The 56,854-nt window shown below is 67.5% G+C and carries 50 protein-coding genes (1 of these 50 cut by a window edge); 11 read left to right on the forward strand and 39 right to left on the reverse strand.

What is annotated here, in order from left to right:
- Positions 1-942, reverse strand: the 5' portion of a protein-coding gene (locus I6I07_RS05860; protein ID WP_198485969.1) for an ornithine cyclodeaminase. It extends 129 nt beyond the left edge of the window; only the first 942 of its 1,071 coding nucleotides appear in the window; its start codon is at positions 940-942; the stop codon falls past the left edge of the window.
- A gap of 172 nt (positions 943-1,114) precedes the next feature.
- On the reverse strand, positions 1,115-2,059 hold the full coding sequence (locus I6I07_RS05865) for a LysR family transcriptional regulator (RefSeq protein WP_198485970.1): 945 nt from the start codon (positions 2,057-2,059) through the stop codon (positions 1,115-1,117).
- A 112-nt stretch (positions 2,060-2,171) separates the two neighbouring features.
- On the opposite strand from I6I07_RS05865, the gene I6I07_RS05870 reads away from it, so the two are divergent.
- Complete coding sequence (locus tag I6I07_RS05870) at positions 2,172-3,410, forward strand: MFS transporter (RefSeq protein ID WP_198485971.1); 1,239 nt, start codon at positions 2,172-2,174, stop codon at positions 3,408-3,410.
- Positions 3,411-3,506: 96 nt separating this feature from the next.
- Here the strand turns inward: I6I07_RS05870 and I6I07_RS05875 are convergent, their stop codons facing one another.
- From I6I07_RS05875 to I6I07_RS05895, 5 genes are all read right to left on the reverse strand, one after another.
- Complete coding sequence (locus tag I6I07_RS05875) at positions 3,507-4,154, reverse strand: DUF799 domain-containing protein (RefSeq protein WP_006392408.1); 648 nt, start codon at positions 4,152-4,154, stop codon at positions 3,507-3,509.
- A 1-nt stretch (position 4,155) separates the two neighbouring features.
- A complete protein-coding gene (locus I6I07_RS05880; RefSeq protein WP_198485972.1) occupies positions 4,156-4,641 on the reverse strand; it encodes a DUF4810 domain-containing protein in 486 nt (161 codons plus the stop codon).
- A gap of 11 nt (positions 4,642-4,652) precedes the next feature.
- Positions 4,653-5,330 (reverse strand): CsgG/HfaB family protein, encoded by a 678-nt coding sequence (locus I6I07_RS05885; RefSeq protein ID WP_198485973.1) that lies wholly within the window; start codon positions 5,328-5,330, stop codon positions 4,653-4,655.
- 348 nt (positions 5,331-5,678) lie between these two features.
- Positions 5,679-6,587 carry a DUF4261 domain-containing protein gene (locus I6I07_RS05890; RefSeq protein WP_198485974.1) on the reverse strand — a complete coding sequence of 303 codons (909 nt, stop codon included), beginning with the start codon at positions 6,585-6,587 and terminating at the stop codon, positions 5,679-5,681.
- A 147-nt stretch (positions 6,588-6,734) separates the two neighbouring features.
- Positions 6,735-7,532, reverse strand: coding sequence for a fused MFS/spermidine synthase (locus tag I6I07_RS05895; RefSeq protein ID WP_198485975.1), 798 nt, complete (start codon positions 7,530-7,532; stop codon positions 6,735-6,737).
- A 177-nt stretch (positions 7,533-7,709) separates the two neighbouring features.
- On the opposite strand from I6I07_RS05895, the gene I6I07_RS05900 reads away from it, so the two are divergent.
- Both I6I07_RS05900 and I6I07_RS05905 read left to right on the forward strand, forming a co-directional pair.
- Positions 7,710-8,792: a hypothetical protein gene (locus tag I6I07_RS05900; RefSeq protein ID WP_198485976.1), complete on the forward strand. Its 1,083-nt coding sequence runs from the start codon at positions 7,710-7,712 to the stop codon at positions 8,790-8,792.
- A 148-nt stretch (positions 8,793-8,940) separates the two neighbouring features.
- On the forward strand, positions 8,941-9,429 hold the full coding sequence (locus I6I07_RS05905; protein ID WP_232625912.1) for a hypothetical protein: 489 nt from the start codon (positions 8,941-8,943) through the stop codon (positions 9,427-9,429).
- Between the two features lie 44 nt (positions 9,430-9,473).
- On the opposite strand, the gene I6I07_RS05910 is transcribed toward I6I07_RS05905, so the two are convergent.
- The 12 genes from I6I07_RS05910 to glmS form a co-directional block, all read right to left on the reverse strand.
- A complete protein-coding gene (locus I6I07_RS05910; protein WP_198485977.1) occupies positions 9,474-10,781 on the reverse strand; it encodes an NtaA/DmoA family FMN-dependent monooxygenase in 1,308 nt (435 codons plus the stop codon).
- A 23-nt stretch (positions 10,782-10,804) separates the two neighbouring features.
- Positions 10,805-11,626, reverse strand: coding sequence for an ABC transporter ATP-binding protein (locus I6I07_RS05915; protein ID WP_198485978.1), 822 nt, complete (start codon positions 11,624-11,626; stop codon positions 10,805-10,807).
- Positions 11,627-11,649: 23 nt separating this feature from the next.
- The gene (locus I6I07_RS05920; RefSeq protein ID WP_198485979.1) at positions 11,650-12,693 is read right to left on the reverse strand and encodes a FecCD family ABC transporter permease; all 1,044 of its coding nucleotides are present in this window, start codon (positions 12,691-12,693) and stop codon (positions 11,650-11,652) included.
- A 1-nt stretch (position 12,694) separates the two neighbouring features.
- A complete protein-coding gene (locus I6I07_RS05925; RefSeq protein WP_198485980.1) occupies positions 12,695-13,717 on the reverse strand; it encodes a FecCD family ABC transporter permease in 1,023 nt (340 codons plus the stop codon).
- A complete protein-coding gene (gene fepB, locus I6I07_RS05930) occupies positions 13,714-14,658 on the reverse strand; it encodes a Fe2+-enterobactin ABC transporter substrate-binding protein (protein ID WP_232625920.1) in 945 nt (314 codons plus the stop codon). Before fepB ends, I6I07_RS05925 begins: the two co-directional genes overlap by 4 nt.
- The gene (locus tag I6I07_RS05935) at positions 14,652-16,793 is read right to left on the reverse strand and encodes a TonB-dependent siderophore receptor (protein ID WP_198485981.1); all 2,142 of its coding nucleotides are present in this window, start codon (positions 16,791-16,793) and stop codon (positions 14,652-14,654) included. The genes fepB and I6I07_RS05935 overlap by 7 nt, the downstream gene beginning before the upstream one ends.
- A 205-nt stretch (positions 16,794-16,998) precedes the next feature.
- The gene (locus I6I07_RS05940) at positions 16,999-17,880 is read right to left on the reverse strand and encodes an AraC family transcriptional regulator (protein WP_061072712.1); all 882 of its coding nucleotides are present in this window, start codon (positions 17,878-17,880) and stop codon (positions 16,999-17,001) included.
- Positions 17,881-18,079: 199 nt separating this feature from the next.
- The gene (locus tag I6I07_RS05945) at positions 18,080-19,561 is read right to left on the reverse strand and encodes a methylenetetrahydrofolate reductase C-terminal domain-containing protein (protein ID WP_232625921.1); all 1,482 of its coding nucleotides are present in this window, start codon (positions 19,559-19,561) and stop codon (positions 18,080-18,082) included.
- 79 nt (positions 19,562-19,640) lie between these two features.
- On the reverse strand, positions 19,641-20,150 hold the full coding sequence (locus I6I07_RS05950) for a flavin reductase family protein (RefSeq protein WP_198485982.1): 510 nt from the start codon (positions 20,148-20,150) through the stop codon (positions 19,641-19,643).
- Positions 20,151-20,258: 108 nt separating this feature from the next.
- Positions 20,259-21,287, reverse strand: coding sequence for a methionine synthase (locus I6I07_RS05955; RefSeq protein ID WP_198485983.1), 1,029 nt, complete (start codon positions 21,285-21,287; stop codon positions 20,259-20,261).
- Positions 21,288-21,312: 25 nt separating this feature from the next.
- Entirely contained in the window at positions 21,313-22,296 is a 984-nt protein-coding gene (locus I6I07_RS05960; protein WP_198487434.1) for a DUF1852 domain-containing protein, read from the reverse strand.
- 404 nt (positions 22,297-22,700) lie between these two features.
- Positions 22,701-24,533 (reverse strand): glutamine--fructose-6-phosphate transaminase (isomerizing), encoded by a 1,833-nt coding sequence (glmS, locus tag I6I07_RS05965; protein ID WP_198485984.1) that lies wholly within the window; start codon positions 24,531-24,533, stop codon positions 22,701-22,703.
- A gap of 151 nt (positions 24,534-24,684) precedes the next feature.
- Here glmS and I6I07_RS05970 point away from each other — a divergent pair, with 151 nt between their 5' ends.
- Complete coding sequence (locus I6I07_RS05970; protein WP_054433805.1) at positions 24,685-25,176, forward strand: Lrp/AsnC family transcriptional regulator; 492 nt, start codon at positions 24,685-24,687, stop codon at positions 25,174-25,176.
- Positions 25,177-25,185: 9 nt separating this feature from the next.
- Here the strand turns inward: I6I07_RS05970 and I6I07_RS05975 are convergent, their stop codons facing one another.
- The 6 genes from I6I07_RS05975 to I6I07_RS06000 all read right to left on the reverse strand — a co-directional run bounded on the left by I6I07_RS05975 (position 25,186) and on the right by I6I07_RS06000 (position 32,016).
- Positions 25,186-26,247: a glycosyltransferase family 4 protein gene (locus I6I07_RS05975; protein ID WP_198485985.1), complete on the reverse strand. Its 1,062-nt coding sequence runs from the start codon at positions 26,245-26,247 to the stop codon at positions 25,186-25,188.
- Positions 26,244-27,566: a UDP-glucose dehydrogenase family protein gene (locus tag I6I07_RS05980; RefSeq protein ID WP_054433801.1), complete on the reverse strand. Its 1,323-nt coding sequence runs from the start codon at positions 27,564-27,566 to the stop codon at positions 26,244-26,246. Before I6I07_RS05980 ends, I6I07_RS05975 begins: the two co-directional genes overlap by 4 nt.
- Positions 27,567-27,689: 123 nt before the next feature.
- Entirely contained in the window at positions 27,690-29,081 is a 1,392-nt protein-coding gene (locus I6I07_RS05985; protein ID WP_180189620.1) for an MFS transporter, read from the reverse strand.
- Positions 29,078-30,451, reverse strand: coding sequence for a bifunctional UDP-N-acetylglucosamine diphosphorylase/glucosamine-1-phosphate N-acetyltransferase GlmU (gene glmU / locus I6I07_RS05990; protein ID WP_198485986.1), 1,374 nt, complete (start codon positions 30,449-30,451; stop codon positions 29,078-29,080). The genes I6I07_RS05985 and glmU overlap by 4 nt, the downstream gene beginning before the upstream one ends.
- A 64-nt stretch (positions 30,452-30,515) precedes the next feature.
- Positions 30,516-31,304 carry a PhaM family polyhydroxyalkanoate granule multifunctional regulatory protein gene (locus tag I6I07_RS05995; RefSeq protein WP_198485987.1) on the reverse strand — a complete coding sequence of 263 codons (789 nt, stop codon included), beginning with the start codon at positions 31,302-31,304 and terminating at the stop codon, positions 30,516-30,518.
- Positions 31,305-31,347: 43 nt separating this feature from the next.
- Positions 31,348-32,016 carry a glycine zipper 2TM domain-containing protein gene (locus tag I6I07_RS06000; RefSeq protein ID WP_198485988.1) on the reverse strand — a complete coding sequence of 223 codons (669 nt, stop codon included), beginning with the start codon at positions 32,014-32,016 and terminating at the stop codon, positions 31,348-31,350.
- A 131-nt stretch (positions 32,017-32,147) separates the two neighbouring features.
- Between I6I07_RS06000 and I6I07_RS06005 the strand changes: the two genes are divergently transcribed.
- On the forward strand, positions 32,148-32,369 hold the full coding sequence (locus I6I07_RS06005; RefSeq protein WP_006392379.1) for a DUF3717 domain-containing protein: 222 nt from the start codon (positions 32,148-32,150) through the stop codon (positions 32,367-32,369).
- Between the two features lie 95 nt (positions 32,370-32,464).
- Here the strand turns inward: I6I07_RS06005 and I6I07_RS06010 are convergent, their stop codons facing one another.
- The 5 genes from I6I07_RS06010 to I6I07_RS06030 are packed head-to-tail and all read right to left on the reverse strand — an operon-like array spanning position 32,465 to position 36,509.
- On the reverse strand, positions 32,465-33,070 hold the full coding sequence (locus I6I07_RS06010; RefSeq protein ID WP_006392378.1) for an SCO family protein: 606 nt from the start codon (positions 33,068-33,070) through the stop codon (positions 32,465-32,467).
- A gap of 18 nt (positions 33,071-33,088) precedes the next feature.
- Positions 33,089-33,979: a heme o synthase gene (gene cyoE, locus I6I07_RS06015; protein WP_198487435.1), complete on the reverse strand. Its 891-nt coding sequence runs from the start codon at positions 33,977-33,979 to the stop codon at positions 33,089-33,091.
- 13 nt (positions 33,980-33,992) lie between these two features.
- Positions 33,993-35,027, reverse strand: coding sequence for a COX15/CtaA family protein (locus I6I07_RS06020; protein WP_006392376.1), 1,035 nt, complete (start codon positions 35,025-35,027; stop codon positions 33,993-33,995).
- Between the two features lie 21 nt (positions 35,028-35,048).
- Positions 35,049-35,663: an SCO family protein gene (locus I6I07_RS06025; protein ID WP_232625922.1), complete on the reverse strand. Its 615-nt coding sequence runs from the start codon at positions 35,661-35,663 to the stop codon at positions 35,049-35,051.
- Positions 35,664-35,711: 48 nt separating this feature from the next.
- Entirely contained in the window at positions 35,712-36,509 is a 798-nt protein-coding gene (locus I6I07_RS06030; RefSeq protein WP_198485989.1) for an SURF1 family protein, read from the reverse strand.
- A gap of 36 nt (positions 36,510-36,545) precedes the next feature.
- On the opposite strand from I6I07_RS06030, the gene I6I07_RS06035 reads away from it, so the two are divergent.
- Positions 36,546-36,746, forward strand: a complete 201-nt coding sequence (locus I6I07_RS06035; RefSeq protein WP_006392373.1) for a twin transmembrane helix small protein — start codon at positions 36,546-36,548, stop codon at positions 36,744-36,746.
- 163 nt (positions 36,747-36,909) lie between these two features.
- Here the strand turns inward: I6I07_RS06035 and I6I07_RS06040 are convergent, their stop codons facing one another.
- The 5 genes from I6I07_RS06040 to coxB all read right to left on the reverse strand — a co-directional run bounded on the left by I6I07_RS06040 (position 36,910) and on the right by coxB (position 41,085).
- Positions 36,910-37,785 carry a cytochrome c oxidase subunit 3 gene (locus I6I07_RS06040; RefSeq protein WP_006392372.1) on the reverse strand — a complete coding sequence of 292 codons (876 nt, stop codon included), beginning with the start codon at positions 37,783-37,785 and terminating at the stop codon, positions 36,910-36,912.
- Positions 37,786-37,823: 38 nt separating this feature from the next.
- Positions 37,824-38,048: a DUF2970 domain-containing protein gene (locus I6I07_RS06045; protein WP_006392371.1), complete on the reverse strand. Its 225-nt coding sequence runs from the start codon at positions 38,046-38,048 to the stop codon at positions 37,824-37,826.
- A gap of 6 nt (positions 38,049-38,054) precedes the next feature.
- Positions 38,055-38,183, reverse strand: a complete 129-nt coding sequence (locus tag I6I07_RS06050) for a cytochrome oxidase small assembly protein (RefSeq protein WP_006392370.1) — start codon at positions 38,181-38,183, stop codon at positions 38,055-38,057.
- A gap of 35 nt (positions 38,184-38,218) precedes the next feature.
- The gene (gene ctaD, locus I6I07_RS06055) at positions 38,219-39,826 is read right to left on the reverse strand and encodes a cytochrome c oxidase subunit I (protein WP_006392369.1); all 1,608 of its coding nucleotides are present in this window, start codon (positions 39,824-39,826) and stop codon (positions 38,219-38,221) included.
- A gap of 101 nt (positions 39,827-39,927) precedes the next feature.
- Positions 39,928-41,085, reverse strand: a complete 1,158-nt coding sequence (gene coxB, locus I6I07_RS06060) for a cytochrome c oxidase subunit II (RefSeq protein ID WP_035359862.1) — start codon at positions 41,083-41,085, stop codon at positions 39,928-39,930.
- A gap of 292 nt (positions 41,086-41,377) precedes the next feature.
- On the opposite strand from coxB, the gene I6I07_RS06065 reads away from it, so the two are divergent.
- Positions 41,378-42,184 carry an NUDIX hydrolase gene (locus I6I07_RS06065; protein WP_198485990.1) on the forward strand — a complete coding sequence of 269 codons (807 nt, stop codon included), beginning with the start codon at positions 41,378-41,380 and terminating at the stop codon, positions 42,182-42,184.
- Positions 42,185-42,281: 97 nt separating this feature from the next.
- Here the strand turns inward: I6I07_RS06065 and I6I07_RS06070 are convergent, their stop codons facing one another.
- Entirely contained in the window at positions 42,282-45,095 is a 2,814-nt protein-coding gene (locus I6I07_RS06070) for a cation:proton antiporter (protein WP_198485991.1), read from the reverse strand.
- Positions 45,096-45,283: 188 nt separating this feature from the next.
- Here I6I07_RS06070 and cpdA point away from each other — a divergent pair, with 188 nt between their 5' ends.
- Positions 45,284-46,123 (forward strand): 3',5'-cyclic-AMP phosphodiesterase, encoded by an 840-nt coding sequence (gene cpdA / locus I6I07_RS06075; RefSeq protein WP_198485992.1) that lies wholly within the window; start codon positions 45,284-45,286, stop codon positions 46,121-46,123.
- Between the two features lie 328 nt (positions 46,124-46,451).
- On the opposite strand, the gene rpoH is transcribed toward cpdA, so the two are convergent.
- From rpoH to fghA, 3 genes are all read right to left on the reverse strand, one after another.
- Positions 46,452-47,336 (reverse strand): RNA polymerase sigma factor RpoH, encoded by an 885-nt coding sequence (gene rpoH / locus I6I07_RS06080; RefSeq protein WP_198485993.1) that lies wholly within the window; start codon positions 47,334-47,336, stop codon positions 46,452-46,454.
- A gap of 206 nt (positions 47,337-47,542) precedes the next feature.
- Positions 47,543-48,232, reverse strand: a complete 690-nt coding sequence (locus I6I07_RS06085; RefSeq protein WP_198485994.1) for a hypothetical protein — start codon at positions 48,230-48,232, stop codon at positions 47,543-47,545.
- Between the two features lie 96 nt (positions 48,233-48,328).
- Positions 48,329-49,192: an S-formylglutathione hydrolase gene (gene fghA / locus I6I07_RS06090; RefSeq protein ID WP_198485995.1), complete on the reverse strand. Its 864-nt coding sequence runs from the start codon at positions 49,190-49,192 to the stop codon at positions 48,329-48,331.
- A 231-nt stretch (positions 49,193-49,423) separates the two neighbouring features.
- Between fghA and I6I07_RS06095 the strand changes: the two genes are divergently transcribed.
- The 3 genes from I6I07_RS06095 (at position 49,424) to I6I07_RS06105 (ending at position 56,801) form a co-directional block, all read left to right on the forward strand.
- Positions 49,424-50,218 (forward strand): hypothetical protein, encoded by a 795-nt coding sequence (locus tag I6I07_RS06095; protein ID WP_198485996.1) that lies wholly within the window; start codon positions 49,424-49,426, stop codon positions 50,216-50,218.
- A gap of 368 nt (positions 50,219-50,586) precedes the next feature.
- Positions 50,587-55,326, forward strand: coding sequence for a glutamate synthase-related protein (locus I6I07_RS06100; RefSeq protein WP_198485997.1), 4,740 nt, complete (start codon positions 50,587-50,589; stop codon positions 55,324-55,326).
- Positions 55,327-55,334: 8 nt separating this feature from the next.
- Positions 55,335-56,801 (forward strand): glutamate synthase subunit beta, encoded by a 1,467-nt coding sequence (locus I6I07_RS06105; RefSeq protein ID WP_198485998.1) that lies wholly within the window; start codon positions 55,335-55,337, stop codon positions 56,799-56,801.
- Positions 56,802-56,854 lie beyond the last annotated feature (53 nt).

Genomic DNA, 56,854 nt, shown 5'->3' on the forward strand with positions numbered 1-56,854 from the left:
GTGCTTGACCGCGCTGTCGCGCAGCCAGCGCAGCGCCGAGAAGTCCTCGAGCGCGAAGCCGACGGAGTCGAACACGGTGATGTCGCGATCGCCCTGGCGGCCGGCGCTCTGGCCCGTCAGCACGCGCCACAGCTCGGTCACCGCGAAGTCGGCGGGCATCTGCTGCAGGTCGCCCTCGATGCGCGTTTGCGGCTCGTATTCGACGAACACCGGACCCGCGCGCAGCACGTCGGCGTGCAGCTCGGTCTTGCCCGGGCAGTCGCCGCCCACGGCGTTGATGTGCATGCCCGGCTCGATCATGTCGGCGGTCAGGATGGTGGCGTAGGCCTTGTCGGCCGTCACCGTGGTCACGATGTCCACGCCCCTGGCGGCCGCGGCGGTGCTGTCGAAGCGTCGCAGGCGCAGGCCGGGCACGCCGGCCAGGTTGCGTTCGAGCTTGTCGGTGGCGGCCGGATCGACGTCGTACAGGTGCAGCGTGTCGATGCCCAGGATGTGATGGAACGCCAGCGCCTGGAATTCGCTTTGCGCGCCATTGCCGATCAAGGCCATGCTGCGCGAGCCCGGACGGGCCAGGGCGCGGGCGGCCAGCGCCGACGTGGCGGCGGTGCGCAGCGCGGTGGTCAGCGTCAGTTCGCTGATCAACAGCGGTTCGCCGGTGTTGACCTGTGCCAGCGCGCCAAAGGCCATCACGGTGCTCAGGCCGGCCGTCGGGTTGCCGGGATGGCCGTTGACGTACTTGAAGCTGTAGAGGTCATTGTCGGCCGTGGGCATCAGTTCGATCACGCCGGTCGCCGAATGGCTGGCGACGCGCGCGCTCTTGTCGAACTCCTGCCAGCGCAGGAAATCGGCCAGCAGATAATCCAGCAGATCCTCGAATACCTTGCGCGGGCCCTGTGCGGCCACGATCTTCGCGACGTCGGTGGTGGTGAGCAGTGTCGTCATTATTTTCCCCTGATGTTTCGGTACAGAAATTCTGTCCGATGCCCAGGTCAATGCCTAGCGCCCACTTTCCACACAAAATGCTAGGAACCTGCCATTCTGGCAACCGCCGATGCCACTTGTCGCAATCCGGCCGTGGCACTGCTGGTAATCCCTGATATGCCGCGAACGGCGCCTAAACCGCGTCACTCGCGCGCAACTCCGCCGGCAGATGCTCGCGCATGACCTCGATGAAACGCCGCAGCCGGGCCGGCTGCAAGCGCGACGGCGCGTAGATCAGGTAGACGGGCAAGGGCGGGGCGAACCAGTCCGGCGCCAGCTGCACCAGCCGGCCGCTGGCCAGATCATCGCGCAGCGCCCAGGCCGACGCGATGCCCACGCCCAGGCCCAGCAACGCCGCCTTGCGCAGCGCGTACAAGCCGTCGGTGGACAGGCGCGGCACGATGTCGATGCACACCACCTCGCCGGTGCGCACGTGCGTCAGGCTGACTTCATCGCGGTAGAACGTGCGCAGCGCCAGCCACGGCAGCGCCGCCAGTTCGGACGGATGCAGGGGCAGGGGGCCGTCGCCCAGCAGCGATGGCGCCGCCATGACGCTGCGCGACACCTGGCCCAGCTTGACCGCCACCACCGACGGATCCTGCACCGGCCCGACCTTGATCGCGCAATCGATGTTCTCGGCGATGAAATCCGGCACGCGGTCGTGCAGCAGCCATTCCACCCGCATCCTTGGATACTGGCGCAGGTAGTGCGCCAGCGCCTCCATGAACTGGTTCTGGCCGAACGCGTGCGGCGCCACCACCCGCAGCGATCCGGCCAGTTCCTCGCCGGCGCCGCGCACCTCGCTCTCGAGCGAGTGCCAGGTGGTCATCAGTTCCCTGGCCCGCTCGTAGCAACGCTGGCCGTCGTCGGTCAGCCGGATCGCATGGGTCGAGCGCTGCAGCAGCCGCACCCCCAGCGTGCGCTCCAGCAGTTGCAGCCGGCGGCTGACCGTGGGCTGCGTCGCCCCCAGCTGCGAGGCAGCCGCCGACAGGCTGCCGGCCTCCACGATACGTATGAAGGTTTCGAGCAACAGCAGGCGGTCGGTGCCGGTCGCAGCGGGCAGGGCGGGGATGGTCATACGCTCATCGTATAACGGATCTACCCGGCGGACGGCTACCCACGGCCCGGGCAGACGCTCAGAATCTGCGCCGTACCCCCTTCGCGGCATCTTTCCTGAACGGAACCCCCTCATGTCCTCCGATACCCGGGCGCATCCCGCGCCCCCCACCCAAGATCCGTCCGCCGGACTGGTCCTGCTGCTCGCCATGGGCGCCGGCCTGGCCGTTGCGTCCCTGTATTACAACCAACCGATGCTGGGCATCCTGGGCGCGGACCTGCACGCCAGCGCCAGCCAGCTCGGCTGGATCCCGACGCTGACCCAGCTGGGCTACGCGTTCGGCATCCTGTTGCTGGCGCCGCTGGGCGACCGCTACGACCGCAAGCGCATCGTCCTCATCAAGGCCTGCGCCCTCGCCGCGGCCCTGCTGCTGGCCGCCGTCGCCCCCGCCATCGGCGTGCTGCTGACCGCCAGTTTCGCTATCGGCCTGTCCGCCACCCTGGCGCAGGACATCGTGCCCGCCGCTGCCACGCTGGCGCCGCCCGCCCATCGCGGCCGCATCGTCGGCACCGTGATGACCGGCCTGCTGCTGGGCATCCTGCTGTCGCGTGTCATCAGCGGCTTCGTCGCCGAACAGCTCGGCTGGCGCACCATGTTCCTGGCCGCCGCGGTATCGATCGTGGCGCTGGGTGCGGCCCTGTGGCGCGGCCTGCCCGCGTTCGTCCCGACCTCGCGGCTGCCCTACGCCGAACTGCTGCGCTCGCTGCCCCGCCTATGGCGCCAGCACGGCGAACTGCGCCGCGCCGCGACCGCGCAGGGGCTGCTGTCGCTGGGCTTCAGCGCGTTCTGGTCGACCCTGGCGGTCATGCTGCACGAGGCGCCGTTCCACCTCGGCGCGGCAGCGGCCGGCGCCTTCGGCCTGGCCGGCGCCGCCGGCGCCCTGGCGGCGCCGCTGGCCGGCCGCTATGCCGACCGGCGCGGCCCCAACGCCGTCAGCCGCCTTGGCGCCGCGCTGACCGCGGTGTCGTTCGCCACCATGGCGCTGCTGCCGCTGCTGTCGGCCCAATCCGGCCTGTGGCTGATCGCCGCCAGCGCCATCGGCTTCGACCTGGGCATCCAGGTGGCGCTGATCGCGCACCAGAGCATCGTCTACGGCATCGACCCCGCCGCGCGCAGCCGGCTCAACGCGGTACTGATGGTCAGCGTCTTCATCGGCATGGCCGCGGGCGGCGCGCTCGGCAGCCTGGCGCTGGCGCACTGGGGCTGGATCGGCGTGACCGCGGTGGCCACGGCCGCGGCGATCGGCGCCCTGGCCTTGCGCGTCTGGCCCGCCCGGCGCGGCGTGGCGCGCGGCGCGAACTGCGCGGCCTGATCGGACCGCCCACGCTGGCGGGCGCCGGATGCGACACAGCCCTCGAACCGTGGCAACGGCGCGAGGGCTGTGCGTCCCGACGGGAACGTCGGGGACTTACTGCGCGGCGTAGCGCGGCGAACGTGGACCGTACAGGATGCCGCCCGGCGTACCGGCGCTGAGCAGCATGTTGTTGGTCATGCCCGCCACGCCGAAGCTGCGGTCGGACAGCGTGTTGACCACCTGGTCCACCACCGCCTGCACCAGCATGCCGATCAGGCCGCCGCCGCCATTGCTGGCCTGCACCACCTGCTTGCTGCCATCCCACAGCTTGGCGCCGGTGCGCAGATCGACCAGCGCGGCCTCGATGGAAACCGTGATCGAACTGGACAGGACGGCGTAGCTCGAGCCGTACTGCTTGACGGTCATGTACAGCGCGGCATCGGCGCCGAAGATCTCGCGCAGGCGGGTCGCGGGCAGCTCATGGATTTCGTCCGCGCTGGTCAGGCCGTTCTGCTTGAACGTCTCGTCCATCACCGCCACCGGGATCACGTAGTAGCCCGATTCCGCCAGCGGCAAGGTCGCCTGCGACAGCACCGCGGCGGTCGCGGTCACGTCCACCGAGGTATTCAGCGGCGGCAGCACCAGGATCGACGCCGGCTTGCTTTCGCGGAAGGCGGCGTAGTCCACATTGCGTTGCGGCGCGGCGCAGCCGGCCAGGAGGGCCACCAGCGCCAGCACGGCGATACGGAGGGTCGTGGTCATGTCAGGCTCCCTTCTTGGAGGATTGCGCAGGCGTGGCCTGGCCGGCCGGCGCCGCGGGTTTCGCCGCCTCGGGCTGGGCGGCCTGCGGCGCGCTTTCCGCCGTCTTGCTGGCGTTGCGCAGCAGGAAGTCCATGAACGGCTTGGACTCCGGGAAGGCCGCCTTCTCGCCCTCCAGCTGTTCCACGCCCTTGGCGCCTTCGCCCATCTTCAGGTACAGCATGCCCAGATGCGCGCGAAAGCCTGGCGGCAGTTCCGCGTTGGTCGCCCGCGCGGTCTCGATGTTCTTTTCCATCGCCAGCGTCTGCGCCGCGTGATCGGCGCCGTCGTCCTTGAGGTAGGCGTAGACCGAGGGCTGGTACGACTGCCAGCTGTACATGCTCTTGGGTTGCGCGCACGCGCTCAGCGCGCCCGCCAGGGCGGCCACCGCCAGGATGCGGCCGGCGCGCCCAAGCGCGGTCGGGCGACCCTTCGCCAGATGGTTCAACATGGGGCGTCCTCTCACTGTTGGGCGGGCTGCCAGGCGCCCTGTTCGATACCCTCGACCAAGCGGTCGACGGCTTCGCGGATCGCCAGGTCCAGCACCTTGCCGTTCAGCGTCGAGTCGTAGCCGGCGGTGCCGCCGAAGCCGATGACTTCACGGTTGGACAGGCTGTATTCGCCGGCGCCGGACGCGGAATACACCACTTCGGACGTCGTCACGTCGACCACGTTGAGGTCGACCTTGGCGTAGGCCACCTGTTCCTTGCCGCGGCCGAGAATGCCGAACAGCTGCTGGTCGCCCGTCACCTTGCGGCCGAAGGCGGTCACGTCGCCCGTCACCACGTAGCGCGCGCCCTTGATCTGGCTGGCCTTCTTGTTGAACGCGGCTTCCTGGGCGATCTCGGAGAGATTCTCGCGGTCCATCACCTGGAACCGGCCGCTGCGCTGCAGGTGGCTGACGAGAATGGTCTTGGCCTGGCCGCCCAGACGGTCCACGCCGTCGGAGAACACGCCACGCAGATAGTTGGTGCGGTTGTCGAACTTGCCCACCGAAATCGGGCTGCGCACGCCTTGATAGGGCTTGCTGGCCGCCGCCACCGCCGGCACCGCCACCGATTGGGAGCGCTCCGTGGCGCAACCCGCGACCACCAGCGACAACATCGTTACCGCGCCAAGCTGTACTGCCTTCTTCAACATGCCACTCTCCTGCTGGCCCGCGCCAAACCCCGCCGGGCGTCGTTTGAAAGAAAGAAATCCGGCAGCGAGTATATACAATTGAATACATACGTCATATTTGGAAGTGACGGACCGAAATGCGCCATTTCGGATTAATGACGGCAACTCCAGCCATTTCCCGTCTAAATTTGCACTTCTAAATGTCATATTTTTGACACGTCGTATCGAGGCGGAATTTTCCCCGGACATAACGCACCGACAGGCGGAAACGGTATTTCCAAATGAAACGCGACGAGGGGAATTAAGGCGATGCGACGGCGCCCCGCACGGGGCGCCAGTGGGCCGGACGAACGCCGGCCCGGCGGGATGTCAGTGTTGGGGGTCGGCTTCGGGCGCGTTGATCTGCGAGGCGTCGATGATCTCCGCCACCAGCACCGGGCCCGGCCCCTGCAGGTAGTACTCGGCTTCCTGCGGCTCGCGCAGCTTCATGTAGCTGTGTTCACCGATCTGCATGGTATGCCCGGCGGCCAGTTCAGCGCCGCTGTCGAGCATGTAGGCCATGATGTTGTTGAACATGTTCGAATATTCCTCGCCCTGGTGGTGGCCGTCGGCCAGCACGGCGAAATCTGGCAGGTCGAAACGGTCGCCGCCATAGGTGCGCATCCACACGCCCTGCACGCCGTCGACCTCGTATTTCACGAAGCCGCAGTACAGCATGGTCAGCGGCAGCGTGCGCAGCACCTCCAGGCTTTCGTCGCCCAGCGAATCGTCGGTGAACACGCCCGCCGGCAGCGAGGTATGCGCATGCTCGTTCAGCACCGCGACCGCGTTGAAACGGCCCAGCGCGCCGGCCACCGCGGCCATCGCCACGTACTGCTCCAGCGGATCCTCGTCGAAGCCGGCGTAGTACAGCAGCACGTGGCTGACGTGGGCGCGCACCTGCTCCTTGACCGGCGCCGGGTAGTGCGCCGGCGCCACGCAGACTTCCAGGGCATCGTGCGGCAACGGCGCGTCGAATCCCACCAGGCGCACCACGTGCTTGCCCCAGCCGACCATGCCCAGCAGCTGCGGCATGTCCGGCTCGATCTCGGCGCGCGCCTGGCGCATGTCGGGGTGGTAGGCGCGCAGGGCGGCCGCCAGGGCATCGGCCTGCACCGCCAGTGGCGCCGCGAACACCACCTGCAGGCTCAACGGATGCTCAATGTCGGGATTGGCCGTCAGGGCCGCGCTCTCGCCAGGCGAATCGGAGCGGCCGAAAAAGCGGGAGAAGATACTCATGGTCGGGAGCCTACCTGTCCGGGGAAAGCGGGGATGCTATCAAGCCCTTGCGACGCGTTGGCCGGCCAGATGCAACAAAAGCCCGCCGCCCGCAACCAGATGTTGAATGGCCGCTGTTGAATGGCCGCGCGATCAGCCGCCCAGGCCCTACTTCAATTCCCGCGTCGCCCCGATCACGCGCAGGGTCGGCATCAGCTGGCGCCAGGCGTCCTTGGCGATCGCGGCAGGCCGCTTCAGGTCGGCCGCCGCCGGATCATCCAGCAGATCGCCCTTGCACGCGAACACGATGCTGTTGGTCATGTCGTCATCCACCACCTCGAACATCGCGCTGCCGAACGCGGCCCGCACCCGGTCCAGGTACTCGTGGTGCAGCGGATGATTCACATGGAAGTTGATCACCAGGATGCCGTCGTCGCGCAGCGCCCGGTGGCAGTCCGCATAGAAGTCCGCCGAACACAGCGCGTCGGGAATCCCGGCGTCGTCGAAGCCATCGAGCAGCAGTACGTCGGCGGCTTCTTGCAGGCCGCGCACATGATCGGCGCCGTCGGCCCGCACCACCCGGAAGCGGTCGCTGTCGGGCGGCACCATGAACGCCTCGCGCAGCGCGATCACGGCCGGATCGATCTCGACCACCTCGATGCGCGACCGCGCCAGATAGCGGTGGCAGAACTTGGCCAGCGAACCGCCGCCCAATCCCACCATCAGGATATCGGCGGGCTCCGGCGCGAACAGCACGAAGCCCATCATCATCCGCGTGTATTCGAGGTCGAGCGCGTCGGGGTTGAGCGTCGACATGCGGCTCTGGATGACTTTTTCGGAAAAATGCAGGGTGCGGGTGGTGCCGGCGGCCTGCACGTAGGGTTGGGCGGCCGGTGCGCGGGCGCGGGCGGCGTCCGGCGCCACCGGCGCGCTGGACAGGGACAAGGAGGAATCACGGGCGGACATGGGGCAGAAGATACCACCGCCGCATGGCCGCGACGCGTTCTCGGACCAACTCCCGCTGGTCCCCCGTTAAAGAATGCGCGCCGGACTGCCGTACATGTCGTGTCACCTCGCCATCGCGGGCGCGGGCCGACCCGGCCCGTCCCCGATGCCACGTGCCCCGCCTTACCGGAACCTCCCATGCAGCCCTTGGCCACCGACAGCCTCCTTCCCCCAGCCGCCCCCACGGGCAACGATCCGCGCGCCGCCAAGCGCGACGCCGACGCCACGGCGCAGGACCAGGACACCGCGACCAGCGACCGCCCGGTCTCGGTCCGCGTGGTGCTGAGCGACGACGCCCTGGAACGCGCCGCCAAGGCGCGCAAGGCCATCTCCCAGCTCGCCGTCGACGCCGCCCAGTCGCGCCAGGACTTCGCCCGTTCCCGCGTCTCGCAGATCAAGCAGCGCATCGAGATGCTCAAGAAAATGCTGATGTTCCTGGGCAAGGCCGCCGCGAAATCAATCCTGCTGGAACTGCGCCAGCTGGCCGGCGAACTCGGCCAGGCCGCCTCGGCGCTCAAGGCCGGTGCCGGCGCCCCACCCAGCGCGGGCGCTGCCGGCGCCATGACGGCGCCCGTGGTCCAAGGCGCCAGCGGCGCTGCCACGACCGGCGCCGCGGCCGACGCGGCGGCGCCATCGCCCGCGGCCACTGGCGCCGATGCTGCCGATGCCGACGACGCATCGGCCCAGGCTGCCGCGCCCAGCGCCGCCGCCACCTCGCGAGCCCTGGCAGCCTACGCCGCCGCCAGCGATGCTCCCGCCGCGTCCGACGCGGTCGCAACCGACGCGGTGGACGCCGAGGCTCCCACGCAAGGCACGGCAACCGCGCCGCGCGACGCCGCGCCCAAGGACGCCTCCGTCCCCGGCGACACCGGCAAGACCGACGCCGCCGGCAACCAGGACGACAAGACAACCTCCGCCGCCGAATCCCGCCAGGAACGGCAGGTCGAGCAAAAGCAGCGCCAGAACGATGCCCAAGCCGTGCGCGATGCCATCCGCGCCATGAAGGAACTGCTCGCCATGCTCAAGAGCAAGCTGCGGCAGCAGGACAAGGCCGCCCAGAAGCAGGTCCGCGAAGTCCAGGACGCCCTGGACGAGGCAACCAAGACGGCCCAGGCGATCGAAGGCGGCGGCACGGGTGGCGGCCTGGATAGCGGCATGGGCGGTGCCATGGGCATCGGCGGCGCGGATGCCGGTGGCGGCGCCGGGGCGGCATCCGCCTGACCCCGCGCCGGAAGCTCCCGCCCATCACACCGCCCGCGGCGCGTGGCGGGCGACGCTCGGGGCTCGGGGCTCGGGGCTCGGGGCTCGGCAATCGGCATATGATGGCACTCTCTCCTTGTTGCCACGGCCGCCAATCCCGCCTCTTGCAATGCGCCTCATCCGCCCGCTCCTGCTCACTCTCCTGGCCTTCCCGCTGACAGCGATCGCGCAGGCTGACACCGACGCCGCGCAGGCGCGTGCGACCTTGAAACAGCGGGCCATCGAGCCCGAATGGATCGACGACTGTTTCGTCGCCGACAATCCGTTTCGTTACTGCATCTATCTCGACAAGGAAGCCGGCGGGTTCCGCGTCGTGGACGCGCAGTTGCGCGAACCGTACCAGGTCTATCTGTTCGACAACGGCCCGGATTATCCCCAGGACGGACGCTATCGCATCCGCCTGGACGGCAAGATCGGCTTCGCGGATGAAGAGACCGGCGCCATCGTCGTGGCCCCGGTCTATGACTGCGCCTTTCCGTTCAAGGACGGCAAGGCCAGCGTCGGTTACGGCTGCAAGAATGAAAGCGATGGCGAGCACCGCTGGTGGTCAGGCGGCCGCTGGCAAATGATCGACGTGCGAGGCAAGGTCGTCGAATAACGCGTTCGCCCTGCTCCGGAAGGCGCCGGCCCACTCGCCATGCTTCATGCCTCCAGCCCCAGGTTGCCCGCGAACGTCGTGCTTGCATAAGATCGCCGCGCCAACCCCATGGCCGTCAACCGCGGCATGGCCTGGTCCAGGAACAAGTCCAGCGATTGCACCGCTCCGCCTGGCAGCGCGATGAAGCCATCCGCCGCGCCGGCCTCGGCGCGGCGCTGGATCTCACCCACCAGGTCGTCGACAGTGCCCACCACCGTCCAATGCGCTGACGCATTGACCTCGGGCCGTGACAACAGGTCGCGCAGACAGGGCTGCTCACGCTCGACCAGGCGGCGCAGCATCTGGGCGTGCGTGGGGCTGCGCATCCCCGCTTGCGGTTGCCCCAGCATGCCCGCGGTGATCGGCGCCTCGGGATCGAGACATTCCGCATCCAGGCCAAGCGCCTGTCCCACATACTGAAGTTTGCGCGACGGGTCCTGGCCCGCGTGGGTCGCCTCGTGCAACTCCCTGGCTTGCGCCCGGGTCGGGGCGAGATAGAGGCTCAGGCCCGGCAGCATCCGTACCGCCCCGGGTGCCCGGCCATGACCGGCGGCCCGCCGCCGCAAGTCATGGCGCATGGCGACGCCGCCGCCGATATCGGGCGTTGCCGCGAAAACCGCATCGGCCACCCGGGCGGCGAAATCCCGTCCCCATTCGGAGGCGCCCGCCTGGAACAGGGGAATGCGGCCATTCGCGCGGGCAGGCACGTTCAGGGGCCCCTGCACACTGAAATACTCGCCGCAATGCGCAATCGGACCGATCCGCGCGAGATCCGCGTACCGCCCCGACTCCCGGTTCAACAGCACCGCCTCCTGCGGATAGCTGCGCCACAGCGCGCGCACCACCTCGGTGAACTCAAGCGCCTTGCGGTAGCGTTGCGCCGAAGGCGGCAACGGCGCATCACCAAAGTTCTGGCTGCCATCGAGCGCCGTGACGATGTTCCAGCCGGCGCGGCCCTCGCTGATCCAGTCCAGCGATTGCAGCTGGCGCGCCACCACGTAGGGCGGATTGAACGAAGTGGCGGCGGTCGTCACCAGGCCGATGTGCCGCGTGTCACGCGCCAGCGCGGCCAGCAGCAGCGCCGGATCGAGACTGCTGAAACCGGGACCGCGCGCCAGCGCGGGCAGGTCCAGGAACAGCGCATCGGGGCGGAACACGAAGTCCAGACAGGAGGCTTCCGCCCGCTGCGCCACATGGCGGTAGAAATCGGCATTGCACAACTGTTCGACCTGGCTGTCAGGGCGCCGCCACGCCGACGCGGACAGCCACGTGGCCGCCAGGGACAAGCCGATGCACAACGGAGGGGACTGCATGGGAAGCTCCTTGAAAGATGCGCTCAATCAGCCGCGGCGCTGGAAACGGGCACCACCAGTGGAGCGCCGGATACGGGATCGGGCATCACCACGCAGCGGATGCCGAACAGGCGCCGCACCCGCTCCGGCGTAATGACCTCGACCGGCGGCCCGCAGGCTTCGACCTTGCCGTCGCGCAGCGCGATGATGTGATCGGCATAGCGCGCCGCCTGGTTGAGATCGTGCAGGACCAGCACCAGGGTCTTGCCCTGCCGCCGGTTGAGGCGACGGCACAGGTCAAGCACCTCCAGTTGGTGGGCGATATCGAGATACGTGGTGGGTTCGTCCAGCAGCATCAGCGGCGCGTTCTGCGCCAGCGCGAACGCCAGCCAGGCCCGTTGGCGCTGCCCGCCCGACAAGGTGCCCATCGGCCGGTCGGCCAGCGTGAGCAGGCCGGTCTGTTCCAGGGCCTCGCGCACCGCCTCGCCGTCGGCGGCGCGCCAGGGTCGCCAGAACGTCTGGTGCGGATAGCGGCCGCGCGCGACCAGCTCACCCACCCGGATGCCATCGGGCGCTTGCGGCGCCTGCGGCAGCAGGCTCAGGCGAACCGCCAGCTCGCGCGCGCCATAGCGCTGCAGCGCCTTGCCATCGAGCAGAACGCTGCCGGCCAGCGGCCTCAGCAGGCGAGCCAATCCGCGCAGCAGCGTCGACTTGCCACAGCCGTTCGGCCCGAGGATGACGGTGATGCGGCCCGCGGGAATATCCAGGTCCAGCCCCTGGCAGACGGGCGTCAACGCGTGCGCCAGCGTGAGTCCGCGCACACGCAGCGCGACATCGCGGGACAGGGGTGGGGAGCAGTCGGGCATGAGGGATCGTCGTGGAAAAGGCGTCATCGCGTGCCGCGGCGAAGCAGCAGCCAGACCAGGTAGATGCCGCCGAGCAAGCCGGTCAGCTTGCCGATGGGCAGGTTCAATTGCCATGGGTGCAATTGGCCGAGCAGATCGGCGCCGATCACCAGGCAGGCACCCATGGCGGCCGACCCGATGATCGACGGCCCCGCGCCGCCAAGCAGGCGCCGGGCCAACTGCGGGGCCGCCAGGGCGATGAAGGCCACCGGCCCCGCCGCCGCAGTCGCGAGCGAGGCCAGCGTCACCGCGCAGAAGAACATCGTCAGGCGCACTCGTGCCACTGCCACGCCCAACTGGCTGGCCAGGTCATCGCCCATTTCCAGCAAGGCCAGGCGTCGCGCCGATCCGCATACGGGCGGCAGGCACAGGACGAGGGCGCCACCCGCCAGCCAGGCGTGCGTCCAGGTGCGCGCATTGAGCGAGCCGGACAACCACAGGTTCGCCAACAGCGCGTGATCCAGATCGCCCTTGACCAGCAACAGGCCGTTGACCGCATGCAGGATCGCGCCCACCCCCACGCCGACCAGGACCAGCCGGCGCGCGCCCACGCCCTCTGGGCGGTGGGCCAGCAGCCAGACGGTGACCGCGGTCAGCAGGCCGCCAAGCGCCGCGCCCGTCGCCGCCCCGACCACGGACGGGCCATACAGGATGATGCACAGCAATGCGCCCGAGGCGGCGCCCGTGGTGAAGCCGATGAGATCGGGCGATCCCAGCGGGTTGCGCGACAGCGACTGGAACACCGCGCCCGATACGCCGAGCGCGGCGCCAACGAACACCCCGGTCAGCACGCGCGGCAGGCGAAAGCCCAGGATCAGTTGCTCTCCCGGCGCGGCGGGCGCGCCACCGCAGACGATGTCGAACAGGCGCCCCAGCGATAGTCCGCCGCTGCCCGTGCCCAATGCCGCAAGCGCCAGGAGGCCGGCCAGCGCCACCAGCGCCAGGCCGCCGAACGCGGCGCGCGGCCGCGCCGCGAAACGGGCCGGCCCCGGGCGCCGACCGGATGCCGAAGGCAGGCCGCCACGCATGTCAGCCCAGCCCCGCGCGGCGGGCCAGCGCCACGAACAGCGGTCCGCCCAGCAATGCCGCCATGATGCCGGCGCTGATCTCGTCCGGCCTCGCGACCAGGCGGCCCAGGGTATCGGCGGCCAGCAGCAGACAGGCCCCGACCAGCGCGGCGCACGGCACCACCCGTCGATGCGCGGGGCCGCAGGCATGGCGCGCCACATGGGGCGCCGCCAGTCCGATGAAGGCCAGCGGACCAGCCGCGGCGGTCGCCGCGCCAGCCAACAGCACGATGGCCATGGCGGTGCCGATCCAGACCAGGCGCGGCCGCGCCCCCAGGGCCTGGCCAAGGTCCTGTCCCAGCGCAAGCGCGTCCAGCGCTCGCGCCAACGCCACTGCGCCAGCCGCCCCCAGCGCCATGGCCGGCAGCACGGCGGCCAGCACATGCCCGGAACGGCCTTGCAGTGAACCGACCACCCAGTGGCGGAATTGATCGAAGACGCGGTCTTCGCTGTTGATCGTGATGATCTGCGTGACGGCCAGCAGGATCGCCGACAGCGCCGCGCCCGCCAGCACCAGCCGCAGCGGATCATGCCCACGATGCAATCCGCCGACCGCATAGACCAGGGCGCCGGCAGCCGCGGCGCCGCAGAAGCCCGCCATCAACTGCCCGGCCGGTCCCGGGGCGAGTCCGAACGCCATCGCCGCGGCGATGGCCGCCGCCGCCCCTGCGTTGACTCCCAGCAGGCCGGGATCGGCCAACGGATTGCGCGTCAGGGTCTGCATGAGCGCTCCCGCGATGCCGAGCGCCCCGCCCGCCGCCAGCGCCAGCAACGTACGCGGCAGTCGCAGGTGGCGCAACAGCAGATGCTCGTTGTCCAGCGGGTCGAAGGCGGTCAGCGCCTGCCCCACCGTGGCCAGCGACAGCGGCCGCGCCCCGGCCATCAGGCTCGCCACCGCCAGCAGCGCAAGCGCGATGGCGCAGGTCAGCAACAGGCCTGCCGCGAAACGGCCGCGCATGCGCGACGGACACAAGGCGCGCGTCATGTCCCGAAGCGTTCGAGCAAGATGTCGATGATCTGGCCGGCGCTGAACGCATCGATGCGGAAGGCGTCCCGGCCCAGGGCGTAGACCTGGCCCGCCCGCACCGACGGCAGATTGGCCAGCACGGGATCGCGCAGCAACGCGTTGGCGCCGGACGCGTCGGCGCGCAGCACGAACGTGGTGCGCGCGGTCAGGCGCGTCAGCGCCTCATAGGGCGCCCAGACGAAATCCCCGGGCGCGCCCAGCGCCACATGCCAGGCGGGATCGGGCGCCTCGATCCGGAAGCCCAACGATGCCAGCAACCGGGCCTGCGGGCTCGCGGGCGTGGCGATGGGGTTGTTGGTCCCCGGACCGTTGTAGCTGACGATGTTCACCATGCCCTCCGGCACCCGCAACCGGGCCCGGGCTGCCGCGACCCGCGCGTCGAAGCGGGCGATGGCCGACGCCGCGGCGGTTTCAATGCCGAGCGCCCGGCCCAGCTGCATGGCGAGCTCCTGCCAGGTCTGGTGGCTGTAGTCCACCACGATGACCGGCGCGATGGTGCGCAGGGCATCGAGCTGCTCGCGCGCCGAATCCGCGCCGGTCGCCGACACGATGATCAGATCGGGCCGCGCCGCATAGGCAGCTTCCAGGTCGACCTGCCCGGCCGGCCAGAGCGGCTTGAGGCCATGTTCGCGCGCCACGCCGGCCCATTGCTCGAAAAAGCGGCCATTGGCGCCGCCGGCACTGGCGATGACCGGCGCATCGATGGCCAGCAGGGTGCCCGTCACGGTCACCGACGTGGACAGCACGCGCCGCGCGGCGCCCGCCAACGTGGTCCGCGTGCCGTCGGCGTTGTCGAAGCGGCGCGGCCAGTCCGGCGACGTCTGCGCTTGCGCCGACGCGCTCGCGCCCAGCGCGAACGCCATCAACAGCGCGGCCACCCAGCGCCCGACATTCACCACGACAGTCTCGCGGTCGCCATGACCGTGCGTCCCGTGCCGTAGTAGCACGAGGTGGCGGCTGAGCACGTCGCCACGTAGCGCTTGTCCGCCAGGTTGCTGCCATTGAGCGCCAGTTGCAGGTTCATGCCGCCGATCTTGCCCACGTCGTAACGCAGGGCGGCGTCGAACAGGGTGTACGCGGGGATCCGCAGGTAGTTGGCCAGGTCGCCATACGTCGCGCCGACGTAGCGCACGCCCGCCCCCATGCCCAGGCCGGCCAACGGGCCGCCGTGGAAGGTGTAGTCCACCCACATCGAGCCCATCCAGTCGGGTACCCGGATCATGCGGTTGCCGGTGTGGCCATCGTTGCTGCGCACCACCTTCGAATCCATGCGCGTCACGGCGCCGATGACACTCAGCCCACGCAGCGGCGTGATGCGGCCCTCCAGTTCGATGCCGCGCACGCGCACCTTGCCGGTCTGCACCTGATAGGCCTCGTCGGCCTCATTGAGGGGATCGGCCGTCAGCACGTTCTGCTGCGACAGCTCGTAGGCCGACAACGTGATCATGCCGTCGATGGTGCGCGGCTCGTACTTCAGGCCCGCCTCCCACTGCGTGCCGGTGGTCGGCTTGAACGCGTTGCCCGCGCGCGTCGTGCCGCCGGTGGGCTGGAACGACTCCGAATAGCTGAAATAGGGCGCCAGGCCATTGTCGAACAGGTAGGTGACGCCGGCGCGGCCGGTGAAGGCCTCGTCCCGCGTCACCTGGCGCACCCCGGTCAGGCGGTTGAGGGAATCCATCCGTGTCCAATCCTGCCGCCCGCCGAGCGTGAAGCGCCAGCGGTCCAGCGCGATCTGGTCCTGCAGATACACGCCATACTGCGAGTCGGTCTCGCGCGTGGACATCTGCCTGGCCAGCGTCGGCTCGAAATCGTAGTGGGTGTAGACCGGGTCGTACACGTTGATCGCGATGGCCGCGGGCGAGACCGTCGCGGCCTGGCGCAGGAAGGTCCATTGCGTCTTCTGCCAATCGAAGCCGGCGATCATGGTGTGGGTCAGTGGCCCGGTGCCGAACTTGCCCTCGATGCGCGTGTCGACGGTCTGCGCATCCGAATCGCCTTCGCCCTGCACCGCGCGGCGGTTGAGGATGCGGCCGCCGATGAGCGTGTTCAGGTTGGTGAGCGCCGCGCCGCGCACGCCGTTGCCCACGGTGGCGCGGTAAAGCGAATCCACATGCGTGTAGCGCGCGTTCTGGCTGACTTTCCAGGCGTCGTTGAACTGGTGCTCCAGTTGCCAGCCGGCGGTCCAGATATCGCGGTCATAGGTGTTCCAGTCGGGCTCGCCCAGGAACGTGGTGTTCTTGATATAGCCCTCGGCGGCCGGCACCACCGTGCCCTGGTAGGGCAGGAACTGGAACGTGCTGCCCCCGCGGTCCTTCTGGTACAGGCCATGCAGCGTCAGCCGCGTGGCATGGTCGTTGAAATACATCGTGGCGCTGGGCGCGATGAACCACTGCTCGTGGTCGGTGTGCTTGATCTGGGTCGCGCCGTCGCCATACAGCCCCACCAGCCGCCACAGCACGTTTTCGTCGGAATTGGCGCCGCCCAGGTCGAAGGCGGTCTGCCTGCGCCCGTGGCCATCGACCTGCAACTGCACCACCTGCTCCTGCTCCAGCGTCGGCAGCTTGCTGACCTGGTTCACCATGCCGCCTGGCGCCAGTTGGCCATAGAGCACGCTGGAAGGCCCTTTCAGCACCTCGATGCGCTCCAGGTTCCAGGTATTGAAGGACGTCCGATTCCAGCTCAGGCTGCTGTCCGAGGGCGCGCGCAAGCCATCCAGCATCACGTTCGCGCCGAAGCTGCCGGCATCGAAGCCGCGGATGTAAAGATCATCCACCCGATTGTCGATGCCCTGACTCTCGGGCAGGACCCCCGCCGTGTAGCGCGTGGCTTCATTGAGGTTGCGCACGCCGCGCAGTTCCATCTCGCGCCGCTCGATCACCGACACCGATTGCGGCACCTCGCGCAACGGCGTGTCGGTCTTGGTCGAACCGCCGATCGTGTCCGCGGGCCGGTAGGCGTTGACCGTCACCGCTTCGAGGTTGACCGGTTCGTCGGCGGCCAGAACGACACCGGACTGCGCGAGCAGGGCAAACAATAGCGAATGCGCCGCGCGGCGGCCGGCCGGACGAGCGGCGCGACGGGATGGAGGGCGCTTTGGTGCGTAGGCTGCCACGGGACTTCTCCTGCGAGTAAATAAGATTTGTTCTCACTGGAGTAGACCATGGGGGCTGGCGCGCGTCGTTCGTGAAAGCGGCGGAATCGTTCGCGCAAACGGCGATCTGCGGCCGCCGCCGGCGCGGCTACAGACGGGCCTGCACCTGGCGCGGCGTCAGGCCGAAATGGCGGCGGAAAGCCGTGGAGAAACTGCCTGGGTTGGCATATCCGGCCAGCGCGGCCGCCTGTGTCACGCTCACCCCCTCCGATTCGAGCGCCTGGCGCGCCAGGCGCAGGCGCTCCTGCTGCAGGAAATCGAACACCGTGATGCCCAGCGCCTGACGGAAATGGCGCTGCAACGTGGTCGGCGTGGTGTTCATGTGGCGCGCGATCTGCTCGATGCTCAAGGGCTCCGCCGCATGGCGCCGCAGCCAGTGCGTCAGGTCGACCATGCGCCGGCGCAGCACGGCCGGCGCCGGCTCGGCCACCTGGCCGGCCTGCGCGCCCTCGTGCGACAACGCCTCGATGACCAGTTCGATGGCGCGGCTTTCGAGATAAAGGCCGGCCACGTGCCCGGGCAGCGGCGGCGGGCTCAGCAGTTGCTCGGCCAACAGGCGGGCGCGCGTCGACGCGCGCCAGCTGCGCGTGGCCAGATGCGGGGCGAACGTCCGGGTCTCGCCCAACGATTCAGCCAACCACTGCCGGTTCACCCCAATACTGACACGGCGCGACGATTCACCGCCGGCCACCACCCGCCGGCATTCCTCGGGTTCGCACAACGTCACCACGCCCGCGTCCGCGCCCTGCCCACGCGCCAGCCGCAGGGCGCTGCGCCCGTAGCTGACGTCGATGCGGCCATCAAGCACCAGCACGATCCGTAAATGGTCATCGACCATCGCCAGGCCGGTCGAGGCCTCGCTATCGGTTTCGCAGGCGAGCTGCAGGCTGAGGCCGGGCCGCAAGTGGTGGATCTTGCGCAAAGGCGCCGCGCCGGTGGCATCGGGCGCGCGGGACAGGACGCTTGCCATGGGAAAAGGGCGGCCCTCGAAGCGTCTGCGGCCGCATCACGTTGATAAAAACGATTCTCATTATATTTTTCGCAATCCTTCCTGGCAAGATGGCCGGGATGATCGGAAAAACCGCTGGCGGAAGCGGAACTGGCTGACGGGCCGCAGGCACCGGCGGAAATGCCGCCCGGCTGCCCGGGCGTGCGGGAGCCTGACGGCATCAACCAGACTTTGGCAATGATTGGCAATCATTGCCCGGCGTCGGATCCTCCGGCTTGAACCATGCGGGCCACGAGCTGCGATGCCTGTCGCCCACTTCGATACCGGGAATCAACGTCTGCGCCAGCGCAGGCAACTGATCCGCGGACTTGGCGATCCGATATTTGACGCTGTGCACGCATTCCCGGTCGCCGAATTCGCAACGATTGAGCCGGGTGCCGCCACAGGGCCCGTTCGCCAGGCCCTTGGGACAGGTCTCGGGGCAGACGTAGAGCGTGTCCTGCAAGCGGCAGGTCCCGCAGGTGTCACAGCCGACCAGCGGCCGCTTGAGCGTCCGTTCGACCGCGTGCAGCGCCTGCGCCGCCACGCCGGTTTTCCAGAACGGCCGCGTCACACTCCAGCCAAAGGCGCTGCCGAGCCATCCCGTGCGATTGAAGAGCTGTTCATGCACCGTGGAAAGCAGCGCATAGCGCAGGCGCTCCCCAGGCGTGGCGGCGACATCGGATTGCCCCAGCGCCCACGTGTCGGTATCAGGGGCGAAGCACACCTCGGGCATCCCGGGCATCCGCCAACTCGCCTGCCATCGCTCGACCCAATCGGACAGCGAGGTCACCGCGTCCCGCTGCCGGGTGATCGCCTGCTCCAGCGACAGCAGTTCGTCCAGCGTATGCACCCCGGACAGATGCACCCCGGCATACCCCATCCATTGCAGGCCCACGATCTGCAGCGCCAGCCGCTCGAGGCTGCAGGCGCTGGCATGGGCGGGAGATAGCTGTTGCTCCCTGCGCAGCAATTCGCGCATGGCGTCGGTGATGACGATGCCGGGCACGTCCCGCAATACGGCCGCGCGCCTTGCGGTCAGCTGCATCACACAGGCCAGCATGGGCTTGCCGCGGCCCTGCGCGCGCATCCAGGCCTGGGCCTCGAGATGCTTGGCGGCGTCGAAGCCCAGTTGCAGGGTCAGGAAATCCGCGCCGGCCAGCAGTTTCTTCTGCGCCTTCAGGTACTGCGCGGCGCCTTCTTCCTCGCGGTATTTGAACGGGTTCAGCGCCGCGCCCAGCAGCCAGTCCGGGCCGTGCTCGCGGGCAATCTGCAGCGCAGGCACCGACTCCAGATAGCGCACGGGCGCCTGGCCCGGCTGGTGGCCCGGCAGGCGATCGCCACTGAGCATCAACAGTTGCTTCAGCCCGCGCGCCTGCATCGCCGCCATCTGGCGCAGCAAGTCCGCGCGCTCGCGGTCCTTGCCTGAAAAATGCAGCAGGGAGGCCGAGGGATCGTCCAACGCTGCCGCGCCCTCCAGGGGGCTCAAGTCCGAATGCAGGCCGACGCGATCGGCGAAGGCCGGCAGCAACGGCCAGCCGGCCAGGTGCCCGCGCTGCACGATCGGCTCGAGCGCGGCAAGGCGCACAGGGGACTGTTGAGGAATGACCTCCAGCACGCAGGCGAAGCGTCTTTCGTCCAGCGCCTGTTTCAATAAACTCAAGACAGCTCGATACCGTGGGAAGCAGGGGAAAGCCGCGGCGCCTCAAGCCGATGCGGATGACGCCAAGCGCGGCAAACGCTCAAGCCGCGTCATGCGCGGCCATGTTGCGATACTGTCCTTTGAAATACAGCAAAGGCTGCGTGGCGCCGGCTTGCTGCAGATCCAACGCCTTCACTTCGCCAATCACGATCACGTGATCACCCGCGGCGTATTCCGCATGGATCTCGCAATCGATCCAGTGCAGGCTGCCGGCAATGAGCGGATTGCCCAGCGGCGATTCCTGCCAGTCGATGCCGAGCCACTTGTCCGTGCCGCGCCGGGCGAACTGGTTGGACACCTCGACCTGCCCATCCGACAGGATGTTCACGGCGAACCGGCCCGCCTGGCGAATCTTCGGATAGCTGGCCGAATTGGACATCACGCTGAACGACACCAGCGGCGGACTCATCGACACGCTGTGGAACGACTGGCAGGTAAAGCCGATCGGCTCGCCATCGATGTGGGTGGTGACCACCGTGATACCGGACGCGTAGTGCCCGAGCGCTTCACGAAAGCGCAACGGCTCGATGGCAGGACTGGGGAGTGACATGGTAGGTACAGCCAAATGCTGGCGACTGGGTGCAGCGCGAATGCGACGTAGGGACTTGCGAATCTGGCCGTCGCAAGCAGCTTGCGACGGCCATTTTCCGTCTCGAAATCAGTTCGAGAGTTCGTTGCGGACGATTTCCGCGCCGGCGCTCAACGAGCTCAGCTTGGCGCGTGCGATGGCGCGGGACAGCGGCGCCATGCCGCAGTTGGTGCACGGATAGAGCTTGTCGGCGTCCACGAACTGCAGCGCCTTGCGCAGCGTGTTGGCCACTTCCTCGGGGGTTTCAATGGTGTTGGACGCCACGTCGATGGCGCCCACCATCACCTTCTTGCCGCGGATCAGTTCGATCAGCTCCATCGGCACGTGGGAGTTGTGGCATTCCAGCGAGACGATGTCGATATTGGACTTCTGCAGCTTGGGGAAGGCTTCTTCGTATTGCCGCCATTCCGAGCCCAGCGTCTTCTTCCAATCCGTGTTGGCCTTGATGCCGTAGCCATAGCAGATGTGGACGGCGGTTTCGCACTTCAGCCCTTCGATGGCGCGTTCCAGCGTGGCGACGCCCCAGTCGTTGACCTCGTCAAAGAAGACGTTGAACGCGGGTTCGTCGAACTGGATGATGTCGACGCCGGCCGCCTCGAGTTCCCTGGCTTCCTGGTTCAGGATCTTGGCGAATTCCCAGGCCAGCTTTTCGCGGCTCTTGTAGTGATCGTCGTACAGCGTGTCGATCATCGTCATGGGACCCGGCAGGGCCCACTTGATCGGCTGCTTGGTCTGCTGGCGCAGGAACTGGGCGTCCTCGACGAACACCGGCTTCTTGCGGGCAACCGCGCCCATCACCGTCGGCACGCTCGCGTCATAGCGATCACGGATGCGGACGGTCTTGCGGTTCTCGAAATCGACGCCGTCCAGGTGCTCGATGAACGTCGTCACGAAATGCTGGCGGGTCTGCTCGCCATCGCTGACGATGTCGATGCCCGCGTGTTGCTGTTCCTGCAGCGACAGGCGCAGGGCATCCTGTTTACCCTCGAGCAGTCCGCCATCCTGCAATTTCCAGGGCGACCACAGGGTCTCGGGCTCAGCCAGCCAGGAGGGTTTGGGCAGGCTGCCGGCGGTGGAGGTGGGAAGCAGTTTTTTCACAATGATGACCTGATGCGCTGATTAATCAAAGAGGAGTGGCCGCGGACCACTGTTCAAGAATCGTCTGGTAGGGCTTGATGAATTGCTCTTCCACAAACCTGCCCTGCTCGACAGCCAGCCGACCACGTTCCTCTCGATCGTAGACAATCCGGGTCAACGAATAATCCTGGTGCTTCAGACTGGGTTGGTAGGATTTCCCCGCGCCCGAATTCGCGTTGTAGATCTCGGGGCGGTAAATCTTCTGGAAGGTATCCATCGTGCTGATGGTGCTGATCAGCTCGAGATTGGTGTAATCACCCAGCAGATCGCCCGTGAAATAGAACGCCAGCGGCGCGGCGCTGTTCGGCGGCATGAAGTAGCGAACCTTCATCCCCATTTTCTTGAAGTACTCGTCGGTCAGGGAATACTCATCCTGCTGGTACTCGACACCCAGCACCGGATGCTGGTTTTCCGTCCGCTGGTAGACCTTGCTGCTCGAGACGCTCAGGCAGATGACGGGCGGCTTGTTGAAGTTTTCCTTGTAGGTGCTGGAGTTCACGAAACTCTTGAACAGCTTGCCATGCAGATCGCCGAAGCCTTCCGGGGCGCTGAACTGGGGCTGGTCCTTGTTGTGCTCCAGCAGCACCACGCTGAAGTCGTAATCCCGCACGTACGAGGAGAAATTGTTCCCCACGATGCCCTGGATGCGCTCGTTGGTCTTGCGATCGACGATGTTCGTCTTCAGGATCTCGATCAGGGGCAGCGCATTGCCGCTGCTTTCGCCGTCGATACTCAATTCGACCGAAATGATTTCAAGTTCGACGCCGTAACGGTCGCCCTTGGGGTTGTCCCAATGCGCCAGCGCATTGAAACGGTTGTCGATCATCCTGAGCGTGTTGCGCAGATTTTCCTGGCGGCTTTCGCCTCGCGCCAGATTGGCGAAGTTGGTCGTGATTCGCGTATTGTCGGCGGGACGATAATCTTCGTCGAAACAAATACTCTTGATGGAAAATGCGAACTCTTTACTCATTTTGATCCAGCGCCCAAATTTCTCAGATAAAACCCGCGTTATTTCCTGCTTTTCATTATTTCCAATATTTTTTGGATTTTTTTGATTAAGCAGTATTGACAGCATCTATATTCGGGTCGTATTTTATGCCGGGCCTTGTATGAATAATAATGATTTAATTTCCATGAAATCATTAGTTTCGCTCATGATGATGTGCCCGGCCTGAACCGGGCTCGCGGCCAGGCCTCGGCCTCCCGTACGCCGCGGCCATCCCTCCTCCCACACGTTCGTCATTGGCATGCCGCGCCCCCGCCTGGGCAGACGCGACGGCTCCACGCACTCGACATGAAAAAAGGGCCGCGAATGCGGCCCTTCGGGATCCCGGTCCACACGCATCGTCCCGGGAACGATGCGTGGCCAGCGGTTTACTCCACCGTCACGCTCTTGGCCAGATTACGCGGCTTGTCCACGTCCGTGCCGCGGGCGCAGGCCGTGTGGTACGACAGCAGTTGCAGCGGCACGGTATGCAGGATCGGCGACAGCTTGCCGTAGTGCTCGGGCATGCGGATCACGTGCATGCCTTCGGCGCTCTGGATCTTGCTGTCCGCATCGGCGAACACGTACAGCTCGCCGCCCCGCGCGCGCACTTCCTGCATGTTGGACTTCAGCTTTTCCAGCAGCTCGTCCTTGGGCGCGATGGTGACCACGGGCATGTGCTCGGTCACCAGGGCCAGCGGGCCGTGCTTGAGTTCGCCGGCCGGGTAGGCCTCGGCGTGGATGTAGCTGATTTCCTTGAGCTTGAGCGCGCCTTCCAGCGCGATCGGGTAGTGCATGCCGCGGCCCAGGAACAGCGCGTTTTCCTTGGAGGCGAAGCGGTCGGCCCACGCCATGATCTGCGGTTCCAGCGCCAGCACCGAGCCGATGGCCACGGGCAGGTGGCGCAGCGCCTTCAGGTGCTCGGCCTCCTGCTCCTCGGTCAGGCGGCCGCGCACCTGCGCCAGCGCCAGCGTCAAGAGGAACAGCGCGGTCAGCTGCGTGGTGAAGGCCTTGGTCGAGGCCACGCCGATTTCGACGCCGGCGCGGGTGATGTACGACAGCTTGCACTCGCGCACCATGGCGCTGGTCGACACGTTGCAGATGGTCAGCGTGTTTTCCATGCCCAGCGAACGGGCGTGCTTGAGCGCGGCCAGGGTGTCGGCGGTCTCGCCCGACTGCGAGATCGTGACCACCAGCGAGCGCGGGTTCGGCACGCTGTCGCGGTAGCGGTATTCGCTGGCGATTTCGACGGCCACCGGGATCTTGGCGATCGATTCGATCCAGTACTTGGCGGTCAGGCCGGCGTAGTAGCTGGTGCCGCACGCCAGGATCAGCAGCGAGTCGACGTCCTTGAAGATCTTGTAGGCGTCGTCGCCGAACAGCTCGGGCGTGATGGACTCGATGTCCTGCAGCGTGTCGCCGACGGCGCGCGGCTGCTCGAAGATTTCCTTCTGCATGTAGTGGCGGTAGGGGCCGAGCTCGGCCGCGCCCGTGTGCACGTGCACCGTGTGCACTTCGCGCTTCACGTTCTTGCCGTTGGCGTCCACGATCCAGACGCGAGCCAGCTGCAGGTCGACGACGTCGCCGTCTTCCAGGTAGATGATCTGGTCGGTGGTGCCGGCCAGCGCCAGCGCGTCCGAGGCCAGGAAGTTCTCGTTCTGGCCCACGCCCACCACCAGCGGCGAGCCCTGGCGCGCGCCAACCACGCGGTGCGGTTCGTCGCGGCAGAACACGGCGATGGCGTAGGCGCCATGCAGGCGGCGCACGGCATTCTGCACGGCCTCGAACAGGTCGCCCGCGTAAAGGTGGTTGACCAGGTGCGCGATCACTTCGGTGTCGGTCTGGCTTTCGAACACGTAGCCCACGGCCTGCAGCTCGGCGCGCAGTTCGTCATGGTTCTCGATGATGCCGTTGTGCACCAGCGCGATGCGCGGCTCGTCGTTGCCCAGGCGCGAGAAGTGCGGGTGGGCGTTGTGCGTGGCGGGCACGCCGTGCGTGGCCCAGCGGGTGTGGGCGATGCCGGTGAAGCCTTGCAGGTGGTCCTGGGCGACCTGTTCGGCCAGCTCGGCCACGCGCTGGGTGCTGCGCGTGCGGCGCAGGTGGCCGTCGGCATACACGGCGACGCCGCAGGAGTCATAGCCACGGTATTCCAGCCGCTTCAGGCCTTCGACCAGGATCGGGGTGATGTCGCGCTGGGCGACGGCGCCAACAATGCCGCACATAGGAGAGACTCCGGAAAGTTCGAGTACGGAACGCATTGTGCGCGCAGCGCCAAGAAATTTGATTTCTTTATCTGCTCAGATTTGACAGTTTATTCACTTACATATTTGTGATTAAATAATATTTCATGAATAACGGATTGGTGAATTAATCATGCAAAATCCGCCGCTTTCCCACCCCGAACTGGATGATCTGGACCTGCGCATCCTGGAACAGCTGCAGGACGACAATTCGCTGACCAACCAGGAACTCGCCTCGCGCGTGCATGCCTCGCCGCCGACCTGCCTGCGGCGGGTGCGGCGCCTGGTGGAAGAAGGGGTGATTGCGCGCCAGGTGGCCATCCTGGCGGCCGAGAAGCTGGGCAGCACGCTGACCGCCATCGTCGAGATCACGCTGGACGTGCAGGCGGCCGAAAGCCTGGACGCCTTCGAACAGATCATGCTGGCCGAACCGGCGGTGCTGCAGTGCTACCGCGTGTCGCCGGGGCCGGATTTCGTGGTGATCGCGCAGGTCCGGGACATGCCGGCCTATCACGCGCTGGCGCACCGCGCCTTCACCGCGCACGCCAACGTGCGCAACGTGCGCACGTTCTTCTCGGTGCATCGCGCCAAGTTCGAGACCCGCATCGACCTGCGGGCGCCATAGCGACGCGCCTCAGCGGGCCGCCAGCAACCGCTCGAACTGCGCCAGGTAACGGTTGCCCATCTTCTGCACGTCGTGCTCGTCGCGCACGTAGTCATAGGCACGGTCGGTGATCTCCTGGCGGAACGCGGCATCGTCCAGGCAACGCGCCATGCCCTGCGCCATGGCATGGAAATCGGCCACCGCGCACAGCACGCCGCGGCCATCGGCCAGGCTTTCCTTCAAGCCGCCGGCGTCGGTGGACACCACCGGCACGCGCTGCAGGAAGGCGTCCAGCACGCTGCTGCCCAGCGCCTCTTCCTCGGAGCTCATGACGAAGACGTCGAGGATGCTGTAGAAATCCTCGACGCCCTTGCGAAAGCCCGCGAAGCGGTAGACGTCCTCGACGCCCAGCGCGCGCGCCTCGTCGCGCGCCTGCTGTTCGCGGTCGCCGCCGGCGCCGAAATGCAGGAAGACGAAGTCGCGCCGCGTCCTGGCCAGTTCGGCCACCGCGCGCACCAGCGTCACCGGATCCTTGTCGCGGATCAGCGCGGCCGACGTGGCCATGACCTTCTTGCCTTCCAGGCCGAACTCGCGCACCAGCGCGGCGACGTTCGCCTGGTTGATCTGGTGCGGCTCGACCGCGCTGCGGATGATGACCGGGTCCAGCCCCAGGCGCCGCGGCTCGCTGGCCGCCATGTCGCTGATCGCCACGAACAGGTCGGTATGGCGCCACTTGTAGCCGGTCTTCCATTCCTCGTTCGGCTTGACCACGAACGAGGTGCGGCGCGAGAACGCCACCGGGCGCCGGTGCAGCCACTTGGTCAGCACCGCCCAGGTGATGGTGTTGGCGGTCTGGGCATGGATGATGTCATAGCCGCTGCCCGCGCGCGCCAGGAACGCCAGCTGCGCCGGCACATTGCGGACGGTGTGCGCCACGAAGCCCTCCTGGCGCACGCGTTCGGCCAGCGGGCCGCCTTCGCGGCACAGCACTTCGACCTGGTGGCCGGCATTGCGGAAGGCGCGCATGCAATACAGCGTCTGCCGCTCGCCGCCGCGCCAGCCCTTCTCGAAGTTGAGCTGCAGGATCTTCATGCGCGGCCGATGCCCGAGTACTCGAAGCCCTGGGCGCGCACGTCGGCCGGCGTGTAGAGGTTGCGGCCGTCGATGATGAGCGGGGTCTTGAGCAGGGCCTTGACGCGGTCGAAGTCGGGCGCGCGGAAGACCTTCCATTCCGTGGCGATCAACAGCGCGTCGGCGCCGTCGAGCGCGTCGTACATGTCGGTGGCGAAGCTCACGCCGGCCTGGCCGGCCAGCACGCGGCCGGCCTCGTGCATGGCCACCGGATCGTAGGCGCGCACACTGGCGCCGCGCCGCGTCAGCTCGGCGATCACGGTCAGGCTGGGCGCCTCGCGCATGTCATCGGTATTGGGCTTGAACGACAGGCCCCACAGCGCGAACTTGCGGCCGCTCAGGTCCTCGCCGTAGCGCGCCACCAGCTTTTCCGACAGGCGGAACTTCTGCGCGTGGTTGGCGGCCTCGGCCGCCTCGATGACGCGCATCGGCAGCGCATTCTCGGCGGCGGTGTTGACCAGCGCCTGCACGTCCTTGGGGAAGCACGAACCGCCGTAGCCGGCGCCCGGATACAGGAAGTGGTAGCCGATGCGCGGATCGGCGCCGATGCCCCGGCGCACCTGCTCGATGTCGGCGCCCAGCGCCTCGGCCAGGTTGGCCATCTCGTTCATGAACGAGATGCGGGTGGCCAGCATGGCGTTGGCGGCGTACTTGGTCAGCTCGGCCGAGCGCACGTCCATCACCATCAGGCGGTCGTGGGTGCGCTGGAACGGCTCGTAGATGCGGCGCATGACGCCGATGGTGTAGTCGTCGTCGGCGCCGACGATGACGCGGTCCGGGCTCATGAAGTCGTTGATCGCCGCGCCTTCCTTCAGGAATTCGGGATTGGACGCGACGCTGAACGGCACCTCGACGCCGCGCGCGGCCAGCTCCTGCTCGACCGCGGCGCGCACCTTGTCGGCGGTGCCGACCGGCACGGTGGACTTGTCCACGATCAGCTTGCGGGTGGTCATGTGGCGGGCGATGTTGCGGGCCGCGGCCAGCACGTACTTCAGGTCGGCCGAGCCGTCCTCGCCCGGCGGCGTGCCGACGGCGATGAACTGCACGTCGCCGAACGCCACGCTCTGCGCCACGTCATCGGTGAAATGCAGCCGGCCTGCCTGCACGTTGCGCCGCACCAGGTCTTCCAGGCCCGGCTCGTAGATCGGAATGCCGCCCTGGCGCAGCAGGGCGATCTTGGCCGCGTCCACGTCCAGGCACATGACGTCGTTGCCCATGTCGGCCAGGCACGCCCCCGACACCAACCCTACGTAACCGGTACCCACGACCGTGATCTTCATGCCTGAACGCCTTAAAAATAGGTAATCATCGCGCCGGGGCATCCCACCCCAGCGCCGGTCGCCATTATAGAAGCGGGCCGGCCGGCGGGTCTGGCGCCGCCCGGCCCGGGAGCGGAGGGCGCGCTACGGCGCCCGCAGCTTGCTGAAGCGCACCGTGTTCACCACCACCGCCAGGGCGGCGCAGATCGTGCCCAGCACCAGGGCCAGTCCGGGGCCATGCGCCACGCTGACGCTGAAGGCGATCGCCACCAGCGCGGTGCCGAAACTCTGCCCGAACACCCGGGTGGTAGCCTGCAGGCCGCCCGCCGCGCCGCTGCGCGAGCGCGGGGCGGCCGACAGCATGGCGCGGTTGTTGGGCGTCTGGAAGAAGCCGAAGCCCACCCCGGCCACGAACATGCCGGCCATGATCGGCACGTTGCCCACGGCTGCCGGCAGCGCCGCCAGCCACAGCATGCCCACCACCATGGTGGCCGCGCCCACGCCGCTCAGGGTGGCGGCGGAATAGCGGTCCGACAGGCGGCCCGCCACCGGCGCGATCAGCGCCGTGCCCACCGGCCAGGCGCCCATCAGCAGGCCGACCTCGAGATACGGCCGGCCCAGCACCTGCTGGAAATAGAACGGCAGCGACACATACGACGCCATCTGCGCCGCGAAGGTGCAGGCCGACGCCCCCACCGCGAACGCCAGCGGCCGGATGCGCAGCAGGTCCACCGGCACCAGCGGCGCGGGCTGGCGGCTGGCGCGGCGCACCAGCACCAGGCCCGCCACGGCCGCGATCGCCACCAGGCCGATGCCGCGCAGCAGATCCTCGCCCATCATGTCGATGCCGGTGATGAACACGCCCAGCGTCGCCATGCACAGCAGGGCGCTGATCCAGTCCAGCTTCACGTCATTGCGCGGCACCTCGGGCAGGTGACGCAGGCCGAACATGGCCAGCACGCAGATCGGCAGGTTGACCGCGAAGATCCACGGCCACGGCGCCACCGACAGGATCGCCGAGCCGATGGTCGGCCCCAGCACCGACATCACCGCCACCGTGGTGGCGTTCAGGCTGATGCCCCGGCCCAGCATCTTGAGCGGATAGATGTTGCGCACCAGGCCGCCGAACAGACACATCAGCGTCGCCGCGCCCACGCCCTGGAACACCCGCGCCAGCGTCAGCTGCACCAGCGTGCCGGCCAGCGCGCAGCCCAGCGAGGCCAGCGTGAACAGCACCAGCCCGAAAGTGAACATGCGGCGAAAGCCGATGCGCTCGGCCAGCGCCGACAGCGGCAGCAGCATCATCACCACCGCCAGGTTGTAGGCGTTGACCACCCACACCGCCTGCGCCGGCGACGCGTTCAGGTCGGCGGCGATGGTCGGCAGGGCGACGTTGGCGATGGTGGTGTCCAGCACCGACAGGCTGATGCCCGTCATGACGGTCGCCGCGGCCCAATAGCGGCGCGGGACCGGCAGGCCGTCCGGCGCGGCGGGCCTGGCGCCGCCGGCCGGGGTTTCAGACGCCGGCGGCGTCACGACTTCTTGACCGGCCGTTGCCAACCGTCGATGGTGAGCTGCTTGACGCGCGTCACCGTCAGTTTGTCGGCCGGCGCGTCGCGGGTCAGGGTGGTGCCGGCGCCCAGCGTCGCGCCGCGGCCCACGCGCACCGGGGCCACCAGCTGCGTGTCCGAGCCGATGAAGGCGTCGTCTTCGATGACGGTACGGTGCTTGTTGACGCCGTCGTAGTTGCAGGTGATGGCGCCCGCGCCCACGTTCACGCGCGCGCCGATGTCGGCGTCGCCGATGTAGGCCAGGTGGTTGGCCTTGCTGTCGGCGCCCAGCACGCTCTTCTTGATCTCGACGAAGTTGCCGACGTGGGTACGGTCACCCAGCTCGGCGCCCGGACGCAGGCGGGCGTACGGGCCGATGCGCGCATCGCCGCCGACCTGGGCCTCGTGCAGATGGCTGAAGGCCTCGATCTGCGTGCCCGCGCCGATGCTCACGTCGCGCAGCACGCAATGCGGACCCACGCGCACGCCGTCGGCCAGCGTCACCTTGCCCTCGAACACGCAGCCCACGTCGATGAACACGTCACGGCCGCAGGTCAGCGTGCCGCGCACGTCGAAACGCGCGGGGTCGGCCAGCGTCACGCCGGCCTCGAGCTGGCGACGCGCCTGCTCGGCCTGCCAACGGCGCTCCAGTTCGGCCTGCTGCACGCGGCTGTTCACGCCCAGCGTTTCCCAGGACGCGCCCGGCTGGGCCGCGCCCACCGGCACGCCGTCGGTCACGGCCAGGCCGACCACGTCGGTCAGGTAGTACTCGCCCTGGGCGTTGTTGTTGTCGATGCGCGAGAGCCAGTCCTTGAGCTTGGCGGTCGGCGCCACCAGGATGCCGGTGTTGACTTCCTTGATGGCGCGCTCGGCCTCGGAGGCGTCCTTGTGCTCGACGATGCGGCAGACGTTGCCGGCGGCGTCGCGCACGATGCGGCCATAGCCGGTGGAGTCGGCCAGCACTTCGGTCAGCACCGCCGCGCCGGCGCCGCGCGCCTGCAGCAGCCCGCGCAGCGTCTCGGGCTGCACCAGCGGCACGTCGCCGTACAGCACCAGGGTCACGTCGTCCTGGCCATCGCCTTCGAGCAGTTGCGGCACGGCCTGCTGGACCGCGTGGCCCGTGCCCTGCTGCGGCTGCTGCAGCGCGAAGCGCAGATCGTCCTGTCCGGAGAAGGCCTGCTTGACGCGGTCGGCACCATGGCCGACCACCACGATGACACGGGCCGGCTCCAGCTGGCGGGCGCTGTCCAGCACGTGGGCCAGCATGGGTTTGCCAGCCAGGGTGTGCAGCACCTTGGGCAGGTCCGACTGCATGCGCTTGCCGAGTCCGGCGGCGAGAATCACTACGTTAAGCATAAGTTCCGATGTATCGAAAACGCCCGGGGCCGGCGCGGCGGCCCCGGATCTGGATTGAAAAAATTCAGGGCTTGCCGTCGGCAGGCCCGGTGTTCTTGGCAGCCGGCTTGGCGGCCGGTTTGCGCGCGGTCTTCCTGGCGGCGGTCTGGCCGCTGGCCTTGGCCGCCTTGGCCGCCGGCTTGGCCGCGGCTTTGGGGCCGCCCGGCGAGGCCTTGGGCGCCGCCCCCGCATCGGGCGCGGGGCCGCCGCCCGGCATGGACGCGGCCGTGGCCGCGGCGATCTGGTTGAACTGCTGCTGCAGCAGGTCCCACCACGCCTTGGACGCGGACTGCGCCGCCGCGCCCATCTGTTCGGTCATGTCCGGCTGCGGCGCCGCCCCGGCCGCCGCGTTCGCATCCTTGTTCCCGTCCTTGGGGGCCGCGGCCGGCGGCTCCCTGACGGGCTCGCGCTTGGCGGCGGGCGCCGGCTTCAGGCCCAGCACCACTTCCAGCGGCGACGCCGCGCCGCTTTCACGCACGGCGCCCAGGTCCATATTGGCGGCCGAGTCGACGAAGGCGCGCAGGGTGCTGATGGTGGAACGCTGCACTTCCATGCCCTGGATCGTGCTGGACAGCATCGACAGGTTCATGCGCAGCCAGTTTTCCACCGAACGCAGTTCCGCGATGCGGCGGTCCAGGTCTTCCAGGTTCATCGGCGGCGCCATCGGCAGGCTGCTCGCCAACCCGCCCGGGCCGGTCAGGCCGGCCCAGGCCTGGCGCATCATTTCCATGCTGGCCAGCAGCGGATTGCCCGACAGGTCGGCATTCTGGCCCATGCCGGGCAGGACGAACGGGTTGCTGTGTTGGTCGCTCATTCCTGGTTCCCCATAGATCGCAAAGGGCTGCCGGCCGGCACGGTCATCCCGGCAGCAGCTGGTTATTTTCCACGCGCACGTGGTCGCCGGACGCAAACGCGAACGGCTGCGCACTGCGGAACTGGCGCGTGCTGCCGTCGTTCAGGCGGACCGTGAGCTCATAGTGCGTCACCGTTTGTTGCTGCCTGATATTACGCTCAACTTCACGGCCTGCCAAAGCGCCGCCCACCGCGCCCAGCACCGTCAGCGCGGTCTTGCCGCTGCCGCCGCCGAACTGGTTGCCGACCACGCCGCCGGCCACGCCGCCGGCGATGGTACCGACCAGGTGGTCGCTATTGTCCTTGACCGGCACCTGCACCTGGCGGATGGTCTCCACCACGCCGCAGGTGCGGCAAGCCTGCGCCGCCGGCACGGCCAGCGCGGGCGCGGGCCGGCCCTGGGCCTGGGGCTGCGCCTGGGCCACGGGCGGCCGCGCGCCCGGGGCTTGCGGCTGGCCGGGGGCGCCAGGCTGGACCGGCGCCAGGTTGGCGCCTTCGGGGCCGGCCTGCGCCAGCGCGGGATCCTCGGGGTGCGGCGTGGCCGACGGCGTGGGCAGCCAGCCGAGCACGGCGGCGACGCCGACCGAACACATGACGATGACCGCGATGGCGGCGGCCGAAACCAGCGGATGCAGACCGCGGCGGGCGGAATCAGACTGGACGGGATTATTCATGACGATGCTCCATCGTTACTAACCGGCAGTGGTATAGCACCCGGATGCGGTTTCGGCATGTTGCGATGGTGACGCTTCTTTGCTGCACCAATGCAATTGGACAGCCCCTGGCATTCGTGGACAATAGGGCCATGGATGCCATTACCTTGCCTCAGATCGAAGCGGCCATCAACTATTGGCGCAACGTCTCGCCGTCGGTCGGCGACGAATCCCGCCTGTGCCCCGAGGCGGCCGCGCTGGCCGCCCCCTATGCCTTGATGATCATGTCGCACCGCCGCGAACTGCCCGCCACGGAAATCGGCGACCAGGCCCGCGACGCGCTGGCCCGCTGGCAGGCGGCTGGCGGCGCGTGACGCCGCCGGGCGCGTAGCCCCTCGCCACGGTCCGCCGGCCGCGCGGTCGCGCAGGCGGATCCTGGCAGGCCGCCCCTGGGGCGGCCATCGCGCAATCAGCCCTTGAGCAGGGCCTGGATGTCGTGCACCAGGGCATCGACCCCGATGTTGTTGTTGGCCAGCACCCGCGATTCCCCCTTGCCGTCGAGCAGGTAGAACGCCGCGGTGTGGTCCATGGTGTAGTTGCCGTCCTTGGTCGGCGCCTTGGCGTAATAGGCCTTGAACGAGGCCGCCGCCTTCTTCACCTGGTCCGGCGTGCCGGTCAAACCCAGAAAACGCGGGTCGAACGCCGTTACGTATTGCTTGAGCACTTCGGGCGTGTCGCGCTCGGGATCGACGGTGATCAGCAGCACCTGGACGCGGTCGGCGTCCGGGCCCAGCTTCTTCATCACCTCGGTCAGCTCGGCCAGCGACGTCGGGCAGACGTCCGGGCACTGCGTGAAGCCGAAGAACACCACCACCGCTTTGCCGGCGAAGTCCTGCAAGGTGCGCGTCTTGCCGTTGTAGTCCGACAGCTCCAGGCCGCGGCCCAGCTGGGTGCCGCTGATGTCGCTGCCCTTGAATTGGGGCGCATTGTCGCCGCAGGCGGCCAGGGCAACGGTGAACGCGGCGGCCGTGGCCAGGCGCAGGGCCAGGCGTCGGCTGGCGGAAAATACGGACATCGACTTATCTCCAGGGGGTCAGATCAGCGCGACCCAGTGGTCCACCAGCAGGGCGCCGAACAGCAGCGCCAGGTAGAGGATGGAAAAACGGAACATGCTGCGCGCCAACTCGTCGCTGTAGTTGCGGTACAGCCGCCAGGCATACGACACGAACATGCCGCCCAGCACCAGCGCCGACGCCAGGTACAGCGCGCCGCTCATGCGGATCGCGGTGGGCAGCAGCGTGGTGGCGACCAGCGCGATGCTGTAGAGCAGGATATGCAGGCGCGTGAACTGCTGGCCATGCGTCACCGGCAGCATCGGCAGGCCGGCCTTGACGTAGTCATGGTTGCGGTACAAGGCCAGCGCCCAGAAGTGCGGCGGCGTCCAGATGAAGATGATCAGCACCAGCAGCCAGGCCTCGGCCGGCACGGAATCGGCCACCGCCGCCCAGCCCAGCGCGGGCGGCATGGCGCCCGACAGGCCGCCGATGACGATGTTCTGCGGCGTGCGCGGCTTCAGGATGATGGTGTAGATGACGGCGTAGCCGACGAACGTGGCGAAGGTCAGCCACATGGTGAGCGGGTTGACCAACGTGTACAGCACGAACATGCCGACCCCGCCCAGCAGGCCGGACAGGCTCAGCACCTGGAAAGCGGAAATGGTGCCGCGCGCGGTGGCGCGCCGCGCCGTGCGCAGCATGCGCGCGTCGACTTCCTGCTCGATCAGGCAGTTGATGGCGAAGGCGGCCGCGGCCAGCAGCCAGATGCCAAGGGTGCCGAACAGCACGCGGCGCATGTCCGGCACGCCTGGCACGGCCAGGAACATGCCGATCACCGCGCAGAACACCGCCAATTGGGTGACGCGCGGCTTGGTGAGAACGAAATACTGGCGGAGCAATCCGGATTGGGGAGCGGCAAGACTGGTCATCATGCACCCTATTTTAAACGCGCACCGAATTGGGGCCGTAGCCCCCGGCCGGCGCCCCGCCCGCAGTGGACAGGCGCACCATCAGGACCACCGCGGCCAGCGTCAGGCCGGCGGCCCCGCCATTGTGCAGCACCGCGATCAACAAAGGCCACTGGAAGAAGATCGTCGTCAGGCCGGTCAGCAGCTGGGCCCCCAGCAGCGCCAGCATCAGCGTGGCCGGGCCGCGCAGGCCGTGGTCGGCCCGCAGGCGCCAGGCCAGCACGCCCAGGTAGGCGAACACGACGAAAGCGAAATTGCGATGCACCCAGTGGATCGCCGTCAGCGCCGGCTGCGAGATCATTTCCCCGGACGGCAGCTCACCCAAGGCGCGGATGATCGAATAACCGCCGTGGAAGTCCATGTCAGGCACCCATTTGCCGTGGCACATGGGGAAATCCATGCAGGCCAGCGCCGCGTAGTTGGTGCTGACCCAGCCGCCCAGCGTCACCTGGATCAGCAGCAGCACGAAACCGCCGACCACCCAGGGCTTGAAGCGCCGCGCCGCGGCGGCCACGGCATGGTGCGGACGTTCGCGCGCCGACAGCCAGGTCATCAGCGCCAGCACCGACAGGCCGAACACCAGGTGCGCCGTGACCACGACGGGCATCAGCTTGTGCGTCACGGTCCAGGCGCCGAACGCACCCTGCACGCACACGGCCACCAGCGTCGTCACCGCCAGGGCTGGCGAGCGGCCCAGTTCGCGGCGATAGCGCCAAGCCATGTAGACGATGCCGATGATCAGCATGCCCAGGATCGAGCCGACGTAGCGGTGGATCATCTCGATCCAGGCCTTGGACAGCGTCACCGGGCCGAACGGCATGGCCTGCGAGGCCTCGTGGATATCGCCCATCGCCCCCAGCGGCGTGACGCTGCCGTAGCAGCCGGGCCAGTCCGGGCAGCCCAGGCCCGAGTCCGTCAGGCGCACGAAGGCGCCGAACATGATCAGGTCCAGCGTCAGGAACCAGGTGAAGAAGACGAGTTTGCGATACCGCGCTTTGATGCGTTCCATGGAAATCAACTAAATACCGATTCAACCGATGCGCGAGTTATAGACCAGCTTGCTGATGTCCTTGCGCACCTTCACGCCGTCGGCGTCGGCGGGATACTGCATCATCAGGTTGCCCAGGGGATCGATCACCCAGATCGGCTGCGCCAGCCCAGGCTGCCCGGCCACGCCGTCGCGCGCCAGCAGGAAGCGCGCCAGCTGGTCCGGATCGGCGCGCAGCATGATCGTGCCCTGGTAGGCCTCCATCACCTTGTCCGGCACCGGGCCGTCGTCGGTGATGAACCAGACCCGCGCCAGGCGGTCGACGTTCTTGCCCTGGCTGGCGTGGGTGTTGCGGGTGATGTAGAGCTTGCGGGCGCAGCTTTCCGGGCAGGCCGCGCCGTCGGCCGCGACCAGCAGCCACTTGCCCTTCAGGCTCTGCAGGTCGAACGGCTTGCCGTCCAGCGTGGTCAGCTTGAGCGCCTCGGGCGCCGGCACCGGCCGCTGCGGCTCGACCAGCTGGCCGTAGTTGCTGGCGTCGGCCGGCCACCACTGCGGATTCATGTAGACCACGAAGGCCGCCACGATCGGCGCCAGCGTGCACAGGAACACCAGCACCATGGGCGTCAGCGAGCGCCGGGCGGGTTGGGAAGCAGTCATGTCGCGAGCCACGTTGTTTCGGAATCCTGTTGTCGGGAAAGGCGGCGCTCAGGCCACCGGGTCGTTGGCCGCGCGTTGGCGCATGCGCTTGATGGCGCCCCCCAGCACCACCAGCCACGCGATCGCGGCGAACAAGGCAAAAGAGAACCACTCTACCGCGTAGATCGTGTTCTGCTGGAAATTCACCGACGGCTGCGGCCAGTCGTGCACCAGGCCGTCGTCCCCCCCCAGCCCGAACTGGCTCACCACGGCGGGCAGCAGGGTCAGGCCGGTGACACGCGCGTAGGCGTCCAGCGGCAGGTTCTGCACCTGCGGCACCACGCCTCCCGCCGCTGGCAGCGTGGCAGGCAGGCTGGAGGCATCCTGGCCGCCCAGCGACCACAGCTCGAACATGCGCGGCACGCGCGTCGACAGCTCGCCCTTGATGGTCTGTTCGCCCTCGGGCGTGGCCGGCAGCGCCGGCGCGCCCTGGCCCTGGATCACCCGCGGCAGCCAGCCGCGCAGCACCAGCACCGCGGTGCGCTTGTCGGCATCGAGCAGCAGCGGCGTGGCCAGCCAGTAGCCGGGCCGGCCGTCATGGTTGCGGTTGTCCAGCAGTACACTGAATTCTGGCAGCCACGTGCCGCTGGCCTGGGCCACGCGCCACGGTTTCATGTCGGCCGGGGCGGTCGAGGGCGACAACTGCAGCGGCGCCTGGTTGCGGCCGGCCTCGATAGCCGCCAGAATGTCGCGTCGCTCGTCGGCGCGCCGCAGTTGCCATTGGCCCAGCGACGCCAGGATCACCACGGCGATCCCAAGCAGGAGCAAGGCGGCTACCGTGTAGCGGGTTGAATGCGGTCGGGCCATTTGTCTTCAATACATTCGATTTGTCCGGAGACCATCATGCGCGTTTTCGTCGTACTGGCCTTCATCGGGATCCTGGCCAGTCTGGCATCCGCCCTGGTCTACCTGATGCGGGACAAGGGCAGCACCAACCGCACGGTCAATGCGCTGACGGTGCGCATCGGCCTGTCGGTGGCCCTGTTCCTGTTCGTGCTGTTCGCCCACCACATGGGCTGGATCGAAAGCACCGGTCTTAGATAGGCCCGCGTCCGGCCGGTTCCCGCCCAATGCCGGCGGGTCCGGCCCTATTGGAACACGACCACCACGAAACGAAGGGCGAGGCCCGCGGCGCCGGTGTTTCCCGGCGGCCCGCCAGCCTCGCCCCGTGTCCGGCCGACCGGCCCGGCGGCGCCGGGCCCCCGCCTCAGAACCAGTAGACGAACAGGTACAGGCCCAGCCACACCACGTCCACGAAGTGCCAGTACCAGGCGGCGCCCTCGAAGCCGAAGTGATGGTCGGCGGTGAAATGGCCGCGCATCAGGCGGATCAGGATGACCGTCAGCATCGTGGCGCCCAGGATCACGTGGAAGCCGTGAAAGCCCGTCAGCATGTAGAACAGCGAACCATAGGCGCCCGAATTGAACTTGAGGTTCAGCTCGGTGTACGCGTGGTGGTACTCAGCGGCCTGGCAGGCCACGAAGATGAACCCCAGGATGACCGTGGCGGCCAGCCAGAACATGGTCTTGCCGCGATGGTTCTCGCGCAGCGCATGGTGGGCGATGGTCAGCGTCACGCCCGAGCTCAGCAGCAGCGCGGTGTTGATCGTCGGCAGCCAGAAGGGGCCCACGGTCTGGAAGTGCTCGACCACGCCGGCCGGGCCGAAGTTGGGCCACACCGCCTGGAAGTCGGGCCACAGCATCAGGCGGTGGTCCATGTCGCCCAGCCACGGCGTGGTGATGGTGCGCACGTACCAGAGCGCGCCGAAGAACGCCGCGAAGAACATCACTTCCGAGAAGATGAACCAGCTCATGCCCCAACGGTACGACCCGTCGATGCGCTTGCTGTTCATGCCGGCTTCGGATTCCTGGATGGCGTCGCCGAACCAGTAGTACAGCACCACGATCAGCGCGATGAAGCCGACCAGCACCGACCACTTGGCCCAGCTCACGCCGTTGATCCAGCCCGCGGCGCCCAGGCCCATGAGCAACAGCGCCACGGCCGTGCGCACGGGATGCCCCGAATCGGCGGGCACGTAGTAATAGGGTGCCTCTTTACCTTGAACCGAGTGGCTTGCACTCATGGCTTTCTCCCTGGTACTGATTTATAGAATTAAGTGATTCAAGTCAGGCTGGATACCGCCCAACGCACAATTAACACCAGCACGGTCACGAAGATCGCCGCCGCCAACAATCCCGCCACGATCACATGGACGGGATTGAGCCTGGCGCTGTCCTCGCGGTAGCCCGCGCCCTTGCGGACGCCGAAAAACCCCCACGCCACCGCCTTCATCGTCTGAAGAAAACTCAGCTTGCGCTGGGCGGATTCACGCAGGTCGTCGCTCATGGTTCGCTAGCCGCCGATGGCCTTGCCCGTCAACAGCGCCGAACCGCGGAACACGGTCCAGGCGAAAACGGCAATGACGAATACCAGCAGAATCAGTCCTGCGATCTTGTTGCGTCGGCGCTGCTCGGGGGTCATTGCCATGCTGCCTGTTGCGGGGTTGGAATCGGCGCTCACTTGACTTCGGGCGGCGTTTCGAAAGTGTGGAACGGCGCGGGCGACGGCACCGTCCATTCCAGCCCTTCGGCGCCTTCCCACGGCTTGGCCGTGGCCTTCTCGCCCTTGCCCATGTAGCAACGCAGCACCGCCCACAGGAAGATCAGCTGCGACAGGCCGAACCAGAACGCGCCGATGGTGGCGATCTGGTGGAAGGTCGTGAACTGCGCGGCGTAGTCGGCGTAGCGACGCGGCATGCCGGCCAGGCCCAGGAAGTGCATCGGGAAGAAGGTCACGTTGAACGAGATCAGCGTCGACCAGAAATGCACCTTGCCCAGCTTTTCGCTATACATGCGGCCGGTCCACTTGGGCAGCCAGTAGTAGGTGCCTGCGAACAGCGCGAACAGCGAGCCGGCCACCAGCACGTAGTGGAAGTGGGCCACCACGTAATACGTGTCATGCACCTGGATGTCGATCGGCGCCACCGACAGGATCAGGCCGGTAAAGCCGCCCATGGTGAACACGAAGATGAAGCCGATCGAGAACAGCATCGGCGTCTCGAACGTCATCGAGCCGCGCCACATGGTGGCGACCCAGTTGAACACCTTCACCCCGGTCGGGATGGAGATGAGCATGGTGGCGTACATGAAGTACAGCTGCCCGGTCACCGGCATGCCGGTGGTGAACATGTGGTGGGCCCACACGATGAACGACAGCACGGCGATCGAGGCGGTGGCGTACACCATCGAGGCGTAGCCGAACAGCTTCTTGCGGGCGAACGCGGGCACGATGGCCGACACGATGCCGAACGCCGGCAGGATCATGATGTAGACCTCGGGGTGCCCGAAGAACCAGAACACGTGCTGGTACAGCACCGGGTCGCCGCCGGCGGCGGCGTTGAAAAAGCCGGTGCCGAAGTGGCGGTCGGTCAGCACCATGGTGATGGCGGCGGCCAGCACCGGCATCACGGCCAGCAGCAGGAACGCGGTGATCAGCCAGGTCCAGCAGAACAGCGGCATCTTCATCAGCGTCATGCCGGGCGCGCGCATGTTCAGCACGGTCACGATGATGTTGATGGCGCCCATGATCGAGGACGCGCCCATGATGTGCATGGCGAAGATGGCCAGGTCCATGCCCGGGCCCATCTGCAGCGACAGCGGCGCGTACAGCGTCCAGCCGGCGGCGGTGGCGCCGCCCGGCACGAAGAACGAGGCCGTCAGCATGATCGCGGCCACCGGCAGCAGCCAGAAGCTGAAGTTGTTCATGCGGGCGAAGGCCATGTCGGACGCGCCGATCTGCATCGGGATCATCCAGTTCGCGAAGCCCACGAACGCCGGCATGATGGCGCCGAACACCATGATCAGGCCGTGCATGGTGGTGAACTGGTTGAACAGCTCGGGGCGGAAGAACTGCAGGCCCGGCTCGAACAGCTCGGTACGCAGCAACAGCGCCAGCGTGCCGCCTTCGAGCAGCATGACGAACGAGAAGATGAGATACATCGTCCCGATGTCTTTGTGGTTGGTGGCGAAAAGCCAGCGGCGCCAGCCGGTGGGCATGGCGTGGTGGTGGTCATCGTGACCGTGGCCGTGGCCCGGCGACACGTGGTCTACAGTGACGCTGCTCATGATGGACTCCTTCCTGCTGAGTGCCGGCCCCGTTCCACGGAACCGGCAGGGTATCTCTGACTAAACGGAACCAGCTCTGGCGATGGGAAAGCGGGGCGCGATCAACGCGCGGCCGCCACGTCCTTCGGCATCACTGTCGGGTCCTGCCCCTTGCCGGCGTTGCTCCAGGCATGGCGCGTATAGCTGATGACCGCGGCGATCTCGACATCATTGAGCTGGGGCCCGAACGCCGCCATGGCGGTGCCGGGCTTGCCCTTCAGCACGGTGTTGATCTGGGCGGCTTTCGGGCCCAGGACAACCTTGTCTCCGTCGAGCGCGGGGAAGCTGCCCGGGATGCCCTTGCCGTTGGCCTGGTGACAGGCCACGCAATTGGCGGCGAAGACCTTCTCGCCACGGGCAACCAGTTCGGCTTCCGTCCACTCTTTATTGGGATCGTCGGCGTTTGCCGCCATCTTCTTCTTTTGGTCTTCAACCCACTTATCGTAGTCCGGTTGCGACAGGACTTCCACGACGATGGGCATGAACGCGTGGTCCTTGCCGCACAGCTCGGCGCACTGGCCGCGGTAGATACCGGGCTTTTCGGCGCGGAACCACGCATCGCGCAGGAAGCCGGGGATGGCATCCTGCTTGACGCCGAAATCGGGAATCATCCACGAGTGGATGACGTCGGCGGCGGTCAACATCACGCGGATCTTCTTGTCCACGGGCACCACCATGTGGTTGTCCGTTTCCATCAGGTAGAACTGGCCCTTGGGCTCGCGGTTCTCGATCTGGGCGCGTGGCGTCGACAGGGTGGCCAGGAATTTGATCCCGGCGGCGGAGCCGTCGAGATATTCGTAGCCCCATTTCCACTGGTAGCCGGTGACCTTGACGGTCAGGTCGGCGCTGGAAGTGTCTTTCATGGCGACGACCGTCTTGGTGGCCGGCAGCGCCATGGCGATAACGATGATGAAGGGGATGACCGTCCAGGCCACTTCCACGCCAAGGTGTTCGTGGAAGGTCGCGGCCTTGTGTCCGCGCGATTTCCGGTGCGCCCAGATGGAGTAGAACATCACTCCGAAGACGCCCACGAAAATCACAATACAGATCGTGAGCAGCAGCCAGTGCAACCACATGACATCACGCGTGATCTGCGTGACGCCTTCGTGCAGGTTCAGCTGATTGACCTTCGGGCCGCCGGGCATGTCTTGCACCTGAGCGACGGCCACGCTGCCAATCAGCAGCGCACAAGCGCCCAGTATCCCTCTCCACTTCTTCATGCTTACCTCGAAACACGGCGCGAGGGCCCTTGTCGCCTAGTGGCACGGATGTCACTGCAACAGGACTACGCGCAATTATTAGATGGCAGGGTTAAGCAGGGAGATAGAGCGGCCCCCGCGTTCCCACTCGAAATCACAAAGAAACTGGCGGATTATAGCGGACGCGCAAATGGATGTAAGTTTGTGCTCTTGAATTCATACCGCCTGCCCCCATCTGTGCGCGTTCGTTCACGACCCAGGGTAAACAGGGGTGGCATAAAATCGTGGACAGTCTTATTAACACTGCCTCACGATGCCCAAACAGCTGTCCGATCTGTATGCCGCCCTGAGCGTACGGGCCCAGGAGCCCGCCCCGGTTGGCGCGCACGCGCTCTATATAGCGGGGCGCCGCTGCGGCTGGGCCACGCATGCCGCCTGCGATGCCTTGCAAGGCGCCGCTCACATCGAGGCCGATGCCGATGCATTGCGCATCGGCGCGACGCTGTCGCCCGGTCCCGCCCTCGACGCGGTGCTCGAACAGGCCGCGCAACTGTTGCGCCAAGCCAACTGCCTGCGCGGTTGGCGCGATGAATTGCTCGATGTGCTGGATGGCGATATCGCGCTCGGCGTCATCGAACGCGCGGCGATGCGGCCGCTGGGCCTGTTGACCAAGGCCGTCCACCTGAACGCCTGGACGCCCGATGGCCGCATCTGGATCGCGCGGCGCGCGCTCAGCAAATCCACCGACCCCGGCATGTGGGACACCCTGGTGGGCGGCCTGGCCGGCCGCGGCGAAGACCTGGACGTTGCGCTGGTGCGCGAATGCGGCGAGGAAGCTGGCCTGGACGCGCCGGACCTGGCGCAGCGCTCGCCGCTGCGCACCATCCTGCGCATCCACCGCCGCCTGCCCGAGGGCTACCAGGTCGAGGACGTGCTGACCAGCACCTGCGTGCTGGCGGCCAACGCGCGGCCCGCCAACCGCGATGGCGAAGTGATGGAAATCGCGGCCGCCGACGTCGACACCGTGGTACGGCGCGTGGCCGACGGTGAATTCACGCTGGAAGCGGCGCTGGTGATCCTCGAAGACATCATGCAGCGCCGCGCGGCCGGCGAAATCTGAGCCGGCGCGGCGCGCGGGCTGACTGGACGCCCAAAGGGCGCGAATCAGCGGGCGCGCGACTCGACCGCGCCGGACTGCCGGCGCGGACCTCCCCGCATCAGGCGCTGGCGCCTCCCGGCGCCGGGTCCGTCTCGCCCGTTTCGGCCTTGCGCTCCTCGGCCTTGTGCGCGTCGGCGTGACGCGTCTCCACCTGTTGCCACGGCGCGGCGCGCGTCTCGACCTGCTGCGGGCGCGGTTGCGGCTCGGGCTCGCGCGCATCGGCCGGCAGCGCCACCGACGCGCCCGGATCGGCGGCCCGCAGCGCCTGCACCGCCCGCGTATCGAGCCCGTTCTGCGCCCCCGCGGCCTCGGCCGCTTCCGCCGCCTGTGACGGCGTGAGCGCCGAGGCCGGCGCGGGAGCGGGCGCCGGCGCCGCGTTGGCCTGCGAGAACTGCTTCCAGACCTCGATGGCGCGCAGGCGCTGCTTGGCCACCACCTGGATGCGCTCGCGCAGGTGCTCGTCGCGCGCCAGCAGGGCATGGAAATCGCGCGACGACAGCATCAACAGCTTGCTGTAGCCCAGCGAGGTCACCTCGGGCGCGATCTGCTGCTCGCCCAGCAGGCCGAGTTCGCCGAAGAACTCGCCGCTGCCCAGTTCGATCATGGTGTTGTCCGGCAGGTGCACCGCCACCGCGCCCGACGCCACGAAACACATCTCTTCGCCGTGGCGGCCCTTGGTCAGTACGCGCTGGTCGGGCAGCGACAGGCGCGGCTTGAGCAGCTTGCTGATGGCGCGCAGCGAATCGGCCGACAAGCCTTCGAACAGCGGCACGCGGTTGATCAGGTCGGCCGCGCTCATCTCGATGTCGAGCGGCGGGTGCGTGTCGATATGCGCCCAGCGGCTCTTCAACTGCGCCATCAGGTCGGCGTAGACCTCGCCGCTGATCAGGAACTGTTCCAGCATGTCGCGGTAGCGGATCCGCTCCAGCTCGCGCGCCACCCGGCCCAGGTAGCTTTCCTGCAGCCACTGCGCGTACGACGGGTATTGCAGGTTCAACGCCTGCATGGCGTTCTCGATCAGGTCCAGGCGGCGCTGGTGCAGCGACACGATACGCTGCGTGGCGGTTTCACCCAGCAGCGGCGTGATCTGCTCGCGCGCGAACACGATCAGGCGCTGCGCCACCGACCGCTTGCTCATCAGGTTGGCGAAACGATGGCCCAGCTCGCGCGCCAGCCACCCCTGGAAACCGAACAGGTAATGCAGCCGCAAGGCCAGCCGGAAGCCCGAGGAATAGCGCACGTCGGCGATGATGGCGCGCTCGAAGCCCGGCACCCCGCCCATGCGGATCGCGTCCTCCAGCCGTTCGGCCCGCGCCAGCAGCGTTTCCGCCATGCGCCAGTCGACGATCTGCGCCTTGAGGATGTCGAAGAACATTTCCTCCTCGCGCTGCGCCACGATCGCCAGGCCCACCGCCACCCGCTGCTCGTCGCTCATCTGGCTGACCTGGCCGTCATGCACGCTGGTCAGGCTGGCGTCGAACACGGCGCGGATGCGGTCGCGCACCTCGCTGCCGATGTGTTCGGTCTTGGCGACTTCCTCGGTCTTGCCCTGCAGGTCCTCCAGCGCCACCGCCAGCGCCTGGTTGCGGATGGTGCGCTCGACCGGCGACAGCTGGTTCAGCCCCAGCATGCGGATCAGCGGCCGCAGGCTGATGCCATTGACGAACAGCGTCAGCAGCACGAAGCCGGTGGTGGCCACCGCGATGAACTGGCGCGCCTCTTCGGCCACGCCGGTCTGCTCGGTCACGGCCAGCGCCAGGGCCAGCGACACCGCGCCGCGCAGGCCGCCCCACAGCATCACCACCTTGTATGGGTTGCTGACCTTGGTGCCCAGCTTGGTCAGCCCCAGCAGCGGCAGCAGGCCGAACACCACGATGGCCCGCGCCACCAGCGTCACCACGAACACCACCGCCACCAGCACCAGTTCCTGCCAGTCGGCCGCCGCCATCAGCTTGGGGATCAGCATGGCCGCGAACAGGAAGATGAGGGAATTGGCCCAGAAGCCGAATTGTTCCCAGGCGCTCGACAGGTATTCGAAGGTGGTCGGCGACATGCGGGTGCGGCCGGTCGACCCCACCACCAGGCCGGCGATCACCGTGGCGACCACGCCCGACACGTTCAGGTAGTGCTCGGAGATGAAGAAGGACAGGTAGGCCAGCGTCAGCGTCAGCGTGATCTCGGCCGTGGGGAAGCCGCGCAGCCAGGCGAACAGGAAACAGGCCAGCCGCCCCATGGCGAAGCCGGCGATGCCGCCGCCGATGAAGTGCACGATGAAGTCATTGAAGATGCCGCTGACGGTCAGCTCGCCATGGCCGCCCAGCACGGCCAGCAGCACCGAATACAAGGCGATCGACGCGGCGTCGTTGAACAGGCTTTCGCCCTCGACCAGCGTGGTCAGGCGCTTGGGCGCGCCCACTTCGCGGAAGATGCCCACCACCGCCACCGGATCGGTGGTCGCCACGATGGCCCCCAGCAGCAGGCAGACCACCAGGCCATAAGGCGAGATCGCGTCCAGCGTCACGCCCACCACCACGGTGCACACCACCACCGCCACGATCGCCATCATCAGGATCGGGCCGATGTCGTCCATCAGGCGCCGCACGTTCATGGACAGCGCGGTCTCGAACAGCAGCACCGGCAGGAACACCATCAGGAAGGTCTCGGAGGAAATCTCGAACCGTTCCAGCGAGTCGAGGAAGTCGCCGATCCAGCTCGGCGCCCAGCCATGGACGTGCACGATGATACCCAGCAAGCAGCCGACGATAGCCAGCAGCACCGAGTAGGGCAGCTTGAGGCGGCCAGCCAGCGGCGGCATGAAGCACACCAGGGTCAACAGCCCGGCCAGACCGAATACGAGAAAACCTACATCCATGGATAACGCCGCGTCCCGATCATGAAGCTTGTGAAAAGTTCCACAAGAATAGCGGGTTTTCCTGTCGATTCCGGCGAACAGATATTTCCGGCGCACGTTTCGTTACCCCGATCGAGCCAGGCGATACGCGCCGGGACACGAATTTTCGGTAAGGTAGGGGCCGTGCAGAAACTTCGCAGGAGCCGCACTTGGCACGCGTCCATACCCTGGCCCGGCGCACCGACGCCCCGGCCATGCTCGTCCAGCTGACCGATTGCCACCTGTTCGGCGAGCCCGACACCGTGATGCTCGGCGTCAACACCGACGCCAGCCTGCGCGCCGTGCTGCGCCAGATCGAGGCCGACGGCAAGCATCCTGACCTGCTGCTGGCCACCGGCGACCTGTCCCAGGATGGCGAACCCGCCGCCTACCAACGCCTGGCCGCCATCCTGGGCGCCGCGCCGGCGCTGGAAGGCGCCCGGATCCGTTGCCTGCCGGGCAACCACGACCTGCCCGTGGCGATGCGCCATGAACTGCCCGAGTGGTCGGTGCCGGTGACGGACGTGGGCGCCTGGCGCGTGGTCTCGCTGGACACCACCGTGCCCGGCTCGAACGCCGGCCACCTGCCCGACAGCCAGCTCGACCTGCTGGAAGCCGCGCTGGCCGAGGCGCCCGGACGGCACACGCTGCTGGCCATGCACCACAACCCGATGCAGATCGACAGCCACTGGCATGACTCGATGATGATCGACAACCCGCAGGCGCTGTTCAAGCTGCTGGCGCGCTGGCCGCAGGTGCGGGTGCTGCTGTGGGGCCACGTGCACCACGAATTCGACCGCCGCCGCCACAACCTGCGCATGCTGGCCACGCCGTCCACCTGCTTCCAGTTCAGCATTCGCGACGGCAAGCACGTGGTCGACAACCTCGCCCCCGGCTATCGCTGGATCAAGCTCTACCAGGATGGCTCGATGGCCACCGGCGTGCGACGCGTGCAGGACGCGCTGTGGCATGCGGCGCAGCCCGGCCCGGCCAGCGCGCAGGCGGCCTGAGCGGGGCCGCGCGTTTCGCGCGCGCAATAAAAAACGGGGCACCATATGCGTGGTGCCCCGCAAGCATCCGTCTCATAGGGGAGGGGAAAGAGGAGAAGCCGAGACGGATGACAAGACTGCCAACCAAAGTTTGCGGTCTACGTGAAGTTAGGCGGTGCCCACTTCATTAAGTTTCTGGAATCGAGCGTTATTTCGCGGCGAATTTGTATCAATTTATTGGTGCGTCGTGACAACGGCCGCCGCCACCCCTTCCCCGGGGCGCGCCCAGCCGGCGAAGCAAAAGAAAAGGGCCGCGAATCGCGGCCCTTGGCATGGATGCGGCGGGGAATCAGGTGGCCAGGTTGCCGCGCATCTTCTTCAACGCGGCGGCCTCGATCTGGCGGATGCGTTCGGCCGACACGCCGAATTCCTGCGCCAGTTCGTGCAGCGTGGCGCCACCGTCGTCCTGCAGCCAACGGGCTTCGACGATGCGGCGCGAACGCGGGTCGAGCGCTTCCAGCGCGCTCGACAGGCCCGAGCTCTGCAGCTGGTCGCGCGCGGCGCGTTCCAGCACGCGGGTCGGCTCCTGGCGGCCTTCGTCGGACAGGTACGCGATGGGCGCGTAGCTGTCGTCATCGTCGTCCTGGTTCTCGAGCGACATGTCGCGGCCGGACAGGCGCACTTCCATTTCGCTGACGTCTTCGCGGCGCACGTTGAGTTCGCGCGCGATGTGGTCGACCTGTTCCGGGTCCAGCGTCTGGCCGTCCGGACGCATGCTGCGCAGGTTGAAGAACAGCTTGCGCTGGGCCTTGGTGGTCGCCACCTTGACCAGGCGCCAATTACGGATGATGTATTCGTGGATTTCGGCCTTGATCCAGTGCACGGCGAACGACACCAGGCGCACGCCGCGCTCGGGGTCGAAACGCTTGACGGCCTTCATCAGGCCGACGTTGCCTTCCTGGATCAGGTCGGCGTGGGGCAAGCCATAGCCCAGGTACTGGCGCGCCACGGACACCACCAGGCGCAGGTGCGACAGCACCAGTTCGCGCGCGGCGCCCAGGTCTTCGCTGTCGCGCAGGCGGCGGCCGAGTTCGGTTTCGCGTTCGGCCGACAGGACCGGCAGGCGGTTCACGGCCGAGATGTAGGCATCGATCGTGCCGAGCGCGCCCGGATTGGCGATGGCCAACGCCAGGGCGTTGCCGGAAGTGGCCAACGAGGTACTGGGTTGTTTCATTGCAGCGGTCTCCGGAAAGCGAAGGGGTAAAGACATGGATTCGATGTTAGCACTCTAGTAAAGGGAGTGCTAATTCGACTATTGCGGCGCGTCAAAGTTTCCATTCAATGACACGTCCCCATTTTAAATCCGCATCGGGCGCGTGGCCGCCAGCGCCCTGGCGGGCCGGGTCCGCTTCGCCCGCAATCGCGGGCCGGATGTCCCGGCTACCAGCCCAGGCGTTTCAGCCCGGCCGCGGTGGCGTCGCCATCCGGACGGGCGAACAGCGCGCCGCGCGGATCCATATAGACCTGGTACTTCGCGCCGTCGAACAGCGGCATGTAGGCCGCGCTGCCGAATTGGACATCGACGAAGGGGAACCAGTTCGGGAAGCTCTGCTTGAGCGAACCCAGGTCCGGCGCCGGCCAGTCGTCCAGCGCATGCACCGAACGCGTCGCCGAGGCCTCGCGCGCGGCGTCGCTGTAGCGGCCGGACAGGCGTTCCAGGCGGTACAGCGGCGACACGCCGGCCATCAGGGCCGGCAGGCGCCAGCGCACCACGCGGGCGTCGATCTGCCACTGGTCGCCATACAGCACGTATTGCTTGGTGCCCACGCCCGGCGCGCTGGCGCTGACCTGGAACTGGCCTTCCGCCTGCTGGCGGATCTCGATCCGGGCGACGGGTTCGTCGGTGGTCAGCTTGAAGAACTGCACCAGCGACAGCGCCAGCAGCCCCGACACGCCGCCCAGCAACAGCAGCAACAGGCCGAACACGCGCCGCACGGGCCGGAACTGGAAGGTGCGCCGGCCGCGCTCGTCGCGCGGGCCGCCCTTGCCCAGCAGCATCGCCAGGCCCGGCAGGAAGACGACCACCGCGGCCAGCAGGATCCAGACGAAGGGAGCGATTCCGTTGATCAAATCAGGCGGTCCTATACAAAGAACGCCACGGCCGGGGACCGGGCGGGGGACGCCGCGGGCCTGCCACGGCAGGCCGCCCAGTATAGAAGCGGGGCGTCAGGCGGCCGGCTTTCCAAGCCGCTCGACGTGAAACCGGATGTGATCCTCGATGAAGGTCGAGATGAAGTAATAGCCATGGTCGTAGCCTTCCTGGCGGCGCAGCACCAGCGGCTGGCCGGCGCTGGCGCAGGCGGCCTCGAATACCTCGGGATACAACTGCTCGGCCAGGAACTGGTCGGCGCTGCCCTGGTCGAGCAGGATGCCACCGGGGAACGGCTGGCGCAGGCCGCGCATCAGCGCCGAGGCGTCGTAGGCGGCCCAGTCGTCGCGGTTCTCGCCGAGGTAGGCGCCGAACGCCTTCTGGCCCCAGGGGCATTGGCTGGGCGCGGCGATCGGGGCGAACGCCGAGACCGAGCGGAACTTGCCCGGATTGCGCAGCGCCAGCACCAGCGCGCCGTGGCCGCCCATCGAGTGGCCGAAGATGCCGACGCGCGCGGCGTCGCCGGGCAGGGCGGTGGTGACGATGCCATGGAGCTCGCGGGTCACGTAGCTGTCCATGCGGTAGTGGGTGCGCCAGGCCGAGGTGGTGGCGTCCAGGTAGAAGCCGGCGCCGGTGCCCAGGTCCCAGCTTTCGTCTTCGCCGGGCACGTTGGCGCCGCGCGGGCTGGTGTCGGGCGCCACCAGCATCACGCCCAGCTCGGCGGCCAGGCGCTGGGCGCCCGCCTTGATCATGAAGGTTTCCTCGGTGCAGGTCAGGCCGGCCAGGTAGAACAGCACCGGCACCGGGCCGTGCCCGGCCTGCGGCGGGATGAACACCGAAAACCGCATCGGCAGGCCGATCTCGGCCGACTCATGGCGGTAATAGCGCTGCGAACCCCCGAAACAACGATGCTGGGAAATGAGTTCCAGGGAGGCGGGCATGGGAAGTCTCCGGGTCTGAGGCTGAAGAAAATTCGGCCGGAATTAGGGTATATCCACGGTACGAGGATCCGTCGCCGAATGTTAACCTGCCCGAATTGGAGTCCTTTCCACAAAAAGTAGCGATTCCGCGCCCATATTGTGATCGCGGGGCTTGACCAGCGTTCACCGTGGCACTATTTATATACGTGAGAGAAGACAACCCGTTCTTCTGGAAGCGCAAGCCCTGACACTATGGCCCGTCTGCCCCGTCTGTACGCCCCTGGGCTGCCCCAACTGGTGCAGGCCAACTTCATTCAGCCGCTGGCGGCGGCATCACAGCCCGCCCCGGCCGATATCCTCAACCAGCTAGCCACGTGGCTGGGCGAATCCGCCCAGCGCCACCGCGTGTCGGTACATGGCTGGCTGCTCGCCAACGACCGCATCCTGCTGCTGGCCACCCCCGCCGACGAGGAAGGCCTGCCGCGCCTGATGCAGACGCTGGGCCGCAACCTGGCGGCGCGCCTGCGCGGCGGCCGGGTGTTCGCCGGCCGCTACCGATCGGCCCTGCTCGAACCCGGCGCCTGGGTGCTGCCCGCGCTGGTCTGGCTGGAGACCTATCCGGTGCGCAGCGGCGCCTCGCAGGATCCCGATTCCTGGCCCTGGTCCTCGGCCTCCAGCCATACCGGCAACACCACGGCCGCGCCGGCGCAGTGGCAGTCCGACCACGCCGACTACTGGGCCTGCGGCAATACGCCGTTCGATCGCCAGGCCAACTACCGCAAGCGCCTGCAGGACGGCCTGTCGCGCGAGGAAAGCCAGCGCATCGACCAGGCCGTTTCGGGCCAGTGGGCGCTGGGCGGCCCGAGCTTCATCGCCAGCCTGGCCCACACCGCCAGCCGTCGCGTGGCCCCGGGCCAACGCGGACGCCCGCGCAAGAAGCCGGCCACGCCGGCCGCCACCGACTCCGACGGCGATACCGCGGTGTCCGCATCGCCGGCGTCACCGCCGCCGACCTCCGGAACCTCCGGAAGCGGATCGTCCTCCTGACACAGCGCCTTCGGGCGCTTTTTTCATGCCGCCGCGATCACCGCGGCAGCATGATCGCGTGCGTCCCACGCCGCCCGACGGACGCCGAGCGGCCCGCCAAATTCGCCAAAAAGCATCACAATAATTAGGGACGAAACATGGTGAAAATGAGGAAGATATCTCCTCAAGAACCATGCGGGCCGATACACCCCCGTGGCAAGCCTTGATTGGCGCGGCTCTTGTTATGTCCCTATATTAATGCTCTATGACGGTGCATTGGATTAATTAGGGTCACACCCCTTATATTCCTATTGCACCCTACTACGCGCGGGGGTATTGTCCGTTCCTGCACTGCAACATTAGAACGCAGTCTTACTGCGGAGCGCGCCATGCCCCAAATCACCCCGAACGAATCCTGTCCCACCCCCAAGGCGACCCCGATCGATGCCAGCCGCATCGGCCTGCCGCCTGCCCAGGGCCTGTACCACCCCAAGAACGAACATGACGCCTGTGGCGTGGGGTTCGTGGCGCACATCAAGGGCAAGAAAAGCCACGCCATCATCCAGCAGGGCCTGAAGATCCTGGAAAACCTGGATCACCGCGGCGCGGTGGGCGCGGACAAGCTGATGGGCGACGGCGCCGGCATCCTGATCCAGATCCCCGACACGCTGTACCGCGACGAGTTCGCGCAGCACGGCATCACCCTGCCCCCGCCCGGCGAATACGGCGTGGCCATGGTGTTCCTGCCCAAGGAAACCGCCTCGCGCCTGGCCTGCGAACAGGAACTGGAGCGCTCGGTGCGCGCCGAAGGCCAGGTCGTGCTGGGCTGGCGCAACGTGCCCGTGGACGTCGACATGCCCATGTCGCCCACCGTGCGCGACTGCGAACCCGTGATCCGCCAGCTGTTCATCGGCCGCGGCGCCGACGTGATGGTGCCGGACGCGCTCGAGCGCAAGCTGTACGTGATCCGCAAGACCGCCAGCCACGCCATCCAGAACATGCACCTGGCGCACGGCAAGGAATACTTCGTGCCCTCGGCCTCGGTGCGCACCGTGGTCTACAAGGGCCTGCTGCTGGCCGACCAGGTCGGCCGCTACTACCGCGACCTGGCCGACCCGCGCACCGTGTCGGCGCTGGCGCTGGTGCACCAGCGTTTCTCGACCAACACCTTCCCGGCCTGGCCGCTGGCCCACCCGTACCGCATGATCGCCCACAACGGCGAAATCAACACGGTCAAGGGCAACTTCAACTGGCTGCGCGCCCGCGAAGGCATGATGCAGTCGGCCGTGCTGGGCGACGACCTGAAGAAGCTGTACCCCATCGTCTACGAAGGCCAGTCGGACACCGCCACGTTCGACAACTGCCTGGAACTGCTGGTGAATTCGGGCTACTCGCTGGCCCACGCCATGATGATGATGATCCCGGAAGCCTGGGAACAGCACACGCAGATGGACGAGAGCCGCCGCGCCTTCTATGAATACCACGCCGCCATGATGGAGCCGTGGGACGGCCCCGCCGCGGTCGCCTTCACCGACGGCCGCCAGATCGGCGCCACGCTCGACCGCAACGGCCTGCGTCCGGCGCGCTACCTGGTGACCGATGACGACATGGTCATCCTGGCTTCCGAAGCCGGCACCCTGTCGATCCCGGAAAACCGCATCACCAAGAAGTGGCGCCTGCAGCCGGGCAAGATGTTCCTGATCGACCTGGAACAGGGCCGCATCATCGACGACGCCGAGATCAAGCTGCAACTGGCCAACAGCCGTCCGTACCGCCAGTGGATCGAACGCCTGCAGATCAAGCTGGAATCGCTGCCGGCCCCGCGCCAGGCCGCCGTGCCGGCGCAATCGCCGGTGGCGCTGCTGGATCGCCAGCAGGCCTTCGGCTGGACCCAGGAAGACTACAAGTTCATCCTGGAACCCATGGCCTCGACCGGCGAGGAAGTGATCGGCTCGATGGGCAACGACGCCCCGCTGGCCGTGCTGTCCGACCGCGCCAAGCCGTTCTACAACTATTTCCGCCAGCTGTTCGCCCAGGTCACCAACCCGCCGATCGACCCGATCCGCGAACAGATGGTGATGTCGCTGGTGTCGTTCATCGGCCCCAAGCCGAACTTGCTGGACATCAACAACGTCAACCCGCCGCTGCGCCTGGAAGTGTCGCAGCCGGTGCTGGACTTCGCCGCCATGGCGCAGATCCGCGACATCGAGCAGGTGACGGGCAAGAAATTCCGCAGCTTCGAGCTGGACATCACCTACCCGGCCGCCTGGGGCCCCGAGGGCATTGAAGCCCGCGTGGCCGCGCTGTGCGCGCGCGCCGTGGACGCGGTCCAGAGCGGCTACAACATCCTGATCGTGTCGGACCGCCTGGTCGACGGCGAGCGCGTGGCCATCCCCGCGCTGCTGGCCACCTCGGCGGTGCACCAGCACCTGATCCGCGCCGGCCTGCGCACCAACACCGGCCTGGTGGTCGAAACCGGCTCGGCCCGCGAAGTGCACCACTTCGCGCTGCTGGGCGGCTACGGCGCCGAAGCCATCCACCCCAACCTGGCGCTGGAATCGCTGGGCAAGATGAGCGATCCGGAAAAGGCCGTCAAGAACTTCATCAAGGCGATCGGCAAGGGCCTGAACAAGGTGATGTCCAAGATGGGCATTTCCACCTACATGTCCTACACCGGCGCCCAGATCTTCGAAGCGGTCGGCCTGCAGAGCGGCCTGGTGAACAAGTACTTCACCGGCACCGCCTCCAACATCGAGGGCATCGGCATCTTCCAGGTGGCCGAGGAAGCGCTGCGCCAGCACCGCGCCGCGTTCAGCAGCGACCCGGTCCTGGCCAACGACCTGGACGCGGGCGGCGAATACGCCTACCGCGTGCGCGGCGAAGAGCACATGTGGACGCCGGACTCGATCGCCAAGCTGCAGCATGCCTCGCGCGCCAACAACTACCGCACGTACAAGGAGTACGCGCAGATCATCAACGACCAGAGCCGCCGCCACATGACGCTGCGCGGCCTGTTCGAGTTCCGCTTCGACCCGTCGCGCGCCATTCCGCTCGATGACGTCGAATCGGCCAAGGATATCGTCAAGCGCTTCGCCACCGGCGCCATGTCGCTGGGTTCGATCTCGACCGAGGCGCACTCGGTGCTGGCCGTGGCCATGAACCGCATCGGCGGCAAATCCAACACCGGCGAAGGCGGCGAAGACGAACTGCGCTACCGCGCCGAGATGCGCGAAGGCCGCAGCACCATCAAGGACGGCGACACGCTGGCCTCGCTGCTGGGCCCGGAACGCATCGAAGCCGACGTCGAACTCAAGAAGGGCGACTCGCTGCGCTCGAAGATCAAGCAGGTCGCCTCCGGCCGCTTCGGCGTCACCGCCGAGTACCTGTCGTCGGCCGACCAGATCCAGATCAAGATGGCGCAGGGCGCCAAGCCCGGCGAAGGCGGCCAGCTGCCCGGCCACAAGGTCTCGGAATACATCGCCAAGCTGCGCTATTCGGTGCCGGGCGTGGGCCTGATCTCGCCGCCGCCGCACCACGACATCTACTCGATCGAAGACCTGGCGCAGCTGATCCACGACCTGAAGAACGTCAACACCAAGGCCTCGATCTCGGTCAAGCTGGTGTCGGAAGTCGGCGTCGGCACGGTGGCCGCGGGCGTGGCCAAGGCCAAGGCCGACCACGTCGTGATCGCCGGCCATGACGGCGGCACGGGCGCATCGCCGGTGTCGTCCATCAAGCACGTCGGCACGCCGTGGGAACTCGGCCTGGCCGAAACCCAGCAGACGCTGGTGCTGAACCGCCTGCGCAGCCGCATCCGCGTGCAGGCCGACGGCCAGATGAAGACCGGCCGCGACGTCGTCATCGGCGCGCTGCTGGGCGCCGATGAATTCGGCTTCGCCACGGCGCCGCTGGTCGTCGAAGGCTGCATCATGATGCGCAAGTGCCACCTGAACACCTGCCCGGTGGGCGTGGCCACGCAGGATCCGGTGCTGCGCAAGAAGTTCCAGGGCAAGCCCGAACACGTCGTCAACTTCTTCTTCTTCATCGCCGAGGAAGTGCGCGAGATCATGGCCCAGCTGGGCATCCGCAAGTTCGACGACCTGATCGGCCGCGCCGACCTGCTGGACATGCGCTCGGGCGTCGAGCACTGGAAGGCGCAGGGCCTGGACTTCGCCCGCGTGTTCCACCAGACCCAATCCGACGCCGACGTGCGCCAGACCGAAGAGCAGGACCACGGCCTGGCCGGCGCGCTCGACCACCAGCTGATCGAGCGCAGCAAGCCCGCGCTGGAACGCGGCGAAAAGGTCTCGTTCATCGTGCCGGTGCGCAACCGCAACCGCACCATCGGCGCCATGCTGTCGGGCGCCGTGGCCGCGCGCTACGGCCACGACGGCCTGCCGGACGACACCATCCACATCCAGTGCAACGGCACCGCCGGCCAGAGCTTCGGCGCGTTCCTGGCCCATGGCATCACCATGGACCTGGTGGGCGAAGGCAACGACTACGTCGGCAAGGGCCTGTCGGGCGGCCGCATCATCGTGCGCTCGCCCAACGATTTCCGCGGCTTCGGCCCCGACCACATCATCGCCGGCAACACCGTCCTGTACGGCGCGCTGGCGGGCGAGGCCTTCTTCAACGGCGTGGCCGGCGAACGCTTCGCGGTGCGCAACTCGGGCGCCGCCACGGTGGTGGAAGGCACCGGCGACCATGGCTGCGAATACATGACCGGCGGCACCGTAGTGGTGCTGGGCGCCACCGGCCGCAACTTCGCCGCCGGCATGTCGGGCGGCGTGGCGTATGTGTGGGATCCGGAACGCACGCTCAAGCATCGCGCCAACCTGTCGATGGTCGAACTGGAAGCCGTGGTGCCGCATGCCGAGCAGCAGGCCCAGAACAACATCGACGTCTGGCACAGCGCGCAGCGCGGCGGCGAACGCGAAACGGATGAAGCCATCCTGCGCCGCCTGGTGGAAGACCACTTCCGCTACACCGGCAGCTTCCGCGCCCGCGAGATCCTGGGCGACTGGGAAGCCTCGCGCGGCAAATTCGTAAAGGTCATGCCGACGGACTACCGCCGCGCATTGGGTGAAATGTGGCGTGCAGCCAACCCGCAACAACTGGCTGCGTGAGGGATACCATGGGAAAGATTACCGGCTTTATGGAATACCAGCGCCTGCAGGAGGCCTCCGAGGCCCCGCAGAAGCGGCTGAAGAACTGGCGCGAATTCGTGCTGCACCTGAGCGACGACCAGGCCAAGCAGCAGGCGGCGCGCTGCATGGACTGCGGCATCCCGTTCTGCAACAACGGCTGCCCGGTCAACAACATCATCCCCGACTGGAATGACCTGGTGTACAAGCAGGACTGGCGCCGCGCGCTGGACGTGCTGCATTCCACCAACAATTTCCCGGAATTCACCGGCCGCATCTGCCCGGCGCCGTGTGAAGCCGCCTGTACCTTGAACATCAACAGCGACGCCGTGGGCATCAAGTCCATCGAGCACGCCATCATCGACAAGGGCTGGGCCGAAGGCTGGGTCGCGCCGCAACTGCCGGCGCGCAAGACCGGCAAGAAGGTCGCGGTGGTGGGCTCCGGCCCCGCCGGCATGGCGTGCGCGCAGCAGCTGGCGCGCGCCGGCCACTCGGTCACGCTGTTCGAGAAAAGCGACCGCATCGGCGGCCTGCTGCGCTACGGCATTCCCGACTTCAAGCTGGAAAAGCACCAGATCGACCGCCGCATCTCGCAGATGGAAGCCGAAGGCGTGGAATTCGCGCCCTCGACCTACGTCGGCAACCCGTCCGACCCCGTGGCCGACGGCCTGACCGTGCGCACCCCGGCCTCGCTGCTGGCCGAATTCGACGCCGTGGTGATGAGCGGCGGCTCGGAAACCCCGCGCGACCTGCCGGTGCCCGGCCGCGAGCTGTCGGGCGTGTACTTCGCCATGGACTTCCTGCGCCAGCAGAACAAGGCCGTGGCCGGCGACCGCCTCACCAACCAGACGCTGGCCAAGGGCAAGCACGTGGTGGTGATCGGCGGCGGCGACACCGGTTCCGACTGCGTCGGCACCAGCAACCGCCACGGCGCCGCCTCGGTCACGCAGTTCGAACTGATGCCGCAGCCGCCCGAATCCGAGAACAAGACCATGACGTGGCCGTACTGGCCGCTGAAGATGCGCACCTCGTCCTCGCATGAGGAAGGCTGCGAACGCGACTGGTCGGTGACCACCAAGCTGCTGCAGGGCAGCAACGGCAAGGTCGAGAAGCTGGTCGGCGCCCGCGTCGAGTGGTTCAAGGACGAAGCCACCGGCCAGATGAAGATGCGCGAGGTCGAAGGCTCGGAATTCGAGATCAAAGCCGACCTGGTGCTGCTGGCCATGGGCTTCGTGTCGCCGGTGCAGACCGTGCTGGATGCCTTCGGCGTCGACCGCGACGCGCGCGGCAACGTGCGCGCCAACACCGACGACTACCGCACCAACGTGGAAAAGGTCTTCACCGCCGGCGACATGCGCCGCGGCCAGTCCCTGGTGGTCTGGGCCATCCGCGAAGGCCGCCAGTGCGCGCGTTCGGTGGATGCCTACCTGATGGGGTCGAGCGAATTGCCGCGCTGATCGCGCTGCGCCCCGGGGTCGTCCGCCAGACCTGGCGTACCCAGACCCGCTAG

This window comes from Achromobacter deleyi (assembly GCF_016127315.1).
Taxonomy (GTDB): domain Bacteria; phylum Pseudomonadota; class Gammaproteobacteria; order Burkholderiales; family Burkholderiaceae_B; genus Achromobacter; species Achromobacter insuavis_A.

What these genes read in the sequence shown, in the direction of transcription:
- I6I07_RS05920 (WP_198485979.1), bottom strand. Translation starts at nt 12,693, where the DNA reads ATGCGTGGCGGCCTGCCTTCGGCATCCGGTCGGCGCCCGGGGCCGGCC.
- I6I07_RS06025 (WP_232625922.1), bottom strand. Translation starts at nt 35,663, where the DNA reads ATGACTGCTTCCCAACCCGCCCGGCGCTCGCTGACGCCCATGGTGCTG.
- I6I07_RS05995 (WP_198485987.1), bottom strand. Translation starts at nt 31,304, where the DNA reads ATGAGCGACCAACACAGCAACCCGTTCGTCCTGCCCGGCATGGGCCAG.
- I6I07_RS05885 (WP_198485973.1), bottom strand. Translation starts at nt 5,330, where the DNA reads ATGTTGAAGAAGGCAGTACAGCTTGGCGCGGTAACGATGTTGTCGCTG.
- I6I07_RS05950 (WP_198485982.1), bottom strand. Translation starts at nt 20,150, where the DNA reads ATGTCACTCCCCAGTCCTGCCATCGAGCCGTTGCGCTTTCGTGAAGCG.
- I6I07_RS05910 (WP_198485977.1), bottom strand. Translation starts at nt 10,781, where the DNA reads ATGCAGTCCCCTCCGTTGTGCATCGGCTTGTCCCTGGCGGCCACGTGG.
- I6I07_RS05980 (WP_054433801.1), bottom strand. Translation starts at nt 27,566, where the DNA reads ATGAAGATCACGGTCGTGGGTACCGGTTACGTAGGGTTGGTGTCGGGG.
- I6I07_RS06105 (WP_198485998.1), top strand. Translation starts at nt 55,335, where the DNA reads ATGGGAAAGATTACCGGCTTTATGGAATACCAGCGCCTGCAGGAGGCC.
- I6I07_RS06005 (WP_006392379.1), top strand. Translation starts at nt 32,148, where the DNA reads ATGGATGCCATTACCTTGCCTCAGATCGAAGCGGCCATCAACTATTGG.
- I6I07_RS06035 (WP_006392373.1), top strand. Translation starts at nt 36,546, where the DNA reads ATGCGCGTTTTCGTCGTACTGGCCTTCATCGGGATCCTGGCCAGTCTG.
- I6I07_RS05895 (WP_198485975.1), bottom strand. Translation starts at nt 7,532, where the DNA reads ATGTCCGCCCGTGATTCCTCCTTGTCCCTGTCCAGCGCGCCGGTGGCG.
- I6I07_RS05900 (WP_198485976.1), top strand. Translation starts at nt 7,710, where the DNA reads ATGCAGCCCTTGGCCACCGACAGCCTCCTTCCCCCAGCCGCCCCCACG.
- I6I07_RS05905 (WP_232625912.1), top strand. Translation starts at nt 8,941, where the DNA reads ATGCGCCTCATCCGCCCGCTCCTGCTCACTCTCCTGGCCTTCCCGCTG.
- I6I07_RS05865 (WP_198485970.1), bottom strand. Translation starts at nt 2,059, where the DNA reads ATGACCATCCCCGCCCTGCCCGCTGCGACCGGCACCGACCGCCTGCTG.
- I6I07_RS06095 (WP_198485996.1), top strand. Translation starts at nt 49,424, where the DNA reads ATGGCCCGTCTGCCCCGTCTGTACGCCCCTGGGCTGCCCCAACTGGTG.
- I6I07_RS05890 (WP_198485974.1), bottom strand. Translation starts at nt 6,587, where the DNA reads ATGAGTATCTTCTCCCGCTTTTTCGGCCGCTCCGATTCGCCTGGCGAG.
- I6I07_RS05960 (WP_198487434.1), bottom strand. Translation starts at nt 22,296, where the DNA reads ATGAGTAAAGAGTTCGCATTTTCCATCAAGAGTATTTGTTTCGACGAA.
- glmS (WP_198485984.1), bottom strand. Translation starts at nt 24,533, where the DNA reads ATGTGCGGCATTGTTGGCGCCGTCGCCCAGCGCGACATCACCCCGATC.
- I6I07_RS06040 (WP_006392372.1), bottom strand. Translation starts at nt 37,785, where the DNA reads ATGAGTGCAAGCCACTCGGTTCAAGGTAAAGAGGCACCCTATTACTAC.
- I6I07_RS05915 (WP_198485978.1), bottom strand. Translation starts at nt 11,626, where the DNA reads ATGCCCGACTGCTCCCCACCCCTGTCCCGCGATGTCGCGCTGCGTGTG.
- I6I07_RS05880 (WP_198485972.1), bottom strand. Translation starts at nt 4,641, where the DNA reads ATGTTGAACCATCTGGCGAAGGGTCGCCCGACCGCGCTTGGGCGCGCC.
- cyoE (WP_198487435.1), bottom strand. Translation starts at nt 33,979, where the DNA reads ATGACCAGTCTTGCCGCTCCCCAATCCGGATTGCTCCGCCAGTATTTC.
- I6I07_RS05870 (WP_198485971.1), top strand. Translation starts at nt 2,172, where the DNA reads ATGTCCTCCGATACCCGGGCGCATCCCGCGCCCCCCACCCAAGATCCG.
- I6I07_RS05940 (WP_061072712.1), bottom strand. Translation starts at nt 17,880, where the DNA reads ATGGCAAGCGTCCTGTCCCGCGCGCCCGATGCCACCGGCGCGGCGCCT.
- glmU (WP_198485986.1), bottom strand. Translation starts at nt 30,451, where the DNA reads ATGCTTAACGTAGTGATTCTCGCCGCCGGACTCGGCAAGCGCATGCAG.
- I6I07_RS06070 (WP_198485991.1), bottom strand. Translation starts at nt 45,095, where the DNA reads ATGGATGTAGGTTTTCTCGTATTCGGTCTGGCCGGGCTGTTGACCCTG.
- rpoH (WP_198485993.1), bottom strand. Translation starts at nt 47,336, where the DNA reads ATGAAACAACCCAGTACCTCGTTGGCCACTTCCGGCAACGCCCTGGCG.
- I6I07_RS05925 (WP_198485980.1), bottom strand. Translation starts at nt 13,717, where the DNA reads ATGACGCGCGCCTTGTGTCCGTCGCGCATGCGCGGCCGTTTCGCGGCA.
- I6I07_RS06050 (WP_006392370.1), bottom strand. Translation starts at nt 38,183, where the DNA reads ATGACCCCCGAGCAGCGCCGACGCAACAAGATCGCAGGACTGATTCTG.
- I6I07_RS05975 (WP_198485985.1), bottom strand. Translation starts at nt 26,247, where the DNA reads ATGAAGATCCTGCAGCTCAACTTCGAGAAGGGCTGGCGCGGCGGCGAG.
- I6I07_RS06030 (WP_198485989.1), bottom strand. Translation starts at nt 36,509, where the DNA reads ATGGCCCGACCGCATTCAACCCGCTACACGGTAGCCGCCTTGCTCCTG.
- I6I07_RS06020 (WP_006392376.1), bottom strand. Translation starts at nt 35,027, where the DNA reads ATGGAACGCATCAAAGCGCGGTATCGCAAACTCGTCTTCTTCACCTGG.
- fghA (WP_198485995.1), bottom strand. Translation starts at nt 49,192, where the DNA reads ATGCCCGCCTCCCTGGAACTCATTTCCCAGCATCGTTGTTTCGGGGGT.
- coxB (WP_035359862.1), bottom strand. Translation starts at nt 41,085, where the DNA reads ATGAAGAAGTGGAGAGGGATACTGGGCGCTTGTGCGCTGCTGATTGGC.
- I6I07_RS06045 (WP_006392371.1), bottom strand. Translation starts at nt 38,048, where the DNA reads ATGAGCGACGACCTGCGTGAATCCGCCCAGCGCAAGCTGAGTTTTCTT.
- I6I07_RS06065 (WP_198485990.1), top strand. Translation starts at nt 41,378, where the DNA reads ATGCCCAAACAGCTGTCCGATCTGTATGCCGCCCTGAGCGTACGGGCC.
- ctaD (WP_006392369.1), bottom strand. Translation starts at nt 39,826, where the DNA reads ATGAGCAGCGTCACTGTAGACCACGTGTCGCCGGGCCACGGCCACGGT.
- I6I07_RS06010 (WP_006392378.1), bottom strand. Translation starts at nt 33,070, where the DNA reads ATGTCCGTATTTTCCGCCAGCCGACGCCTGGCCCTGCGCCTGGCCACG.
- I6I07_RS06000 (WP_198485988.1), bottom strand. Translation starts at nt 32,016, where the DNA reads ATGAATAATCCCGTCCAGTCTGATTCCGCCCGCCGCGGTCTGCATCCG.
- I6I07_RS06100 (WP_198485997.1), top strand. Translation starts at nt 50,587, where the DNA reads ATGCCCCAAATCACCCCGAACGAATCCTGTCCCACCCCCAAGGCGACC.
- I6I07_RS05875 (WP_006392408.1), bottom strand. Translation starts at nt 4,154, where the DNA reads ATGACCACGACCCTCCGTATCGCCGTGCTGGCGCTGGTGGCCCTCCTG.
- I6I07_RS05970 (WP_054433805.1), top strand. Translation starts at nt 24,685, where the DNA reads ATGCAAAATCCGCCGCTTTCCCACCCCGAACTGGATGATCTGGACCTG.